The sequence below is a fragment of the Thermus antranikianii DSM 12462 genome, from assembly GCF_000423905.1.
GTDB lineage: Bacteria > Deinococcota > Deinococci > Deinococcales > Thermaceae > Thermus > Thermus antranikianii.
Genome location: NZ_AUIW01000014.1, coordinates 1 through 47,355, shown reverse-complemented (window position 1 = coordinate 47,355; position 47,355 = coordinate 1). Strand labels below are relative to the sequence as shown.

At 65.6% G+C, this 47,355-nt stretch carries 49 protein-coding genes and 1 pseudogene; 19 read left to right on the top strand and 31 right to left on the bottom strand.

Going from position 1 to position 47,355, the window contains the following annotated elements; translation table 11 throughout:
• Positions 1-234 precede the first annotated feature (234 nt).
• Positions 235-654: a YkvA family protein gene (locus G584_RS0109405; protein WP_211218408.1), complete on the bottom strand. Its 420-nt coding sequence runs from the start codon at positions 652-654 to the stop codon at positions 235-237.
• A 246-nt stretch (positions 655-900) separates the two neighbouring features.
• Here G584_RS0109405 and G584_RS12135 point away from each other — a divergent pair, with 246 nt between their 5' ends.
• The 11 genes from G584_RS12135 to gcvPB all read left to right on the top strand — a co-directional run bounded on the left by G584_RS12135 (position 901) and on the right by gcvPB (position 10,997).
• Positions 901-1,140 (top strand): sigma factor, encoded by a 240-nt coding sequence (locus tag G584_RS12135; protein WP_083964877.1) that lies wholly within the window; start codon positions 901-903, stop codon positions 1,138-1,140.
• The gene (locus G584_RS12525; RefSeq protein ID WP_245563385.1) at positions 1,128-1,274 is read left to right on the top strand and encodes a cupin domain-containing protein; all 147 of its coding nucleotides are present in this window, start codon (positions 1,128-1,130) and stop codon (positions 1,272-1,274) included. Before G584_RS12135 ends, G584_RS12525 begins: the two co-directional genes overlap by 13 nt.
• A 113-nt stretch (positions 1,275-1,387) precedes the next feature.
• Positions 1,388-1,621: a cupredoxin domain-containing protein gene (locus G584_RS0109390; protein ID WP_245563387.1), complete on the top strand. Its 234-nt coding sequence runs from the start codon at positions 1,388-1,390 to the stop codon at positions 1,619-1,621.
• 60 nt (positions 1,622-1,681) lie between these two features.
• On the top strand, positions 1,682-2,131 hold the full coding sequence (locus G584_RS0109385; RefSeq protein WP_038051008.1) for an NUDIX hydrolase: 450 nt from the start codon (positions 1,682-1,684) through the stop codon (positions 2,129-2,131).
• 145 nt (positions 2,132-2,276) lie between these two features.
• Positions 2,277-4,007, top strand: a complete 1,731-nt coding sequence (locus G584_RS0109380) for an NAD-dependent malic enzyme (protein WP_028494398.1) — start codon at positions 2,277-2,279, stop codon at positions 4,005-4,007.
• A 4-nt stretch (positions 4,008-4,011) separates the two neighbouring features.
• Positions 4,012-4,941: a DNA double-strand break repair nuclease NurA gene (locus G584_RS0109375; protein ID WP_028494397.1), complete on the top strand. Its 930-nt coding sequence runs from the start codon at positions 4,012-4,014 to the stop codon at positions 4,939-4,941.
• Positions 4,941-6,674, top strand: a complete 1,734-nt coding sequence (locus tag G584_RS0109370) for an ATP-binding protein (protein ID WP_028494396.1) — start codon at positions 4,941-4,943, stop codon at positions 6,672-6,674. Before G584_RS0109375 ends, G584_RS0109370 begins: the two co-directional genes overlap by 1 nt.
• Before the next feature lie 16 nt (positions 6,675-6,690).
• Positions 6,691-7,740 (top strand): glycine cleavage system aminomethyltransferase GcvT, encoded by a 1,050-nt coding sequence (gcvT, locus tag G584_RS0109365; RefSeq protein WP_028494395.1) that lies wholly within the window; start codon positions 6,691-6,693, stop codon positions 7,738-7,740.
• Between the two features lie 18 nt (positions 7,741-7,758).
• Positions 7,759-8,145: a glycine cleavage system protein GcvH gene (gene gcvH, locus G584_RS0109360; RefSeq protein WP_015716597.1), complete on the top strand. Its 387-nt coding sequence runs from the start codon at positions 7,759-7,761 to the stop codon at positions 8,143-8,145.
• Between the two features lie 117 nt (positions 8,146-8,262).
• Positions 8,263-9,579, top strand: a complete 1,317-nt coding sequence (gcvPA, locus tag G584_RS0109355) for an aminomethyl-transferring glycine dehydrogenase subunit GcvPA (RefSeq protein ID WP_028494394.1) — start codon at positions 8,263-8,265, stop codon at positions 9,577-9,579.
• Complete coding sequence (gene gcvPB / locus G584_RS0109350; RefSeq protein ID WP_028494393.1) at positions 9,576-10,997, top strand: aminomethyl-transferring glycine dehydrogenase subunit GcvPB; 1,422 nt, start codon at positions 9,576-9,578, stop codon at positions 10,995-10,997. The genes gcvPA and gcvPB overlap by 4 nt, the downstream gene beginning before the upstream one ends.
• 41 nt (positions 10,998-11,038) lie before the next feature.
• On the opposite strand, the gene G584_RS0109345 is transcribed toward gcvPB, so the two are convergent.
• The 10 genes from G584_RS0109345 to G584_RS0109300 form a co-directional block, all read right to left on the bottom strand.
• Entirely contained in the window at positions 11,039-11,479 is a 441-nt protein-coding gene (locus G584_RS0109345) for a rhodanese-like domain-containing protein (RefSeq protein WP_011172607.1), read from the bottom strand.
• 37 nt (positions 11,480-11,516) lie between these two features.
• Positions 11,517-12,278 (bottom strand): polysulfide reductase NrfD family protein, encoded by a 762-nt coding sequence (locus G584_RS0109340; RefSeq protein ID WP_011172608.1) that lies wholly within the window; start codon positions 12,276-12,278, stop codon positions 11,517-11,519.
• Complete coding sequence (locus G584_RS0109335) at positions 12,271-12,858, bottom strand: 4Fe-4S dicluster domain-containing protein (RefSeq protein ID WP_011172609.1); 588 nt, start codon at positions 12,856-12,858, stop codon at positions 12,271-12,273. The genes G584_RS0109340 and G584_RS0109335 overlap by 8 nt, the downstream gene beginning before the upstream one ends.
• Positions 12,858-15,155, bottom strand: coding sequence for a molybdopterin-dependent oxidoreductase (locus G584_RS0109330; RefSeq protein ID WP_011172610.1), 2,298 nt, complete (start codon positions 15,153-15,155; stop codon positions 12,858-12,860). Before G584_RS0109330 ends, G584_RS0109335 begins: the two co-directional genes overlap by 1 nt.
• Complete coding sequence (locus G584_RS0109325; RefSeq protein WP_011172611.1) at positions 15,127-15,654, bottom strand: TorD/DmsD family molecular chaperone; 528 nt, start codon at positions 15,652-15,654, stop codon at positions 15,127-15,129. Before G584_RS0109325 ends, G584_RS0109330 begins: the two co-directional genes overlap by 29 nt.
• Positions 15,655-15,778: 124 nt before the next feature.
• Complete coding sequence (locus tag G584_RS0109320; RefSeq protein WP_011172612.1) at positions 15,779-16,375, bottom strand: response regulator; 597 nt, start codon at positions 16,373-16,375, stop codon at positions 15,779-15,781.
• Complete coding sequence (locus G584_RS0109315; protein ID WP_028494392.1) at positions 16,372-17,337, bottom strand: sensor histidine kinase; 966 nt, start codon at positions 17,335-17,337, stop codon at positions 16,372-16,374. Before G584_RS0109315 ends, G584_RS0109320 begins: the two co-directional genes overlap by 4 nt.
• Positions 17,338-17,375: 38 nt before the next feature.
• On the bottom strand, positions 17,376-18,260 hold the full coding sequence (gene ribF / locus G584_RS0109310) for a riboflavin biosynthesis protein RibF (protein ID WP_018111732.1): 885 nt from the start codon (positions 18,258-18,260) through the stop codon (positions 17,376-17,378).
• Entirely contained in the window at positions 18,238-18,735 is a 498-nt protein-coding gene (locus tag G584_RS0109305) for an NUDIX domain-containing protein (protein WP_156822406.1), read from the bottom strand. The genes ribF and G584_RS0109305 overlap by 23 nt, the downstream gene beginning before the upstream one ends.
• A gap of 51 nt (positions 18,736-18,786) precedes the next feature.
• On the bottom strand, positions 18,787-19,899 hold the full coding sequence (locus G584_RS0109300) for a cytochrome c3 family protein (RefSeq protein WP_028494391.1): 1,113 nt from the start codon (positions 19,897-19,899) through the stop codon (positions 18,787-18,789).
• A gap of 143 nt (positions 19,900-20,042) precedes the next feature.
• Here G584_RS0109300 and G584_RS0109295 point away from each other — a divergent pair, with 143 nt between their 5' ends.
• The gene (locus tag G584_RS0109295; protein ID WP_028494390.1) at positions 20,043-20,555 is read left to right on the top strand and encodes a 2'-5' RNA ligase family protein; all 513 of its coding nucleotides are present in this window, start codon (positions 20,043-20,045) and stop codon (positions 20,553-20,555) included.
• Here the strand turns inward: G584_RS0109295 and rpoD are convergent.
• The gene (rpoD, locus tag G584_RS0109290) at positions 20,552-22,054 is read right to left on the bottom strand and encodes an RNA polymerase sigma factor RpoD (protein ID WP_028494389.1); all 1,503 of its coding nucleotides are present in this window, start codon (positions 22,052-22,054) and stop codon (positions 20,552-20,554) included. The two genes, G584_RS0109295 and rpoD, sit on opposite strands and share 4 nt — an antisense overlap.
• Positions 22,055-22,078: 24 nt before the next feature.
• On the bottom strand, positions 22,079-23,260 hold the full coding sequence (locus G584_RS0109285; RefSeq protein ID WP_157626413.1) for a class I SAM-dependent methyltransferase: 1,182 nt from the start codon (positions 23,258-23,260) through the stop codon (positions 22,079-22,081).
• A 92-nt stretch (positions 23,261-23,352) separates the two neighbouring features.
• Between G584_RS0109285 and G584_RS0109280 the strand changes: the two genes are divergently transcribed.
• The gene (locus tag G584_RS0109280; RefSeq protein ID WP_028494387.1) at positions 23,353-24,570 is read left to right on the top strand and encodes an aspartate kinase; all 1,218 of its coding nucleotides are present in this window, start codon (positions 23,353-23,355) and stop codon (positions 24,568-24,570) included.
• A complete protein-coding gene (locus G584_RS0109275; RefSeq protein ID WP_028494386.1) occupies positions 24,570-25,034 on the top strand; it encodes a phosphoribosyltransferase in 465 nt (154 codons plus the stop codon). Before G584_RS0109280 ends, G584_RS0109275 begins: the two co-directional genes overlap by 1 nt.
• 42 nt (positions 25,035-25,076) lie before the next feature.
• Here G584_RS0109275 and G584_RS0109270 read toward each other — a convergent pair whose 3' ends face one another.
• The 6 genes from G584_RS0109270 to G584_RS0109245 are packed head-to-tail and all read right to left on the bottom strand — an operon-like array spanning position 25,077 to position 33,768.
• On the bottom strand, positions 25,077-26,060 hold the full coding sequence (locus tag G584_RS0109270) for a malate dehydrogenase (protein ID WP_028494385.1): 984 nt from the start codon (positions 26,058-26,060) through the stop codon (positions 25,077-25,079).
• Positions 26,061-26,102: 42 nt separating this feature from the next.
• Positions 26,103-27,833, bottom strand: coding sequence for a DNA primase (gene dnaG / locus G584_RS0109265; RefSeq protein ID WP_028494384.1), 1,731 nt, complete (start codon positions 27,831-27,833; stop codon positions 26,103-26,105).
• On the bottom strand, positions 27,812-30,463 hold the full coding sequence (locus G584_RS0109260; RefSeq protein WP_028494383.1) for an adenylate cyclase: 2,652 nt from the start codon (positions 30,461-30,463) through the stop codon (positions 27,812-27,814). Before G584_RS0109260 ends, dnaG begins: the two co-directional genes overlap by 22 nt.
• A 1-nt stretch (position 30,464) precedes the next feature.
• Complete coding sequence (locus G584_RS0109255; RefSeq protein WP_038050994.1) at positions 30,465-30,917, bottom strand: hypothetical protein; 453 nt, start codon at positions 30,915-30,917, stop codon at positions 30,465-30,467.
• Positions 30,918-30,926: 9 nt separating this feature from the next.
• Positions 30,927-33,128, bottom strand: a complete 2,202-nt coding sequence (locus G584_RS0109250) for a DEAD/DEAH box helicase (protein ID WP_028494381.1) — start codon at positions 33,126-33,128, stop codon at positions 30,927-30,929.
• Positions 33,129-33,147: 19 nt separating this feature from the next.
• Entirely contained in the window at positions 33,148-33,768 is a 621-nt protein-coding gene (locus tag G584_RS0109245) for a GNAT family N-acetyltransferase (protein WP_028494380.1), read from the bottom strand.
• A gap of 30 nt (positions 33,769-33,798) precedes the next feature.
• On the opposite strand from G584_RS0109245, the gene G584_RS0109240 reads away from it, so the two are divergent.
• The gene (locus G584_RS0109240) at positions 33,799-34,878 is read left to right on the top strand and encodes a PIG-L deacetylase family protein (RefSeq protein ID WP_028494379.1); all 1,080 of its coding nucleotides are present in this window, start codon (positions 33,799-33,801) and stop codon (positions 34,876-34,878) included.
• Here G584_RS0109240 and scpB read toward each other — a convergent pair.
• Positions 34,825-35,346: an SMC-Scp complex subunit ScpB gene (gene scpB / locus G584_RS0109235; RefSeq protein ID WP_028494378.1), complete on the bottom strand. Its 522-nt coding sequence runs from the start codon at positions 35,344-35,346 to the stop codon at positions 34,825-34,827. The genes G584_RS0109240 and scpB overlap by 54 nt on opposite strands.
• Complete coding sequence (locus G584_RS0109230) at positions 35,339-35,932, bottom strand: L-threonylcarbamoyladenylate synthase (protein ID WP_028494377.1); 594 nt, start codon at positions 35,930-35,932, stop codon at positions 35,339-35,341. The genes scpB and G584_RS0109230 overlap by 8 nt, the downstream gene beginning before the upstream one ends.
• Here G584_RS0109230 and pilC point away from each other — a divergent pair.
• Positions 35,931-37,151, top strand: coding sequence for a type IV pilus assembly protein PilC (pilC, locus tag G584_RS0109225; RefSeq protein ID WP_028494376.1), 1,221 nt, complete (start codon positions 35,931-35,933; stop codon positions 37,149-37,151). The two genes, G584_RS0109230 and pilC, sit on opposite strands and share 2 nt — an antisense overlap.
• Here pilC and G584_RS0109220 read toward each other — a convergent pair.
• Entirely contained in the window at positions 37,126-37,578 is a 453-nt protein-coding gene (locus G584_RS0109220) for an EVE domain-containing protein (RefSeq protein WP_028494375.1), read from the bottom strand. The two genes, pilC and G584_RS0109220, sit on opposite strands and share 26 nt — an antisense overlap.
• Positions 37,579-37,648: 70 nt before the next feature.
• Here G584_RS0109220 and G584_RS0109215 point away from each other — a divergent pair, with 70 nt between their 5' ends.
• From G584_RS0109215 to G584_RS0109205, 3 genes are read left to right on the top strand one after another with little or no spacing between them, the layout of a single operon-like run.
• Entirely contained in the window at positions 37,649-38,131 is a 483-nt protein-coding gene (locus G584_RS0109215) for a hypothetical protein (protein ID WP_028494374.1), read from the top strand.
• A 9-nt stretch (positions 38,132-38,140) separates the two neighbouring features.
• Positions 38,141-39,508: an FAD-binding oxidoreductase gene (locus tag G584_RS0109210; RefSeq protein WP_028494373.1), complete on the top strand. Its 1,368-nt coding sequence runs from the start codon at positions 38,141-38,143 to the stop codon at positions 39,506-39,508.
• A 50-nt stretch (positions 39,509-39,558) separates the two neighbouring features.
• The gene (locus G584_RS0109205) at positions 39,559-40,494 is read left to right on the top strand and encodes a GGDEF domain-containing protein (RefSeq protein ID WP_028494372.1); all 936 of its coding nucleotides are present in this window, start codon (positions 39,559-39,561) and stop codon (positions 40,492-40,494) included.
• Here the strand turns inward: G584_RS0109205 and G584_RS0109200 are convergent.
• The 9 genes and pseudogenes from G584_RS0109200 to G584_RS12120 form a co-directional block, all read right to left on the bottom strand.
• Positions 40,491-41,570, bottom strand: a complete 1,080-nt coding sequence (locus G584_RS0109200; protein WP_028494371.1) for a prephenate dehydrogenase/arogenate dehydrogenase family protein — start codon at positions 41,568-41,570, stop codon at positions 40,491-40,493. The two genes, G584_RS0109205 and G584_RS0109200, sit on opposite strands and share 4 nt — an antisense overlap.
• Positions 41,567-42,601 (bottom strand): 3-deoxy-7-phosphoheptulonate synthase, encoded by a 1,035-nt coding sequence (gene aroF / locus G584_RS0109195; protein ID WP_028494370.1) that lies wholly within the window; start codon positions 42,599-42,601, stop codon positions 41,567-41,569. The genes G584_RS0109200 and aroF overlap by 4 nt, the downstream gene beginning before the upstream one ends.
• 161 nt (positions 42,602-42,762) lie before the next feature.
• The gene (locus tag G584_RS0109190) at positions 42,763-43,542 is read right to left on the bottom strand and encodes a VOC family protein (RefSeq protein WP_028494369.1); all 780 of its coding nucleotides are present in this window, start codon (positions 43,540-43,542) and stop codon (positions 42,763-42,765) included.
• Entirely contained in the window at positions 43,542-44,078 is a 537-nt protein-coding gene (locus tag G584_RS0109185) for a YceI family protein (protein ID WP_028494368.1), read from the bottom strand. Before G584_RS0109185 ends, G584_RS0109190 begins: the two co-directional genes overlap by 1 nt.
• A 65-nt stretch (positions 44,079-44,143) precedes the next feature.
• A complete protein-coding gene (locus tag G584_RS0109180; RefSeq protein WP_028494367.1) occupies positions 44,144-44,956 on the bottom strand; it encodes a menaquinone biosynthetic enzyme MqnA/MqnD family protein in 813 nt (270 codons plus the stop codon).
• Positions 44,956-46,134: an aminofutalosine synthase MqnE gene (gene mqnE, locus G584_RS12130; protein WP_051209228.1), complete on the bottom strand. Its 1,179-nt coding sequence runs from the start codon at positions 46,132-46,134 to the stop codon at positions 44,956-44,958. The genes G584_RS0109180 and mqnE overlap by 1 nt, the downstream gene beginning before the upstream one ends.
• Complete coding sequence (locus G584_RS0109170; RefSeq protein WP_028494366.1) at positions 46,131-46,811, bottom strand: hypothetical protein; 681 nt, start codon at positions 46,809-46,811, stop codon at positions 46,131-46,133. Before G584_RS0109170 ends, mqnE begins: the two co-directional genes overlap by 4 nt.
• 5 nt (positions 46,812-46,816) lie before the next feature.
• Positions 46,817-47,017, bottom strand: a pseudogene (locus G584_RS12125) (YqhA family protein); the annotation flags it as partial.
• Between the two features lie 29 nt (positions 47,018-47,046).
• Positions 47,047-47,355, bottom strand: a 309-nt coding sequence (locus tag G584_RS12120) for an integrase core domain-containing protein (RefSeq protein WP_038050991.1), incomplete at its 5' end; no start/stop codon positions are given.

The window sequence follows — 47,355 nt, the reverse complement described above, 5'->3', positions numbered from 1 at the left end:
GAAGGAGGTGCTGGAGAAGATGCTTCAGGAGCGGTATGCCCCCCGTACACAGACTCTTACACATAACTCTTGACACGACCCCCGAGGGTGGGAAGGGTGTGTCGCAATAGGGTACTAAGGGGATACCCCTGGGTCCTTGTGGTCAGGCGAAGAACCTTGATTGGCCTAGGCTAGGCCTTCGGGCCTCGCAGTTCTTTGCCCCTCAGGGGGTGGGAAGCCTGCGCCAATAGGGATTCAGAAGAGGTAACGGAGTCCCACCCAGACTAGATAACCTGCCAGGGCAAGCCAGAGGGCTAGAATCACGGCGGCTGCTAGTCGGTTTTTTGGAAGAGAACTTAACTTTTCGGCCTTTTCCTTGGCTTCTCTCAGGATTTCCTCGGGGATAAGGCGGAGTACCAGGGCAATTCCAAGAGGGATCAGCACGAGGTCGTCGAGGTGACCCAGGATGGGCACAAAGTCGGGGATCAGGTCGACAGGGCTTAGGGCGTACGCCACCACCAAAGAGGCCAGGAGGCGGACATGCCAGGGCAGCCGGGGATGGCGAAGGGCCAAGTAGAGAACGCTGACTTCCCGTTTAAATGCTTTGGCCCTGGCTTTCCATTCCTTGAGGAGGCGGTCTATAACCCCTGTCCCTTCGCCGAGGAACCCAGGCACAAGGGGAGTATAAGGCTAGCCCGGGCTGTTTATCTCGTTCATCCTGCTCCTGGGGTGCTGGGGTTGGTGGCTCGAGGATTCCGCAGGGGAAATGCCAGCCGTGGAGTCGGGGGTTCCAAAGGGGGCGACCCTAGCGGTACCCGAACCCCTGGGGGCTGGAAGGAGTGTGGCATTCGGGGGAAGGTGCCATCGGGAAAAGGGTGGAAACGACATCCAAGGTATGGGGACAAGGGATATACCTGGGTGATGGGGAATACCGAGGACGCGGAGCTCCTCCGGCAGGTAATCCTGGGGAACGAGGAGGCCCTGCTGGCCCTGTGCCGCCGTCATGCCTCTTACGTGCACGCGTTGGCCAGGCGGATCCTTAGGGATAAAGACGAGGCTAAAAACGTCGTCCAGGAAACGTTCTTGCGCATCTGGAACAAGGCCGAGTACTTTGACCCCGAGTTGGAAACGCCTCGTACGGGGAGGGAGTGGCCCAGGTAGAGTTAACTCGTAAGAGGGTGGGACCGGGGAGCCTGGTCCTGATACCCGCCGGGGCCATCCACCAGTTCCAGGGAAGCCTTCAGTTCGTCTCCGTGTTCGGGCCTGCCCTCACGGGTGATGTGGTCTTTTTATGAGGTTGGCGGTCCTAGGCCTCGCCCTTGTTCTTGCAGCCTGCTTTCCCTGGGAAGGAGTGCCCTCAGCGGACTTGGAGCCTTATGCCGCTCCCTCTCGGGAGGTGGTGGTGTCGATGGAGGACTTCGCCTTTCGGCCGGACACTCTGCGGATTTCTCCGGGAACCGTCGTGGTCTTTGCCAATCAGGGCCAGCATCCCCATACCGCCACAAAGAGTGGGGGCCTTTTCGATAGCGGGATCCTGGCCCCGGGGGAGCGTTTCCGTTACACCTTTGCCCTCTCTCGGGAATATTCGGTTTACTGCAAACTCCATCCCTACATGGTCCTCCGCACCGTGGTCGGCCCGTGAAAGGAAGAGGGGCAGCGCTGTAGCGGCTTGGGCTAGAATGCTATGGAAGGGGCAGGTCGCATGGCGAGCGAATCCGTCCGGAATAGCATAGAGTGCTGGATCATTCGCCGGGGGATGGGTGAGGAGGATGCCGTGCTTCTCCTGCACGTGGGGGAGGAGCCCGATACCCCGGGTGGCTTCTGGCAACCTATTACGGGAGGAATCAAGGAGGGTGAAGCTCCGCACGAAGCCTGCGTTCGGGAGATCTATGAGGAGACGTCCCTGAGCGTACGGGCTGAGGATCTCCACCAGGTTGCCGGGCACTGGGAGTTTCAGCTACCCCATCAGGTCATCCGGAAAGATCTGTATTGGGTGGAGGTTTCTGAGGCCGCCATCCGCATTGCCCCCGAGGAGCACGACGACTGGAAGTGGGTGCCCGTCTCTGCTGTGGAGCCGGAGCTCCACTGGGAATCCAACCGGCGCACCTGGGCGGCCGTACTCAGCTGCCTCCGGTCGCAAGCTGGGAGGTAGGGTGCCTGCGGCGGAAGGCGGGCTGGAGGAAGGGGAAGCGGTGGATGAAGACGAGGCAATTCCGGGTCATCCCCGCATGTAGGGGTGGCCCGCCTGGGGTGTTCCTACCCTAGCCTTGGAGCCTTAGCGGTGGAAAAATAGTGTTATGCCGGTCAGCCGTTATTACGATGTCAAGCGGGACGAACGAGGTGAGCGTTATCTGGAGCCCTATGTTTCCGGTTTTCTCCTGCTTAGGCTTCCTCTCCTCAACAAGGGCACGGCCTTCACCGAGGAGGAGCGGAAGGCCTTGGGCCTCGAGGGCCTCCTTCCCCCCCATGTGAACACCCTCGAGGAGCAGAAGGAGCGGGTCTACCGCCGCTACCGCCTTATCCAGAGCCCTTTGGAGAAACACATCTACCTCCGCCACCTCCAGGACCGCAACGAGGTGCTCTTTTATGCCCTTTTGGTGGACCACCTGGAGGAGATGCTGCCCATCCTCTACACCCCCACGGTGGGGGAGGCGGTGCGGGAGTTTTCCCACATCTACCGGTACCCCCGGGGCTTCACCGCCAGCACCCGGAACATCGACCGCATCGAGGAAGCCCTGGCCAATGTTCCCCTGGAGGAGGTCCGCCTCATCGTGGCCACGGATTCCTCCGCCATCCTGGGGATCGGGGACCAGGGGTATGGGGGCATGGCCATCTCCATCGGAAAGCTCACCCTTTACACCGCCGTGGGGGGTGTAGGACCTGACAAGACCCTTCCCGTGGAGCTGGACGTGGGCACCGACCGGGAGGATCTCCTCACGGATCCCCTGTACCTGGGCGTGCGGCACAAGCGCCTGAGGGGCGAGGAGTACTACCGCTTCCTGGACCGCTTTGTGGAAGCGGTGCGCAAGCGCTACCCCAAGGCCCTGATCCAGTGGGAGGACTTTGCCAAGGAGGCGGCTTTTAACGTGCTGGAGCGCTACCGCAAGGTGATACCCTCCTTCAACGACGACATCCAGGGAACAGGGGCGGTGGCCCTGGCGGGGGTGCTCTCCGCCTGCCGTTTGAAGGGGGAGAAGCTTTCCGACCAGGTGATCGTGATCTATGGGGCAGGCGCTGGGGGCATCGGGGTGGCCTGGGCCTTGCGGGAGGGCATGAAGCGGGAAGGCCTTTCCGAGGAGGAGGCCCGGGCCCGGGTTCTGGTGCTGGATTCCAAGGGCCTCCTGGTGGAAGGCCGGAGCATGGAGGCCTACAAGCAGCCCTATGCGCAAAGGCGGGAGCGCATCGCTGGGTGGGAGTTTGCGGGTTCCTGCCCCAACCTCTTGGAAACCATCCGCAATGCCCGGGCCACCGTGCTTCTGGGCCTTTCCGGCCAGGGGGGAAGCTTTACCGAGCCCGTGGTGCGGGCCATGATGGAAAATACCCCCCGCCCGGTGATCTTTCCCCTTTCCAACCCCACCTCGGCCTGCGAAGCCCTTCCCGACGACCTCATCTACTGGACGGAGGGAAGAGCCTTGGTGGCGGCGGGTAGCCCCTTTCCCCCGGTGGGCTACATGGGGCGGACCATTCCCATCGGCCAAGGGAACAACGCCTTCATCTTCCCAGGCCTCGGCCTGGGGGCGGTGCTGGCCCGGGCCCGGGAGGTGACGGACGGGATGGTGTTGGAGGCGGCCTACGCCCTTTACGACTACACGGAAAGCCATTTCCCCGAGCTCCTTTACCCCCCGGTTTCCCGGTTGAGGGAGGTTTCCCCTTACGTGGCGGCCCGGGTGATGCAGAAGGCCCTCGAGGAGGGCGTGGCGGAGGAGGAACGGGTGATGGGCCTTTCCTTCAAGGGGCTTATGGAGTTCGTGCGTAGCCGTTTCTGGGAGCCCAAGTACCTCCCCTACCGCCCGGCCCCGGTAATCTAAGGGCATGGCCTGGCGGCTTTACGCCCTGGATGTTTCCCGCCTCGAGGGCATGGCAGGGGAAGCTTTCTCTGGGGCCACGGTTTGGGAGGAGGGCTACCCTGCCAGCTTCCAGCCCCTGGAGGAGCCATGGGAGGCCAGAAGGGCTGATCCCGTGCCCTGGCCTGAACCCCTTTACTTCGTGGACGGCCGGGAGCGGGTGGAGGCGGTGCTTTCCGACGGGAGGAAGCTCGCCCTTTTGGGGTGCGTGGCCGCGGGCGCGGTGGTTTATCAGCAAGGGAATATGCGCCTGCTGGAAACCAGGGTGCGCCGGGTGGGGGTGGGGTTGGAGGAGGCCTTGCGCTTGGGAGAGCTGGTGTACGAACCCCTGCCCCTCGAGGGCCATCCAGCCCCCGGGGACATCTTCACGGCCCTTCAGGAGGGTTTGCGGAAGGCCAGGACCCTCTTGGAGGAAAAGCTGGCCAGGGCCCTCGCGGGAGGCCTTCTCGTGGTGGATGGCCCCGTGCGCTTAAGGCGGCAGGGCCCGGTTTTGGGATACATCAAGGTCCATTGGGCCCGTTACCTCCCCGAGGACAGGGAAGCCCTCCTCTCCACCCTGAAACCCGGGGAGCGCACCCCCATGTTTAGGGTGCGCCGGAAGGGGCAGGAACTGGCCAGCTGGTACCTGCGCCTGCCCCTAACCCCGGAGGGGGTGCGCCCACCGGAAAGCGGGCTTCTGCGGGTGGAAACCCCGCTGCAGGGGGATTTCGGTGCCCTGGCGGACCTGTCCTTAAGCCTCTTTCCCGCCTTGGCCTCCCACCCGGTGAAGGATCCCAGGGCCCCGCAAAACCTTCTGCCCGTTGGGGGGCTTGAGCGGGAGCTGGCCCGCAGGATGGGGAGCCGCGAGGTGGTGGCCCGCATCCTTGCCCGGCACCAGGATGATCTGGGAGGTGGTTGATGGAGCGCATCGGGGTGGTGTTGGGCAGGCGGGAGGCCACTCCCTTGGAGTTCTGGGTGGGGGTGGAGGGGGAGGGCCTTCTGCGCCTGGACGACCTGGTGGTGGTGGAGGGGTTCCACCCCAAGGTGGGCAAGGTCCGTTATTTCGGCATGGTGGACCACGTGGCCAAGGCCCACGAGGGAGAAAGCTATGACACGGACACCTTTTTGGCGGTGGAGGGGAAGATCCCCGTAAGCTTGGCCTATGTGGCCCATGTGAGCGTGACCCGTATCGTGCCCGAGGAGTTTTTCCCCCCCGATCCCGGCTCCGCTGTGTACCTGGCCCGGGAGGAGGACCTGGAGCTTGCCCTTTACTACGACGCCATGAAAAACCAAAGGGGAAGCACCAAGCTCCCTGTGGGGTTTTTAAAAAGCGGGGAGGTGGCTTACCTCAACCTGGAGTTCCTGAACGGGGTAAAGGGGGGGCACGTGAACATCTCGGGCATCAGCGGGGTGGCGGCCAAGACCAGCTACGCCACCTTCCTCCTGAAGAGCCTTTTGGAAAGCGGGGTCCTCGAGGAGGCCCATCAGGCCCGGGTGCTCCTCTTCAACGTGAAGGGGGAGGACCTCCTCTTCCTGGACAAGCCGAACCTAAGGCTTTCCGAGGAGGCCAAGGAGGAGTACCGCCGCCTGGGCCTTTCCCCCACCCCTTTTGGGAGCGTGCGCTTCCTGGCCCCGCCCAAGAAGGAAGGGGAGGGGGTTCTCCCCGATGTGGAAACCCGCCTGGAGGGAGTGAAGGCGTACCACTGGGACCTGGTGCAGTTTGCCCAGAAAGGGCTTCTCCCCTTCCTCTTCACCGATAAGGGGGCCCTCACCAACCTGGGCTTCCTGGTGGCCCACGTGACGGAGAAGCTGAGGCGGCTTGCGGAGGGGCAGAAGGGGCCCCATCTCCTGGTGGCGGACTGGCCCGAAGGGGAGCTTCCCGAGGACATTGCCTTTGACGACCTGGGCAGGGTGCGGTTGAAAAGTTTCGCCGACCTGGTGCGCTACCTGGAGTACAAGCTTTTGGGACCCGAAACCGGGGAAGGGGAGGGGGACAGGGCCTGGACCGCCCGCCAGGCCCGGGGGACCCTGGAGGCCTTCGTGCGGCGCCTTCGCGCAAGCGTGGAGAACGTGGGCCACCTGGTTCGGGGAGACCGCAAGGGCAATCCCCCGGACCCCCTGGAAGGAGGGGAACAGGTCCACGTGGTGGACCTGGCCAAACTCTCCCCCCAGGGCCAGATGTTCGTGGTGGGGAGCCTTCTTTCCGACCTCTTCGCCAAAAAGGAGCGGGGCCAGTACCGGGGCCGGGTTTTCGTGGTGTTGGACGAGCTCAACAAGTACGCTCCCCGGGACGAGGAAAGCCCCATCAAGGACGTGCTCCTGGACATCGCCGAACGGGGCCGCTCCTTAGGGGTGATCCTCATCGGGGCCCAGCAGACCGCCAGCGAGGTGGAGCGAAGGGTGGTGGGCAACGCCGCCATCCGGGTGGTGGGAAGGCTGGATGCCGCCGAGGCCGAGCGGCCCGAGTACCGCTACCTCCCCACCTCCTTCCGCCAGCGGGCCCTGATCCTGCCCCAGGGGATGGTGATCCTCCATCAGCCGGAGATCCCCGTGCCTCTTCTCGTGCGCTTTCCCTTCCCTGCTTGGGCCACCAAGCGGGAAGAGGTCCTCGAGGACAACTCCGCCGAGGCCTTGAGAAGGGAGTTCTTTTAGTAGGATGGGGCTTGGCATGAAGAAGACCCCGCTTTACCAAGCCCACCTGCGCCACGGGGGGCGCATGGTGGAGTTTGCCGGCTACGCCCTCCCCCTGCAGTACGCCTCCATTGTGGAGGAGCACCTGGCGGTGCGCCGGGGGGCTGGACTTTTCGACGTGAGCCACATGGGGGAGTTCCTCATCCGGGGCAGGGAGGCCCTGGCCTTCCTCCAGTGGGCCACGGCCAACGACGCCGCCAAGCTCAAGGTGGGCCGGGCCCAGTACTCCATGCTCCCCAACGCCCGAGGAGGGGTGGTGGACGACATCTACCTATACCGGCTCGCCGAGGAGGAGTACCTCATGGTGGTGAACGCCGCCAACATCGCCAAGGACTTCGCCCACCTGAAGGAGCTCTCCCGGGGCTTTGCCGTGGAGCTCACCGACCTCTCCGAGGAAACCGCCCTCCTGGCCCTGCAGGGTCCCAAGGCGGCTTCCCTCCTCCAGGGTTTGACCGACGCCGACCTTTCCCAAAGGAAAAAGAACGACGTGTTCAGCGCCCGGGTGGCGGGCCGGCCCGCCCGTCTGGCCCGCACCGGGTACACGGGGGAGGATGGTTTTGAGCTCTTTCTGGCTCCCAAGGATGCCGAGGCTGTCTTTGAAGCTCTTTTGGAGGCGGGGGCGACCCCGGCGGGCCTGGGAGCCCGGGACACCCTGAGGCTGGAGGCCGGGTTTCCCCTTTACGGCCACGAGCTTACCGACGACACCAACCCTCTCTGCACCCCCTGGGCCTGGGTGGTGAAGAAGGAGAAGGATTTCCACGGCAAGGAGGCGATGCTGGCCACGCCATGCGCCGAGAAGCTCATCGGCCTGGTGCTGGAGGCGGGAATTCCCCGGGAGGGGTATAGGGTGTATTCCGGCGACCGCCCGGTGGGCCGGGTGACCAGCGGGGGTTATTCTCCCCTTTTGGAAAAGGGCATCGCCCTGGCCTACGTGGAGAAGGGGGCGCAGGAGCCCTTCTTTGTGGAGGTTCGGGGGCGTAAAGCGGGGGCTTCCCTTAGCCCATTGCCCTTTGTGCCGCTAAAATAGCGGGGGTTAGGAGGCGCTATGGACATACCCAAGGACCGCTTTTACACCAAGACCCACGAGTGGGCCCTGCCCGAAGGGGACACGGTGTTGGTGGGCATCACCGACTATGCCCAGGATGCGCTCGGGGACGTGGTGTACGTGGAGTTACCCGAGGTGGGGCGCAAGGTGGAGAAGGGCGAGGCGGTGGCCGTGGTGGAGAGCGTGAAGACCGCCTCCGACATCTACGCCCCGGTATCGGGTGAGGTGGTGGAGGTGAACACCGCTTTGGAGAAGACCCCGGAGCTTATCAACCAGGACCCCTATGGGGAGGGTTGGATCTTCCGCATCCGTCCCTTGGACATGGGGCACCTGGATGACCTGCTGGATGCTGCCGGCTACCAGGAGGTCTTGGAGAGCGAAGGGTAAGGCGGCCGGTATGGCGATCTCGGGGCTTTGGGGTGCCCGGATGCCCTTAGCCGGGCAGCGGAGCCCTTCTATGGCCCCGGGTCAAATGGCCCGGGGGTTGTGTTTAAGGATGGACCTATGGACTACACGCCCCATACCGAGGAAGAGATCCAGGCCATGCTGGAACGGGTGGGAGCCGGAAGCCTCGAGGACCTCTACCGGCACCTGCCAAAGGAGGTTTTAAACCCCGAGATTTCCCTGCCCGAGCCCTTGCCGGAGTGGGCGGTGCTGGAGGAGCTCAAGCGGCTTGCGGGGAAAAACAAACCGGCCTTTAAGGCCTTTTTGGGGGGTGGGGTTCGTAGCCACCACACCCCGCCCGTGGTCCAAGCCCTGGCGAGCCGGGGAGAGTTTTTGACCGCCTACACCCCCTACCAGCCGGAGGTGAGCCAGGGAGTTTTGCAGGCCACCTTTGAGTACCAGACCATGGTGGCGGAACTCACGGGCCTCGAGGTGGCCAACGCCTCCATGTACGATGGGGCCACTGCCCTGGCAGAGGGGGTCCTTCTGGCCTTGAGGGAAACGGGAAGGATGCGGGTCCTGGTTTCCCAAGGAGTGCACCCGGAGTACCGGGAGGTGCTCAGGAGCTATTTGGAGGCGGTGGGGGCGGAGCTCATCACCCTGCCCCTGGAAGAGGGCCGCACCCCCTTGGGGGAGGTGCCCGAGGGTACGGGGGCCGTGGTGGCCCAGCACCCCAACTACCTGGGGGCCTTGGAGGATCTCGCCCCCTTGGCGGAGAGGGCCCATGGGGTGGGAGCGCTTTTCGTGGTGGTGGCCGATCCCCTTTCCCTGGGGGTTCTGGAGCCCCCGGGGGCCTACGGGGCGGATATCGCCGTGGGGGATGGCCAGACCCTGGGCCTGCCCATGGGGTTTGGCGGGCCCCACTTTGGGTACCTGGCCACCCGGAAGGCCTTCGTGCGCCAGATGCCCGGACGGTTGGTCTCGGAAACCGTGGACGCCGAGGGAAAGCGGGGCTACATCCTCACCCTCCAGGCCCGGGAGCAGTACATCCGCCGGGCCAAGGCCAAGAGCAACATCACCACCAACGCCCAGCTCACCGCCCTCATGGGGGCCATGTACCTGGCGGCCTTGGGGCCTTTGGGGCTTAAGGAGGTGGCCCTGCAAAGCGTGGCCATGGCCCACCGCCTCTGGGAGCTTCTTTTGGAGATCCCAGGGGTGGAGCCCTTCACCCCAAAGCCCTTCTTCAACGAGTTTGTTCTCAGGCTTCCCAAGGAACCTGAGGCGGTGCGGGAAGCCTTGGCGGCAAGGGGCTTCCATGCCGCCACCCCGGTGCCGAAGGAGTACGGGGAGAACCTCGCCCTCTTTGCTGCCACGGAACTCCACCGGGAGGAGGACCTTTTGGCCCTACAAGCGGCCATGCGGGAGGTGTTGGCATGAGCTATCCCTTGATCTTTGAGCGAAGCCGCCCGGGAAGGCGGGGCCTGAGGCTGGTAGAGGAGACGCCTGAGGCCTCCCGCTACATCCCGGAGAAGTTTTTGCGCAAGGCCCCACCCCGGCTCCCCGAGGTGGACGAGCTCACCCTGGTGCGCCATTACACGGGGCTTTCCCGCCGCCAGGTGGGGGTGGACACCACCTTCTACCCTTTGGGTAGCTGCACCATGAAGTACAACCCCAAGCTCCACGAGGAGGCGGTGCGGCTTTTCGCTGACCTCCACCCCTACCAGGATCCCAAGACCGTCCAGGGGGCCCTGGAGCTCATGTGGCAGCTTTCGGAGTACTTGAAGGCCCTCACGGGCATGGACGCCATCACCCTGGAGCCCGCCGCCGGAGCCCATGGGGAGCTTACCGGGATCCTCATCATCCGCGCCTACCACGAGGACCGGGGGGAGGGGAAAGAGAGGCGAGTGGTTCTGGTGCCGGATTCTGCCCACGGCTCCAACCCCGCCACCGCCAGCATGGCGGGGTACCAGGTGAAGGAGGTACCCTCGGGGCCGGATGGGGAGGTGGACCTCGAGGCCCTGAAACGGGAGCTTGGTCCCCACGTGGCCGCCATCATGCTCACCAACCCCAATACCCTGGGCCTTTTTGAGCGGCGCATCCTGGAGATCTCCCGCGTCAGCAAGGAGGCCGGGGTGCAGCTTTACTACGACGGGGCCAACCTGAACGCCATCATGGGCTGGGCCCGGCCGGGGGACATGGGCTTTGACGTGGTCCACCTGAACCTGCACAAGACTTTCACCGTGCCCCATGGGGGGGGTGGGCCGGGCTCGGGGCCCGTGGGGGTGAAAGCCCACCTGGCTCCCTACCTCCCCGTGCCCACGGTGGAGAGGGGCGAGGAGGGCTTCTACCTGAACTTTGACCTTCCCAAGAGCATCGGCCGGGTGCGGAGCTTTTACGGGAATTTCCTGGCCTTGGTGCGGGCCTGGGCCTACATCCGCACCCTAGGGCTAAAGGGCCTCAAGAAGGCGGCCGCCCTTTCCGTGCTCAACGCCCGTTACCTCAAGGAACTTCTCAAGGAGAAGGGGTACAAGGTGCCCTACGACGGCCCTTGCATGCACGAGTTCGTGGCCCAGCCCCCCCAGGGCTTCCGCACCCTGGACCTGGCCAAGGGGCTTTTGGAGATGGGCTTCCACCCCCCCACCGTGTACTTCCCCTTGATCGTCAAGGAGGCTTTGATGATCGAGCCCACGGAAACGGAGAGCAAGGAGACCCTCGAGGCCTTCGCCGAGGCCATGGGGGAGCTTTTGCAAAAGCCCAAGGAGTGGCTGGAGGGTGCCCCTTACTCCACCCCGGTCCGCCGCCTGGACGAGCTTAGGGCCAACCGAAGCCCCAAGCTCACCTACTTTGACGAATAAAAAGGGGGCGGGGCTTTGGCCCCGCCCCCAGCCTTCCTAGCCTACTTCACCACGGGCAGACCCGCGTTCTTCCAGCCGTCCAGGCCACCGCTGATGCTCTGCACGTTGTAGCCCTGGCCCCGGAGGAACATCATGGCCATGGAGCCCCGGTGCCCCACCTTGCAGTAGACGATGATGGGCTTGCCCTTGGGCAGCTCGCCCACCCGCTTGGGCAGATCGCGGATGGGGATGTTCACCGCTCCCTGGATGCGTTCACCCGCAAACTCATTGGGCTCGCGCACATCCAGGATGAAGACGTCCACGGTGTCCATCATGTTCTTGGCCGCGGCCGGGGCGATGGCGTAGAACCCAGTGGGCAGGTTCATGAGGAAGTTGCCCAGCTCCCGCACCGTGAGGGCGGAGTAGGTGACCGTGGTAGCCTGCGCCAGAACCGGAAGCACCAGCAGAAGACCCAACCAAGCCAGCTTCTTCGTGCCTTTCATCGTGTACCTCCTTCGCATTCCCTAGGGGCCATAACCCCTAAAGGCCAAGACCTTGCCACTGGCCTGCCAGGACCAGGAGGGCCCTGAGGCCTGCCGCCGCCAAAAGCCCCGCCCAGGGGGCCAGGCGTTCTTGCCAGAAAGTCCCGAGGCCCAGGAGGAGGAAAAGCCCGTACCAGAACCCTGCCTCCTCCAGAAGGTGCCCCCGGGCCTCCGGCGGAAGGGTGAGGGGGTAGAGGAGGGCGAGGAGCAGGGAAGCCCCCGCCAGCACCCGCAAGGGGAAAAGGGCCCAGGGGCTTTTGAGGAGGGCCGCCAGGCCCAGGGCCAAGACCAAGGCGGTGAGGGGGAAAAGCCCTGCCATGAGCCCATTCCAAAGGGGGCGGTTGAGGTTTACCGCCAGGGCCAGGCCCGGGTAGGAGAGGGCCACCAGGCTGAAAACCAGGAGGGCCCAGGCCAGGGCCCGCTGGGACCCCTTGCCCAGGTAGAGGAGCCCCCCGGTGAGGAAGCCAAGCCCCAGGCCCCAGGCCCCCCACCAGATGGGGCTTGTGGGGTGGAAGGAAAGGAAAAGCCAGATGTGGGTGAAGCGGAAGCGGGCGGGGGACTCGGCCCAGAGGATGAAGAGGTCCAGGGCGATGAGCATGAGAGCGTAGAGGGTGTAGCGCCGGGCCTCCGCATCCCCTTTAAGGTGGAGGAGGGCGGCCAGAAGGGCCACACCTCCTGCCAGCCCTACCAGGACGAAGTGGAGGGCGTTGGTCCAGTGCCAGAACTCCTGGGCGTTGGGGAGGCCGTAGAACTCAGCCATGGTGCACCTCGCTTTCCCGGGTGAGCCCCTTCTTGGAAGGGGCGTTCAGGTAGAAGAGCTTGGGCCTTGTACCCTGCTCGGGCCTTAGCACGTCCACCCGCTCTGCCGCCTTAAGGGCCTTGGCCACGGGGCTTTCCGGGTCCTCCAGGTCGCCAAAGGTGCGGCAGTAGGTGGGGCAGGTCTCCACGCAGGCCGGCACCTTGCCCTTTTCCAGCCGGTGGGCGCAGAAGGTGCACTTGCTCACGTAACCTGCCGGGTGCAGGTAGCGGGCATCGTAGGGGCAGGCGGCAATGCAGGCCCCGCAGGCGATGCACTTTTTGGGGTCTACCAGCACCAGGCCGTCTTTGGTTTGGTAGCTGGCCCCCGTGGGGCAGACGGGCACGCAAGGGGGGTTTTCGCAGTGCAGGCACTGCTCGGGGCGGAACTCCACCACCAGGTTGGGGTATTCCCCCACCTCCCGCTCCCGGATCCAGAGGTTGAAGACCCCGGGAGGGACCTCGTTTTCCATCTTGCAGGCCACGGCGCAGGCGGCGCAGCCCACGCAGAGGCTTAGGTCAATGGCCATGGCGTAGCGGGGCATCACATCCTCCTTTCGTCAAAGGGGCGCTTGGCCAGCCCAGTGAGGGAGGGTAGCCTGGGCCTTTCCGCCTTCTCCAGCCTCACGAAGTTCACCCGCAGGCCGGCCCCGCCGGAGATGGGGTCCAGCTTGTACCGGGTCTGCAGGTAGTTGTCGGAGGCGCCGCGCCCGTGGGCCAGGCGCATGAGGGGGGCCTTGTGGCCGAAGCCGTGGACGATGTACACGCAGTCCTTGCGAATCCTGGCCGTGGGTTTGACCCGCACGGGGCCTTCCTTCACCCCGTCCTGGTTCACCAGCATCACGTAGTCCCCCTCCTTCAGGCCCAGCCGCTTGGCCTCCTCCTTGTGGATCCAGACCTCGTTCTCGGGGTCCATCTCCATCAGGACCCAGTTGTTCTGGGTGCGGGCGAAGGTGTGCACCGGGCTCCGGCCGTAGAGGAGCCGGTAGAAGCCTTCCGGGGGTTCCTCCGGGGGGGTGAAGACGGGCAGGGGCTGGTGGCCGGCTTCCTTGAACCGCTGGCAATAGAGCTCTATCTTCCCCGAGGCCGTGCCGAAGGGGAGGCGGCCTTCCTTCTCCCAGTCCTCCAGCCAGGGCTTGCCCCGTTGCACCAGGGTACCCATGCCCTTCATGGTCTCCAGGTCCAGGCCCAGGCTCTGGAGCCGGGTCTCCAGGTACTCCTCAATGGTCTTCCAGGGGAAGTACTGCTCCAGCCCCAGCCTGAGGCCCAGCTCCCGGGCAATCCACCAGCCGGGCTTGGTGTCAAAGAGGGGCTCGTGGGCGGGGGTCCTTAGCTGGATGAAGGGGGTTTTGTGGGCCACCAGGACAAAATCGTCGTAGCGCTCCAGGTAGGTGGCCTCGGGCAAGATGACATCCGCCCACATCACGTGCTCCTGGGGCAGGACGTCAATGGCCACGTAGAGGTCCAGGTTTTTCAGGGCCTCCTTGGTGCGGGGCACATTGGGGATGGAGTGGAAGAGGTTGATGCCGTAGGCGAAGAGCCCCTTGATGGGGTAGGGCTCCCCGGTGATCATGGGCTCAATGAGCTCCTGGATGGCGGTGGAGCGGGCGAAGAACTTGCCCTTGTCCGCCCGGGGTTTGAAGCCCTCGGGCTCGTGGTCGCCCCCCGAGGGCCCCGAGCACCCGCCTGCCGCCGGCTCCAGGGGCAGGGGGGGCAGGGGGTACTTCTCCAGGTAGGGGCTTTGGGCAATGTAGAACCCCCCGGGGCGGCCGTAGTTGCCCAGGAGGACGTTCACGTAGAGGAGGGCCATGACCCGGTAGGTGTCGTCCCCGTACCAGACGTTGTGCCGGGTGGGGGGAAGGACCGCCCTGGGCTTGTGGGCGGCCATCTCCCGGGCCACCTCCCGGATCACCTGGGCGGGGATTTCCGTGTGCTTCTCGGCCCACTCGGGGGTGAAGTCCTTTACGTGGGCCTTGAGCTCCTCAAAGCCCACCGTGTACTTGGCCACGTATTCCTTGTCGTAGAGGTCCTCGTAGATGAGCACGTGGATCCAGGCCAGGAGCAGGGCGGTGTCGGTGCCCGGCTTGATGGGGAGCCATCGGTGGGCCTTGGCGGCGGCGGTGGAGAAGCGGGGGTCCACCACCACCACCTTGGCCCCGTTTTTCAGGGCCAGGGCGAAGTCCTGGAGCTGGGTGTTGTGGGTGTCCTCGCCGATGTGGTGGCCGATGAGGACGATGTAGCGGGCGTTTTCCCAGTCAATGGGCTCGTGGCCGCCGATGGGACGGCCGAAGACCCACTGGGAGGCCACCTCCCGGGGAGCGGTGCAGAGGGAAACGGAGGGCTTGGCGGCGTTGGGGCTGCCCCAGGCGGCGGGCAGGAAGTCCACGAACCAGTAGTCCCCGGTGCCGTGGCCGAAGAAGGCGATGGCCTCGGGGCCGTACTTTTCGCGGATCTCCAGCATCTTCTTGGCGATGTGGTCTAAGGCCTCCTCCCAGGTGGCTACCCGGTACTTGCCCTCCCCGCGCTGGCTCCCCTCCACCCGGATGAGGGGGCGCTTCAGGCGGTCGGGGTCGTAGGTGGTCTGGGGAGCCCCCTGGCCCCGGGGGCAGAGCCGGCCCCGGCTTTTGGGGTTGGCCTCGTACCCCTCCACCTTGTAGACCCGGTTGCCCACGGCGTGGGCCACGATGCCGCATCGCCAGAAGCATCCCTCGCAGATCTGGTAGACGCTCTTTACTTCCTGGGCGTACCAGGGGGCCTTGAGGGCTTTGGCGGGGCCGCTTCCCCGCAAGGCCATGGCCCCCACACCCAGGGCGCTAAGCTTCAGAAACTCCCGTCTTTGCATGGATGGCCTCCTCTAAAAGTTCCACCAGCTCGCGATAGAAGCCGGTGGGGTCGTGGGCTTTTACCGCCGGGCCAAAGCGTTTCAGCCAGGGGTGAAGGAACTCCTGGACCAGGCGGCGGGAGAGGTCGGGCCGTCTGGGGTTCAGGAGGGCGATGGCCTCCCCCAGGGCCGAGAGGTGGTCGGGGAGGTCGCGCCAGGTTTCCTGGACCTCGAGGCCCCCCTCCCGGTAGAGCTCCAGAAGCCGGTGGTAGGAGGGGCCGAAGAGCTCCCCGTCCAGGGCATAGCCCGCGTAGGGGGGGGCGGGGAGCCCGCTCGGGTTGCTGACGAAGAGGGCGGTGTAGGCGGCCTGGAGCTCGGAGGGAGCCACCTGGGGCAGGGCCACGGGGTGGCCCGTGAGCTCCTCCAGCGCCTCCTCCAGGGTGCCCGCGGAGAGCTCCCGGAAGAAGGCCTCCCCCGGTGGGGCGAAGAGGCTTGCTGTGACCCAGCCCAGGAGTTCCATGCCTCACCTCCTGGCCTCAGGCTAGGGCTTGCCCCTTCTTTCACGAGACAGAGGGTTTTCCCTCTCCCTGTCGGAAGTTCTCCTAAGGCAAATGTCCTTGGGAAGAATGTCCCAATCAGGGCCCTCAGGCCAGGCCGTGCTCCCTGGCCCAGCGCACCAGCTCGGGGGTGTCCATGAGGCCCAGCTTGTTCAGGGCCCGTTGCTTGTAGGTGGAAGCGGTCTTCACGGAAAGCCCCAGGCGCTCGGCCACCTGGGAGAGGGTGTAGCCCTGGGCCAGGAGGGCCACCACGGCCCTCTCCCTTTCGGAAAGGACCTCGGGGCCGGGCTCTGCCTGCCCCTCCAGGAGGGCTTCGGTCAGGCTCGGGTGGAGGTAGCGGAGGCCTTGGGAAAGGCGCGCTAGGGCCTCCAGGAGGTCTTGGTCCAGGGCGTCTTTGGGCAGGTAACCCCGGGCCCCCAGGGCAAAGGCCCGGGCCACGTAGGCGGGTTCGTTGTGCATGGAGACCACCAGCACCTTGGCCCTTTGGGCCAGGTGGGGGAGGGCCTCTAGGCCCCCCATCCCCGGCAGGTTCAGGTCCAGGAGGACCACTTCGGCCTCCCAGGGGGTGGCCAGGGCCTCCTCGGCGCTGGCGAACTCCGCCACCACCTGGTGCCCTCCCTCCTCCAGGAGGAGGCTAAGCCCCTTGCGCACCAGGTGGTGGTCCTCCACCAACACCACCCTCATAGGGGCACCCCGAACTCCACCTCCGTGCCCTGGCCGGGTTTGCTACGCAGGGCAAAGCTTCCCCCCAGGCTTTGGATGCGTTCCTGCATGCCCAAAAGCCCCACGGAGGGGGGGGTTATTTCGGGGTCAAACCCCCGGCCGTCATCCTTCACCACGCCGAAGAGGCGATCCCCCTCTTGCCAGAGGCGCACGGATACCCGCCGGGCTTGGGCATGGCGCAGGACATTGGTCAGGGCCTCCTGCACCACGCGGAAGAGGGCCACTTCCTTCTCCTTGGGCAGGCGGGGTAGGTCCAGCTCAGCCTCCACCTGAAGGCCGTGTTGGCGGTATTCCTCCAGGTAGCGGGACAGGGCTTCCTTAAGCCCCAGATCGTCCAGAAGGGGCATGCGGAGTTCCCGGGAAAGCCGCCGGACCTCCTCGAGGGCCTCCGCCACCCGCTTGCGGGCCTCGGGGAGCTTCTCGGGGTGCTTTTCCGCCACCTTCAAGGTAAGGAGGGCAGCGGTGAGGAGGCTTCCTACCCCGTCGTGAAGCTCCCGGCCCACCCGGCGCCTTTCCTCCTCCTGGGTGGCCAGGAGCCTCCCCGCCAGCTCCAGCCCCGGGCGCTTCAGGGCCAGGAGGAGGAGGGCGGGAAGGGCTTCGGGGAGTTCCTGCCCTTCTGCCAGGCTCAGCACCAGCACCGCCAGGGTCTTCTCCCCCTGGCGGATGGGCAGGGCCACGAAAGGCCCATCCACCACCTTTTCCCCCCGTTGCAGGGCCTCCTCCGCTAGGGCCCGGGAGTGGGCCACCAGGGGGCAGGTGGTGCGACACCCCTGCATCTGGTAGAGTTTGAGCCCTTCCCCCACCCCGTAGGCCTCCCCGCAACGGATGATGCCCTCGGCCTCGAGGGCGGCAAGGGCCCGGCGGAACACCTCCTGCTTCCCCCGGGCCCCGCTCAAGGCCTCGGCCAGGCGGGCGCAGTCCACAGTTCCAGCTTAGGGGAAGGGACGGGGGAGAGGTGTCCCTAAAGCCCAAAGTAGGCCCGGGCCGCGGCCACGTCCTGGGCGATCTGGGCCTTCAGGGCCTCGAGGCTCTCAAAACGCCTTTCCTGGCGCAGGTGCTTGAGGAAAAGGAGGCGCACCTCCTCCCCGTAAAGCTCCCCGGCGAAGCCCAGGAGGTGGACCTCAAGCCGCCTCTCCCCGCCCCCCAGCGTGGGCCTCGTGCCCACGTTGGCCACCCCCTTGTACCGCCCGAAGTCCCCCATGGCCTCCACCGCATAGACCCCGGGGGGAAGGACCTTCAGGGGGTGGACCGCCAGGTTGGCGGTGGGGAAGGAGAGCCTCCTTCCCAGCTTCTCCCCCTCCACCACCACCCCATAGGCCCCGTAGGGGCGGCCCAGGAGGTGGCGGGCCTCCTCCACCCTGCCCTCTTGGAGAAGGGCGCGGATGCGGCTGGACTTCACCGGCTCCCCCCCTAAGGCCAGAAGGGGCACCACCCGGGTGGGGGCCACCCGGGCCAGGGCCTCGGGGTCCCCGCCCCGGCCCCGGCCAAAGCGGAAGTCCTCCCCCACGTAGATGCGGCTGGCCCCCAGGGTCCTTAGGTCCTCCAGGAACTCCTCCGCCGGACGCCGGGCGAAGGTTTCGTTGAAGGGCACCGCCAGGATGAGCTCCACCCCCAGGGCCCTCAGGGCCTCCACCTTCTCCGTGAGGTCCATGAGGAAGCCCTCCCCCCGGGTGAAGACCTTGGTGGGCGGGTCAAAGGTGTAGACCAAAAGGGGCTGGTGGAGGGCCTTGGCCTCGGCCAGGGCCTGGCGCAGGAGGTGCTGGTGGCCCAGGTGAACCCCGTCAAAGGAGCCCACGGCCACCACCTTGGGCCCCTTGGGGACGTCAGCCACCTCGGAGAAAAGCATGGTGGTAGAGGATGCCCACGATGCCGGTGGCGGAGAACTCCACCTCCCCTTTTTGGTGAAGTTCCAGGGCCTTTTCTGGCTCCAGCCAGACCACCTCAATGGCCTCGTCCTCGTCCGGGGTGGCCTCGGCTTCCCGCAGGTCCTCCGCCAGGAAGACGTAGGTCTTCTCGTCGGTGAACCCGGGGGAGACGAAGTAGCTGAAGAGGTAGGTGAGGCGGCCTGTGAGGCCGGTCTCCTCGGCCAGCTCCCGCTTGGCGGCCTCCAGGGGTTCTTCTCCCGGTTCCATGAGCCCTGCGGGGATCTCCAGGGGGGCTAGGCCCACCGCCGGACGGTGCTGGCGCACGAAGAGCATCTTCCCCTCCCTCAGGGCGATGACCGCCACCGCCGGCTTGTGCTCCACGATCTCGTAACGACCCTCCAGGGCCAGGTTCAGGATGCGGCCCCGGTAGAGGTAGGTGCGGTCCACGCCTCCCATGCTACGGCAAAACCCCCGGGGGGAGCCCCCGGGGGGTCCTGGCAGGGTCCCTTACCTCAGGGCCTCCACCGTGGCCAGGAGGAGGGCCCGGGTGTAGGTGGGGTTGTGGATGCCCTTGGAGCCGTCGTACTTCACCAGGATGTAGTTCCAGGCGGCCCGCACCACAGGGTCCTTGGTGGAGAAGACGGGCTGGCCCTTCTCGTCGCGGATGTCCCCCAGCTGGCTCCAGAGGGTGGTGCCGTCCGTGAGGTCCATCTTGAAGCCCAGCTGCCCGCCGAAGGAGACGATGTCCACCCGGTACACGGGGGCCTTCACCTGGACGTTGGGGGTGAACTGGCCGGTGTCGGGGTTGTAGGCCCGCACCGTCTTGATGCGGTCCCGCACCGCCAGCACCTTGGCGTTCACCATGGTGCGCACCAGGGACATGAGGTGCTCGGTGTTGTCCTGGACCATCTCCTTGGTGTACTTGGCCCCGTGGCAGGAGGCGCAGAGGTTCTCCGGGGTCTTGAAGGTGTGGGCGGTGTAGTCCTTACCGGATAGGCTCATGTGGCAGGTGGAGCAGGAGCCCCCGGTGAAGAAGGCATGGGGGTTATTCCACTCCCGGGTGTCGTCCACGAAGTAGCCGTTCTTGCCCAGGATGACATCGGCCTCCGCGGAGTAGTGGGGGGAGGTGTAGCGGCCGGCATCGGCGGCGTTCCAGGTGATGCGCCCGTTGCGGGTGTTGTGGCAGGCCATGCACAGCGCCCCGCTCCCCACGCCCACCGCCCGGAAGCCCGCGGGCAGCATGGGGGTGTCGTGGACCAGGCGGAGATCGCCGTCGTCGTCGTGGCAGGTCTTGCAGGTGATGGGCTTCACCTGGGCCTGGGTGAGGCCTAAGGAGCGCAGGTAGTCCACCGTGGCCGCCTTGCCATCAGGCCCCACCAGGTTGCCGGGGTTCCCCTTCTTCAGCTGGTTCAGCCAGGCCAAGAACCCCTGCTCGCTGTGGCAGCGGGCGCAGTGGGCGGCGCCCTCGGCCCGGGCTTCCACCGTGGCCACGCTCAGGGTTTTGGCCCCCATCACCCCGTTGTTGTGGGCGCTCTGCTCCCACTCCTTTTGGATGGCCTCCTTGTTGGACAGGGCCACCATCAAGCCAAGGGCCAGCAGGGCCAGTAGGGCTTTTTTCATAAACGCCACCTCCTTACTAGGGTAGTACACACCTTTGTTAACACCTAAGTCAAGGGTAATATGTCCCGGGGAGCGGGTTGAGGGAGGGTTTCCTCGAGTCAGCCCGAAGAAGGTTGGGTAGGCCCAGCGGGTATACTGGCGGCGTGTATGGGGTGTTGGTGTGGCCCCCGGAGGACCTGAGGCGTTTCCTGGAGGAGCTTCAGGCCCTTTACGGGATAAGGGGCTTTGGCCCCCCGCACCTTAACCTGCGCCAACCCTTTGACTGGCCCTATGAGGAGGAAGCTTTGAAGATCGCCCTTGCGGGCATTCTCCGGGGGCATGTTCCCTTTCGTCTGCGCCTCGGGGGGTGGGGGTATTTCCCCCAGGGGGTGGTTTACCTGAGGGCCTACGGGGGCACCCCCTTCCGGCGTCTATACCACGCCCTGGAACCCTTGGCCCCGCCCCTGAAGGAGATCGAAGGACCCAGCTACCTGCCCCACATCACCTTGGCCCTGGGGCTATCCGAGGAGGAGGCACGGAGGCTGGCGCAGGAGCTTCCCGCTCCCCAAAGGCGCTCCTTCGTGGTGAGGGAAGTGGCCTTGGTGCGGGATGAAGACGAAGGCCACCTCCAGGAGGTGGCCCGTTTTCCCCTCGGTGTGGGGTGGGGTCCCGGCTAGTCCAGGAAGTCCCTAAGCTTTCGGGTGCGGGACTCGTGGTACTTGAGCTTCCTCAGGGCCTTGTTCTCGATCTGACGGATGCGCTCCCGGGTGACCCCGAAGTAGGCCCCCACCTCCTCGAGGGTGTGCTCCCGTCCATCAATCAGCCCTTTACGGAGTTTCAGCACCATGGCCTCGCGTTCGGAGAGCTTGGAAAGGGCCTTTTCCAGCTCCTCCGCCAGGAGGCTCTGGGCGGCGGCGTCCACGGGGGAGGGGAGGTGCTCGTCGGGGATGAAGTCTCCGTAGAAGCTGTCCTTCTCGTCCCCGATGGGGGTTTCCAGGGAAACCGGTTCCTGGGCGATCTTGAGGGTTTCCTCCACCCGCTTGGCGTCCCAGCCTGGGCCCATGGCCTCGGCGATCTCCTCGTAGGTGGGCTCCCGGCCCAGTTCCTGCTGGAGGGAACGGGCGGTGCGGGAGAGCTTGTTGATGGTCTCCACCATGTGGACGGGGATGCGGATGGTGCGGGCCTGGTCGGCGATGGCCCGGTTGATGGCCTGGCGGATCCACCAGGTGGCGTAGGTGGAGAACTTGAAGCGCCGTTTGTACTCGAACTTCTCCACGGCCCGGATAAGGCCCTGGTTGCCCTCCTGGATCAGATCCAGGAAGGAGAGCCCGCGGCCCGTGTACTTCTTGGCGATGGACACCACCAGCCTCAGGTTGGCCTCTATGAGGTGCTGCCTGGCGGCTTCCCCCTCGCGGGCGATGTGCAGGTAGCGCTTAAGCTCCTTGGGAAGGCTTTTCAGCTGGGCATCCACCTCGTCCACCGTTTTGGGATCCAGCTTTTCCCTGAGGCCAGGGATCTGGCTAATGCGGGCCGTGCCCAAGATCTTGGCCCGCACCACCTCCCGGATCAGGTCCTGGTCCAGCCCTGTGGCCTCGGAGAGCTTTTTGATGGCCTCCATTCCCTCCTCCACCTTCCTGGCCAGCTCGATCTCCTCCTCCAGGGTGAGGAGGGGGACCTGCCCGATCTCGTGCAGGTACTGGCGCACGGGATCGGAGGTGGAGACCTTGGGCAGGGCAAGCTCCTCCTCTTCCTCGAAGAACTCCTCACCCAGGTAGTCCGGGGAGGGGCCTTCCTCGGGAAGGAGGAGGTCATCGGCTTCCAGGTAGCCCTCGTCCGCTATGGGATCCAGGGGCTCGTCCAGGAAGATCTCGGGGGCGAGGTCGGGCTCCTCCACCTCGAGGGGGAGTTCCTCCGAAGCCTCCTCCAGGTAGCTCCCTTGAAGGGGATCCTTGGCCCCAGGCGCCATTTCCTCCTCGGGAGGGATTTCCTCTTTTACCTCCAGGGGGGCCGGTGGCGCCTTCTTCCGGTTTTTCGAGGCGGCTCCTCCAGAGCCGGCTTTGGCCGAGGAGGCCTTAGGGGATTTCTCCATGGCGTTTAGGGGTTCTTGGGTTTGAACGGCCATCCTTTCCTCTTCCCCAGCGGTAACCGGTTTCGCCTTGTTCTTGGTCTTCTTCAACGTGGACCTCCCTCCTTGGGGTTTCTATCCCCGGTTGGCCTTCTCAGCGAAGAGCACCTTGTACTCCCTCACCAGAAGCGTCCTAAAAGCGCCAAAGCGCTCTTCCAGTAGGGGCTCGTACTTGAGAAAGGGGTTTGCCACCAAGAAAAACCCACCACCCGGCTTCAGCCGGGCTGCCGCCGCTTCCACGAAGGCTTGGGCCACATCCAGGATAACCGCTCCCCCCACATGGAAGGGAGGATTCGTAACTATGATGTCAAATACTTCCCGGTCTGTCAAGCCAGGAACTTTGTGCCCGACTGATCTAGAGCTCCATTCCTCACCACCTTCGGCCAGGGCATCGTCCACGTCGGAGTGAAGTACCCGGGCGGCAAGGTGGTTTTCCTTTAGACTCCTTTCCAGGGAGAGGACCGAGACCAGGTCATCCTCGAGGGCGGTCACCTCTCCCCCCAGGCGGGCCAGGGGCAGGGTGAGGGCTCCGTAGCCTGCCCCCAGGTCCAGGATGCGCTTGCCGCGGACACCTTCTCGGCCCACCTCCCCCACCAGGCCTTCCAAGAGGAGCACCGAGGCCTTGTCCACCTTCCCCGCGGAAAAGACTCCCGGCAGGTGAAGGAAGGAGAAGGCCTCCCCCAAAAGCCTTGCCTGGAACCGGTGCCAGAGGGAGGGTAGGGGTGGGGCTTCCCGTTCCTTTTCCAGAAGGGCCACCCGCACCGGCCCTTGCCGCTTGAGGACCACGCCGTAGCCCAGAAGGGCCTGGGCCTCCTTAAAGTAGCGCTCAAAGCCTCTGTTCTTGTCCCCGGCCAGGTAGACCCGGCCCCCCATCCTCAAGGCCCGGGCGGCGGCCGCCAAGGTGGCCTGCACATAGGCGGTGCCCCGGCCTGCGGGCAGGGCCAGGACCACCAGGTCGTAGGCGTTTTCCTCCGCTTCCCAAGGAGGGGCCAGGCGGGCCTTCAGGCCGCTGGCCTGGAGGCAACGGAAGGCGGCCCTCGAGGTTTCCAGCCTTTCCACCTCCATCCTGCCCTCCAGGGGCAGGCTTGCCAGGCCCACCCCGGGGTTCAGGTCCAAGGCCCTTTGGCCGAAGGGGATCACGGCGGCTTGGAGGGCCTCGTAAACCGGGTCCCGGTATCCCCGGGCTCCCGGCTTTACGTAGAGCACCCCCCCGGGCCGGGGTAGGGGAGTAAGGCGGTGGTATTCCGCTAGGGTCATGCCCACACGCCAAGGATACGGGGCTTGGGGCGAAGGGGCAAATGTGATAACATTCCTTTTCAAGCCGCCCCTTGGGCGGGAAGGAGGCAAGCGTGGCCCTGGTCGTGCAAAAGTATGGCGGTACCTCTGTGGGCGACCTGGAGCGCATCCACAAGGTGGCCCAGCGCATCGCCCACTACCGGGAGAAGGGGCATAGGCTGGCGGTGGTGGTTTCGGCCATGGGCCACACCACCGACGAGCTCATCGCTTTGGCCAAGCGGGTGAACCCGAGACCTCCCTTCCGGGAGCTGGACCTCCTCACCACCACCGGGGAGCAGGTTTCCGTGGCCCTTCTTTCCATGCAACTCTGGGCCATGGGCATCCCAGCCAGGGGCTTTGTGCAGCACCAGATCGGCATCGTCACGGATGGCCGCTATGGCGATGCCCGGATCCTTGAGGTGAACCCGAGCCGCATTCAAGAGGCCCTGGACCAGGGGTATGTGGCGGTGATCGCCGGTTTCATGGGCACCACCCGGGAGGGGGAGATCACCACCTTGGGCCGGGGGGGGTCGGACACCACCGCCGTGGCCATCGCCGCTGCCTTGGGGGCCAAGGAGTGCGAGATCTACACGGACACGGAAGGGGTTTACACCACGGATCCCCACCTGATTCCCGAGGCCCGAAAGCTTGAGGTAATCGGCTACGACCAGATGCTGGAGATGGCCGCCCTAGGGGCCAAGGTCCTCCACCCCCGGGCGGTGTACTATGCCAAGCGTTACGGGGTGGTGCTCCATGTGCGCTCCAGCTTTTCCTATAACCCTGGTACCCTGGTGAAGGAGGTCGACATGGAAATGGGTAAGGTGGTAACGGGTGCGGCCTTGGATCTGGACCACGCCCAGATCGGGCTCATCGGTATCCCCGACCAACCGGGGATCGCCGCCAAGGTCTTCCAGGCCCTGGCCGAGCGGGGCATCGCTGTGGACATGATCATCCAGGGGGTACCCGGTCACGATCCTTCCCGGCAGCAGATGGCCTTCACCGTGAAGAAGGACTTCGCCCAGGAGGCCCTCGAGGCGCTGGAGCCCGTTTTGGCCGAGATTGGGGGAGAGGCCCTTCTCCGCCCCGACATCGCCAAGGTATCCATCGTGGGGGTGGGCCTGGCCTCGGCCCCGGAGGTCCCCGCCAAGATGTTCCAGGCGGTGGCCTCCACCGGGGCCAACATCGAGATGATCGCCACCAGCGAGGTGCGCATCTCCGTCATCATCCCCGCCCAGTACGCGGAGGCCGCCTTAAGGGCGGTGCACCAGGCCTTTGAGCTGGATAAACCCTGATGGAAAGGCTCTTCCTGTCGTGGGAGGAGCTCCTTCGCCTGGTGCGCCGTTTGGCCGGGAGGCTCCGGGAGGAGGAGTTCGACCTCATCCTGGGCATCGCCCGGGGTGGGCTCATCCCCACCGCCCTTTTGGCCCAGGCCCTGGGCGCGCGGGACATCCTCACGGCGGCGGTGATGTTCTACGAGGGGGAGGAAACCCTTCCCGAGCCCGTCTTCTTGCAGTTCCCCCCGGACCCCCTGCTTTTCGGCAAGCGGGTTTTGGTGGTGGATGACGTGTGGGATTCAGGGCGGACGGCCTGGGCGGTGAAGGCCCGGGTGCGTCAGGCGGGAGGGTTTCCCCTGGTGGCCACCTTGCACTTCAAGCCCGGCCGAAACCAGGTGCCGGACGAACCCGACGTGTACGCCGAGGCCACGGAGGCCTGGGTGGTCTACCCCTGGGCTCCGGAGGTTTGGCTAAAAACCTAACTCCGCCCTGGCCTTTGGCCAGGGCGGAGGCCCCGCCAAGCCCTAGATAAGCCCTAGGGCCTTTACCTGTTCCATCTCGTCCAGAAGCTCCTTTGCGGTGATCTCCATCCGCTTCCTGGCGAACTCGTTGATCTCCAGGCCCTGGACGATCTCGTATTTCCCGTCCTTGGCGGTGACGGGAAAGGAGTAGACGATGCCCTCGGGAACCCCGTAGGAACCATCCGAAGGAATCGCCATGGAAACCCAGTCCCCCTCGGGCGTGCCCAGGGCCCAGTCGCGGATGTGCTCGATGGCGGCGTTGGCGGCGCTGGCGGCGCTGGAGGCTCCCCGGGCCTGGATGATGGCTGCTCCCCTTTGGGCCACGGTGGGGATGAACTCCTTCTCGTACCACTCCATGTCCACCAGCTCTAAAGCGGGTTTCCCGTCCACCTCCGCATGGAAGAGATCGGGGAACATGGTGGAGGAGTGGTTGCCCCACACGGCTATGCGGCGGATCCGGTCCACGGGGACCCCCGTCTTCTTGGAGAGCTGGGCCTTGGCTCGGTTGTGGTCCAGCCGGGTCATGGCGGTGAAGTTTTTGGGGTCAAGGCCCTCCGCGTTTTTGTAGGCGATGAGGGCGTTGGTGTTGGCGGGATTGCCCACCACCAGGACCTTGACGTCCCGCTTGGCCACCTCGGCCAGGGCCCGGCCCTGCTCGGTGAAGATCTTGCCGTTTATTTCCAGGAGGTCGCGGCGCTCCATGCCCGCCTTCCTGGGGGCTGCCCCCACCAGAAGGGCGTAGTCGGCGTCCTTAAAGGCCACCTTGGGGTCATCCGTGGCCACGATCCCCGCCAAAAGGGGGAAGGCGCAGTCCTCGAGCTCCATGATGACGCCTTCCAGGGTTCTCATGGCCTGGGGAATCTCCAGAAGCTGGAGGATCACGGGCTGGTCCTTTCCCAGCATTTCGCCTGCGGCGATGCGGAAAAGAAGACTGTAACCGATCTGGCCTGCGGCGCCGGTGACCGCCACGCGAACGGGGCTTTTCATCCTTCTTTACCTCCTTGGGCCTACGCCCGCAAGGATTTTACCCTAAAGCCTTCGGTAGATGCGCCGTTCTGCCTCTATGGCCTGGTCCAGTTCCTGTATTTCCCGCAATAAATCCAGACTAGGGTTACGGTTTAGCTCCTCCTTCAGTTTGGCCCGGCGCTCCAGGTAGTAGGCCTCCCGCAGGCGGGCCAGGGTTTTCTCCAGGATCTCGGGGAACCTGGGCTCGTCCACGGAGGGAACCAGCATCAGCCTCTCCAGGAGGATGCCCCCCGCCTCCTTGCGGCTTAGCACCTGGCGCAGGTAATCCCGGCGGGGTTCGCGGCTGGCCAGCTCTAAGAACTCGGAGAGCAAGGAGCCTTCCGGGGGCCAGACGTGAAGGGCCGTGTGGTGCACCCACTCGGCGAAGCGTTCCTCCGGCAGGGAGAGGAGGAGGGCCATCACGTCCAGCTCCAGAAGGAGGACCCGGTTTTTGGGCTCGGCCTTGGGGGGTTGGGGGGGTGGACGCCGGCCCCGCTTGAGGCTGGCCAGGTAATCCTCCAGCTGGCGCAGGGAAAGGCCCAACCGCTCCACCACCAGGGCCTTAAGGCGGTCGGCTACCGGGTCGAAGGGCTCAGGGGAGAGCATCCTGGGGGTGAGGGTTTCCAGGACCTTCCGTTTGTGCTCGGGGCGGGTTAGGTCCAGGCCCCGGGTGGCCTCCTGGAAGCGGAACTCCACCTCGGGAAGGGCTTCCTCTAAGGCTTTCTGGAATAGGGCCGGGCCCTCGGGGAGGAGGAGGAGCTCCCCGGGGTCCTTGCTGGGCAGGCGCACCGCATAGAAGAGGAACTTCCGGGCCAAGGAGAGGTCCAGGCTTTGCAGGGTGGCCCTTTGTCCAGCCTCGTCGGCATCAAAGGCCAAGTAGACCTCCCGCACCTCCTGCATCTCGAGAAGGCGGGCTTGCTCCTCGGAAAGCCCGGAGCCCAAGACCGCCACCGCCTCGGCGAAGCCCATCTGGTGCAGGGCGATGGCGTCAAAAAGCCCCTCCACCACGATGGCCCGTCCCTGGCGCAGCTTGGCCTTGGCCTCAGGGTAGGCGAAGAGCACCTCCCGCTTGCGGAAGAGGGGGGTTTCCGGGGAGTTCAGGTACTTGGGGGTTTCCTCCCCCAGGGCTCTTCCCGTGAAGGCCACGATCCGCCCCAGGTGGTCCTTGATGGGAAAGGTGATGCGATTCCTGAAGCGGTCATAGAAGCGCCCGTCCTTTTCCGCCAGAACCCCCGCTTTAAGGCCTTCCTCCGGGCTGATGCCGTGCCGGCTCAAGTGGGTGAGGAGGCCGTCCCCCTTGGCCGGGGCGTAGCCCAGGCCGAAGCGGGCGATGCTCTCCGGGGAAAGCCCCCGCCTTTGCAGGTAATCCTGGGCCTCGGGGGAAGCCTTGAGCCCCTCCAGGAAGTACTCCTGGGAGAGCTTGAGGACATCCAAAAGCTCCCGGCGCCTGGCGGGGGCACTTGCCTTTGGAATCTCCACCCCCGCCTCCTCCGCCAGGCGCTCCAGGGCTCCCATGAAGTCCAGGCCCTCTATCCTTTCCACAAAGGCGAAGAGGTCGCCTCCCGCTTTGCACCCGAAGCAATGGAAAAGCCCCTTCTCCTCGTCCACGTAAAAGGAGGGGGTCTTCTCCTGGTGGAAAGGGCAGAGGCCTTTCCAGCGGCCGCGGCCTGCAGGCTTTAGGGCCACGTACCGGGAAACCACCTCCTTTAGGGAGAGGCGGCGCTTGATGGCCTCTACCGCTTGTGCCGCATCCATCCTACCCCCCGCTTACGCCAAAGCCCGCGGACCCACCTTCCCAGGATACCGTACCCGCGGAGGGGGTCTTTCGGCTCGCTCCCTGCCAGAAAGGCCTGCCAGACCTGGGTTAGGGGCACGGAGGGGGTGAAGCTTAGGAGGTGGTCCACCCTTTCCCCTTTCTCCAGGAGGAGCTGGGCCCTGAGGAGCCTCGCCACCTCCAGGTGCACCGCAAACCCCGTGCGGTGAGTCTGGTAGAGGAGGTGCTGGGAGAGGGCTTGGGCTTTCCTGGGGGCCTTGGGCCACAGGTAGAGGGCCAAGGAGGTGAGGGCGAGATGGTAGACGTAAGGGTTGGAAAGCCGGCGCGCCTCCCGCAGGGCCTCCTTGAGAAGGGGGGTGGGATCCAGGTTCCTCTGCCAGCGGTGGTGGGCCAGGGTCAGGATGCCGAGGCCCTTGCCGTCGGGGTGTTTGAGGGCTTCCTGGAAGAGGTCCTCCCGGAAGCGCCCCTTTAGGGTCCAGGCGGAAAGAAGGGCAGCTGCGAGCCAGGGATGTGGGGCTTCCCGGTAGGCCCGCTCCCCTTCTTCCAAGGCCTGCCCGAGGCGGCCGGTTTCCAGGAGAAGGCGGAGGCGGGTGGCGTGGTAGCGGGTCTTGGCCTCCAGGTCCGCCTCCCGGTAGGCGGGCGGGGGATGGGGTTCTCCCGGGAGGAGGGATTCCGCCTCCGGGTAGCGGCCCAGGTCCATGAGAAGGCCCGCCCTCAGGCTTTGCCCGTGAAGCCTCAAGGAGGCGGGCACCAGGGGATGGAACTCGCTGAGGACCTCGAGGGCCTGCCGGGGCTGGAAGGCCCGCCACAAGGCCCCCGCCACCTGGAGGCGGGCCTGGGCTTCCTCCAGGGGGTAGGGCTTGAGGCCCGGGAGCAGGGGGAGGAGGGCGAGGGGGTTTTGGGCCTGCCGGAAGGCTTGCAGGATGGGGTCTTGGGACCTTGGGCCCCCAGGGGCTTCCTCGGTCAAGCCCAAGGAGGCTTGGGCGTCCTGGAGCTCCTTTTCAAGGGCTTCCCGCCAGGGTGGGGGGGCAACCTCGAGGGCCTTTTGGTAGAGGGGTACGGCCCGTTCCGGCTGGCCTTGCCGCCAGGCTTCCTGGGCGAGAAGCCGGAAGGCCTGGGCGGCTTCCCGCTCCTGCATGGCCTCTCTTAGGTGAAGGGCCATGGGCCAGAAGGCCCCTTTTTCCCGGTAAAACCGGGCAGCCGCCCGGTGCCAGGCCTTGGCCTGCTCCTCAGGCACCAGGGCTCGGGCTGCCTGGACCACCTCGGATAGGGGCCTACCCCCTTGCGTGAGGCCCTCCTCCTCCAGGCGCTTGGCGGAGAAGGTCCCCGCCAGCTCCCCCAGGAGTTCCCTAAGGTGTTCCTCGCGCTGTTCCTCCCCGGGGAGGCTGGCCAGGGCTTTCTCCATGACCCCCAGGATCAGAAGGGCCTGCCGTTCCGCCGGGGGGAGGGCGTCCAAGGCGGGTTGCAGGGCGAGGAGAGGGGGTGCCTTCAAACCCCTGGCCTCCAGGGTGGGGGAGAAGAGGGGCTTTCGGCTTTCCACCAGGAGCATGAGGTGGGGGAAGGAATGCTTCAGGAGTTCCCGCAGGGTGCGGTCGGGGGCGTGGAGGTTTTTGGCCACCAGGAGCAGGGGATAGGGCAGGCGGTGGAGGGTTTCTTTCCAGGCTTCCAGGATGGCCTTCTCCAGGGTATCCCGGTCCCAGGAGGGGCGGGCCTCGAGGCCCAGGCTGTACCGAAGGGCCAGGGATAGGTCCGGGGAAAGCTCCGCCAGGGCCAGAAAAGCCTCTACCTGGCCGAAGGTTCGTTCCACCGCCTGGCGCAAGGTGGTGCGCAAGGGGGTTTCCGGCCCCATGCGCTCCAGGACCACCGCAGGGTAAGGAGGGTTTTCCAGAAACTTCTCCAGGAGAAGGCTCTTCCCGCTTCCCGGTGGCCCCACCAGGTTAAGGCGGGCAGGGGGGTAACGAAAGGTTTCCCGGAGAAGGCGAAGGAGGGCCTCGCCTTCCGGGTCCAGTTCCACCCGGACCGCCTTCACCCGGGAAACCTCCACCGCCCCCAGGCCCTTGGCCTCGCGAAGGCCCAGGCCTTCCGCCTCCACCCCCGGGGCCAGGGCCAGGGTCTGGGGTTCGGTGAGCACCTCCCCCGGGGAGGCCAGCTTGCTGAGCCTTTCGGCCAGGACCACGGCAGGGCCCACCGCGGTGGGCTCTCCCGCCTGGCCGTTTCCCAGGGGAGCCCAGAGCACCTCCCCGCTGGCCACCCCTGCCCGGGCGGGTAAGCGGGAGGTGCGCACCATCTCCAAGGCCGCCTCCAAAGCCCGCCAGGGTTCCTTTCCTCGAGCCCTTGGGGCTCCGAAGAGGACCAGGACCCCATCCCCCAGGAAGCGGTGGACGAACCCCCCTTTGGCCCGGGCTACCCGGGCGGCTTCCTCCAGGGCTTCCTGCAGGTGGTGGTAGGCAGCTTGAAGGCCGGCCTGGAAGTGCTGGCTGGAGTCCACCAGGTCGTAGAAGAGGACGCTCACGTAGCGCTTCTCCTCGGGCAGAAGAGCCCCCAGGGCCCGGCCGCAGGCCATACAAAAACGAGCCTCAGGGGGGTTTCTCTGCCCGCACTCGCAGCGCATCTCACTCCCGGAAGAGCATCAAGGGGGGCCAGAGGAGGACCTCCGCCTCCTCGGGCAAGGGAACTTCCGCATAGACCACCACGGGCACGGGGGCCTGGAGCAGGTAAAACCCTTCCCCCAAAGGGGTGGTTCTGCCTCCTAAGCGGTAGCTGGCCCCTTCCCGCTCCAGAAAGGCCGCTCCCTCCAGGGGCTTAGCCTGGCGCACCACCCCGTGTAACAGCACGGGTACCACCCCTGTGGGCGCCGGGGGGGCTCCGCGGTCAAAGGCGTAAAGGATCTGGCCCTGGACCATGGCCTCCAGCACCGGGCTTCCCCAAGGCTCCGGGAAGAGGTAGGCTTCCACGGCGTAGGCCCGGAAGCGGGCGAAGAAGGTTTCGGGGCTTTCCTCAATAGCGTGGCCTTTCGGTTGGCCCAGGGAATGCGGCACCGGAGTCGGAGGGTCCTTGGGAACCATGGGAAGAGTTTAATGCAGCGTCCTTTGGGGAAGGGAGAGGGTGAGGTTTGCCGCCAGGATAAGGGCCGCCCCTTTATCCAGGTACTGGTTGCCGTTCCCGCATTTAGGGGAGAGGACGCAACGGGGGCAACCTTCCTCGCAGGGGCAACCCTTGAGGAGTTCTAGGGCGGACCGGACCCACTCAGGGAAGCGACGGGCTGCCTGCCGGACGTAGCCCACACCCCCCGGGTAGCCGTCGTAGATGAAGATGGTGGGGCCGCTTCCCGAGGGCAGGGGCCTTGGGTAGAAGGGGTAGGAAAGGCCCCCGATGTCCTGCCTTTCGGCCAGGACGAAGAGGGGCAGGAGGCCAATCATGGCGTGCTCCAGGGCATGGATGCCCCCGGGAATCTGGTGGGGGGGGACCACCAGGGGAGGGTGGAACCAAAGGGCCTCGGTGGGGAAGGAAATCTCGGGAAGGTCCAGGGGGATTTCTTCCAGGACGCTGCCGGTGAAGAAGCGCTTTTTGGCGTAGGCCACCACCCTTTCCCTCAGCACCACCTTGCCCACCCAGACCCCGTGGCCCATGGCCTCCCCCGAGAGAACCTCCAGATCGGTTTCCACCCGGGGCTCGGTGTAATAGTCCTCGAGGGCCGGAAGAAGCCAGATCTCGCGCTTTCCGTGGTCGATGTTCCGCACCAGGTAGCTCTCCCCCCCGTGCAGGTAGACCGCCCCGGGGTGGGCCTCCCAGTAGGCCTGGCGCTCGTCCAAGTAGCCCAGGACCTCCCCCTCCGGCCCCCGCAGGGTGAAGGTGGCCCCCAGGCCCCGGAGGCTTAGGTCCCGGTGGGGGCGGCGCTTCGGGGTGTAGTAGCGGCCGTCCTTTTCCTTGAGCTCGGCCAGGGCCTCCGGGCAGAGCACCTCCTCCCGCGAAAGGGGTTTTTCCCAGGCGGCGGCATGCAGGTGCAAGGGGCAGAGGACAGGGTTTTTGGGGTCGGCCACCGCCGCCTCCGGGGGGGTCTTCAGGAGAAGCTCGGGCCGATGAAGGAAGTACTCGTCCAAGGGATCCTCCCTGGGGATGTAGACCACCAGGGCCCTTCGCCTTCCCCTGCCTGCCCGGCCTGCCCGTTGCCAGAAGGCGGACACGGAGCCCGGGTAGCCCACCAGGGCCACGGCGTCCAGCTCCCCGATGTCTACCCCCAGCTCCAGGGCGCTGGTGGAGATCAGGACCCGCACCTCCCCGGACTTCAGGGCCTCTTCCAGGCGGCGCCTTTCTTTGGCGGTGTAGCCCGCCCGATACGGGCGCACCCCGGGGTGGGTGGCGTAGCGGGCGATGAGCTCGGCGCTTTTCCTGGCGTTGGTGAAGATGAGCCCCCTTATGCCCCCTTCCGCCCAGGTCCGGGCCAGGTAGGCGGCCTCCAGGAGGGGGCTTCGCCGCCTTTCCCCCTTGGCGTCTAAGGGCTTGGGAAGAAGCACCAGAAGCTCCCGCTCCGAGCGGGCCACCTCCTCCCTTAGCTCCACAAAGGGAAGGCCGGTGAGGCCTTCTGCGTGCTCCTTGGCGTTGCCGATGGTGGCGCTGGCGGCAATCACCTGGGGGTTCGCCCCATAGTGGCGGGCCAGGCGCAATAGGCGGAAGAGGACCAGGGCCACGTGGGTCCCGAAGACCCCCCGGTAGGCGTGAAGCTCGTCCAGGACCAGGTAGCGGAGCCGGGATAGGAAGGAGGCGAACTCCCCGTGCCGGGGTAGAAGGCCAAAGTGGAGCATGTCGGGATTGCTGAGGAGGATGAGGCCCTCTTGCTTGGCCTTCCGCCTTACCTCCCCCCGGGTGTCCCCGTCGTAGGGGTAGATGCCCTTTACCCCCAGGGCTTCCGCCATGGCCTTAAGCCGCCTCAGCTGGTCATGGGCCAGGGCCTTGGTGGGGAAAAGGAGAAGGCTTGTTTCCCCTTCCAGGGCAGCCTTGAGCACCGGCGCCTGGAAGACCAGGCTTTTTCCGGCGGCGGTGGAGTAGGCCATGACCACGTTCTTCCCTTCCTCCACCAGAAGCAGGGCCTCCCTTTGGTGGGCGAAGGGCTTTAGCCCTAAAGCCTCGAGGACCCCGGCGAAGACCCCCTGGTAGGGGACGGTCTTGGGGGGGATCTGGGGAAGCAGGCGGGCGAAGACGATCCGCCCCCGGAACTCCGGGTTGGCCTCCAGCCAGTCCCGGTAGCTTTCCCATCCCCTTAGGGCCTCGGGCAGCACCCTTTCATTATGGCCTTTTCTAAAGTTCCCTGACCCAGACCTCGTGGACCACGGGGTGGCCGTGGTAGGGAGCCCAGAAGGGGCTGGCCCGCTTGGCGTAGAGGCGGAAGCCCAGGCTCTGGTAAAGCTTCCTGGCGGCGGCGTTGGCCCGGGTGGTGGATAGCTGCACGCCCCTTACCCCTTTTTCTTTGAGACATTCCAGGAATTCGGCCAGCAGGGCCTTGCCGATTCCCCTGCCCTGGGCTTTGGGGTCCACGGCGATGTGCAGGTGGGCGGGGTAAAGCCTCTTCGGGGCCTTGGGGCCCCGGTACAGGAGGAGCCTGAGGAGGTACCGGAGGTGGGGTAAGGGCGGGCCATAGCGGCCGAGGAGGAGTTTCAGGAGGAGGAAGGGCACTCGAGGAAGGAGGTAGAGGGTAAGGGGAAGGACCGAGCAGGCGCCCAGGATGTAGCCCAGGATCTCTCCTTCCTCCTCGGCCACCCTGTTGCAGCACCCCCGCCGCAGGTAGGGGGCCACGAAGAGTTCCCCCCAAAGCTCCCGGCTGGGAAAGACCAAGGGCCCTGCCCGGCCCAGAAGGAGGGTGCCGTGGGAAAGCCGGGTGATGGCAGAGAGGTCCTTTTCCTCGGCGGGGCGGAGGACCATAGGACCACTCTAGCCCGTAAAATGCCCCTCGTGCGCCGCCTGGCCCCCTGGCAGTGGCTTCTCCTCCTTCTGGCCCTCTATCTGCTTCTGGCGGAGGCCCTTAGGCTTTGGCTCGGCCTCCTCTGGGCGGAGCGGGTGGGGCTTGTCCTTGCGGCCCTGGGGGTGTGGGCCTTCGTCAACGGGCGCTTCATCTTCGCCTACTACCACGCCCTCGCCACTTCCTTGCGGGTGCGAAGGCTACCCTTGGCCCCGGGGCCAGGGCCAGGGGAACACCTTTTGGTCCTGGCCCCCCATCCCGATGACGAGGTGCTGGCGGCGGCGGGCCTGATGCGCCGCACCCTGGAGGCAGGGGGGCGGGTGAGCGTGGTCTACCTTACCTCGGGGGATGCCTTTGACCTGGCTGCGGGAAGCCCCCTGCCCTCCAAGGAGGCCATGCGCCGCCTGGCCTTAAGGCGCATGGTGGAGGCTTGGCGGGGCCTCGAGGCCCTGGGACTTCCCCGGGATAGCGCCTATTTCCTCGGTTTCCCCGACCAGGGGCTTTTCGCCCTCTTCACCACCCACTACTACCTGCCCTACGAAAGCCCCTACACGGGGCTTAAGGCGGTGGCCTACCCTGGGTGTTACCGCCTGGGGCTTTCCTATACGGGCAAGGCTTTGGAGGCCACCCTGGTGGAGCTTCTCTCCTCCCTCAAGCCCACCCGCATCCTCCTGCCAAGCCCCCTGGATGCCCACCGGGACCACCAGGCCACGGGCTATTTCGGCATGCAGGCGGCGGCCTCCTTGGGCATGGAGGACAGGCTGGAGTACTACCTCATCCACGGAGGGTACCAATACCCCTTGCCCAAAGGCCTCCATCCCCGGCTTCCCCTGTACCCGCCCCCCCGGGGTAGGGGGCTTCCTTGGCGGCGCTTTCCCCTCACCGAGGAGGAGGTTAGGCTAAAGGAAAAGGCCATCCGGGCCCACAAAAGCCAGATGCGCCTTCTCGGTCGGTTTCTTTTGGCCTTCGTGCGGCAGAACGAACTCTATAGCCCCCTTCCCATCCCCGCCCGGGAGGCCCTAGCCCCGGAGGAGGAGGGGTGGGCCGTCCTCGAGGGGCGGGAGGTCCTCTAGGCTTTCCAGGCCGAACACCTCCAGGAAGCGCTCCGTGGTGCCGTAGAGCTTGGGCCGGCCCGGGGCATCCTTTTCCCCCACCACCCGGATCAGGCCCCGCTCCAGGAGGCTTTCCAGCACGCCCTCCACGCTCTTCCCCCGCATGGCCTCCAGCTCGGCCCGGGCCACGGGCTGGTGGTAGGCGATGAGGGCCAGGACCTCCAGGGCCGCCTTGGAGAGGCGGGGAGGGCTCGGCTTGAGGACCCGTTCCACCGACTCCAGGGCGCTTTCGTGCACCACCAGCCGCCATCCTCCCGCCACCCGTTCCAGGGCTACCCCCAGCTCCCCGTTCCTTAGGTCCGCCTCGAGGGCCTTGAGGGTGCGGAGGAGGGTTTCCTCGGGGTAGCCCAGGGCCTTGAGCTCCTTCAGGGCCACGGGCCTGCCGGCGGCGAAGAGCACCGCAAGAAGCTCCGCCTTCAGGCTAGGCATCCTGGAGGTAGGGCAGAAGGGCCTCCTTGGGGATGGCCCCTTCCCGCAGCACATGGCCCGTGCGCAGGTCCACCACGCTGGAGGCCAAGCCCATGGCCTCCCCCGGGAAGACGTAGTCCACGGCAAAGGCCCGGGCCTCGGCCTCCGTGCGCACCGGGGGCTCGCCGCTCCTGTTGAGGCTGGTGGCTGCGGCATACCCCCCTACCCGGTGGAGAAGCTCCCGAAGGAGGGCATGATCCGGCATCCTCAGCCCCACGGAACCATCCCGGCTGATCCAGAGGGGGATATTTTGCCCCGGCACCACCACGGTGAGGCCCCCGGGCCAGAAGGCCTCCGCCAGGCGCAGGAACTTATCCCGTAGCTTCCCGAGGTCTGCAAGCTTAAGGGCGCTTTCCAGGTCCGCCACCAGCACCTGGAGGGGCTTTTCCTCCTCCCGTCCCTTAAGCTCGTAGATGCGCCGGCAGGCGGCCTCGTCCTCCATCCGGGCCAGCACCCCCCAGACGGTGTCCGTGGGAAAGGCCACCAGGCCCCCACGCCGAAGGGTTTCCGCCGCTTCCTGTAGCTCCTTCTGGTATACTTCTACCATGCCAGTCTACCAGTATAAGGCCCGCGACCGCCAGGGCCGCCTGGTGGAGGCCACCATCGAGGCGGAGGACCTGCGCACCGCCGCCAGGCTCCTGAGGGACCGGGGGCTTTTCGTGGCCGAGATCAAGGAGCCGGGGAGGGGCCTGCAGGCCGAGGTGCGCCTTCCTGCCCTGGAGAGGGGTCCTGGCCTGAAAGACCTGGCCATTTTCTCCCGGCAGCTGGCCACCATGCTGGGGGCAGGGCTTACGCTTTTGCAGTCCCTTTCCATCCTGGAAAGGCAGACCGAGAACAAGAAGTTCCGGGAGATCATCAAGAAGGTCCGCACCGACATCGAAGGGGGCATGGCCTTTTCCGATGCCCTGGCCAAGCACAAGCTCTTCTCCCGGCTTTACGTGAACCTGGTGCGGGCCGGGGAGACCTCGGGCGGGCTGGACGTGATCCTGGACCGCCTGGCCACCTTCCTGGAGAAGGACCTGGAGCTCAGGGGCAAGATCCGTAGCGCCATGACCTATCCCGTGATCGTCTTCGTCTTCGCCGTGGGCGTGGCCTACTTCCTCCTCACGGGCATCGTGCCCCAGTTTGCCCAGATCCTCACGGACCTCGGCTCGGAGCTCCCCCTCCTCACCCGGTTCCTCATCGCCCTTTCCAACTTCCTGCGGGCGGCCACCTTGCCCCTCGTGCTTTTGGCGGTGGTTCTCTTCTTCGTCTACCGCTGGTACTACCGCACCCCCCAGGGGCGGAAGGTGGTGGACCGGATCAAGCTCCGCGTCCCCGTCTTCGGCAACCTCAACCGCAAGACCGCCGTGGCCCGCTTCTCCCGTACCTTGGCCCTCCTCCTTTCCAGCGGGGTGAACATCGTGGAGTCCCTGGACATTACCAAGGGGACGGCGGGTAACAGCGTGGTGGAGGAGATCGTGGACATGGCCAAGCTCAAGGTCCAGCAAGGGGAGCCTTTAAACCTCACCCTGGCCCAGCATCCCTTCGTCTTCCCCCCCATGGTGAGCTCCATGGTGGCCATCGGGGAGGAGACGGGAGCCCTGGACACCCTCCTTTCCAAGATCGCCGACTTCTACGAGCGGGAGGTGGACGAGGCGGTGGCCAGCCTCACCGCCGCCATCGAGCCCCTCATGATCATCTTCCTGGGCGTGATCGTGGGCATGATCGTGGCGGGGATGTTCCTGCCCCTCTTCAAGATCATCGGCACCCTTTCCGCGCAATAAGCCGTTCGGCCACCTCCGGGGGAACCGGCATCACGGAAAGCCGGTTCCCCTTTCGCACCAGGGGGTGGTCCTTAGGGAAGCAGGCCTTGAGCTCCTCCAGGGGAATGAGGGGCCAGGCCTCGAGGAACTCCACCTCCACCGTGTACCACCGGGGCTTCTCCCGGGTGGCCCTGGGGTCGAAGTAGGGGCTTTCTGGGTCGAACTGGGTGGGGTCGGGGAGGAGGGTGCCCACCACCCGGCAGAGCCCGGCGATGCCCGGCGGGTTGGCGTTGGAGTGATAGAAGAAGCAAAGATCCCCCACCTGCATTTGCATCAGGTAGTTCCGGGCCTGGTAGTTGCGCACCCCGTCCCAGATGGCCCTTCCCTCCCGTTTGAGGTCCAGGATGCTGTACACCTCGGGTTCGGATTTCAAGAGCCAGTAGGCCATGCCTCCAAGTCTAAAGGGGCCTTTAGCGGGGACAAAGCCCCTTTCTAGTGGGTCAGGGGAGCATAAGGGTATGCGGGGCCTTGTGCTGGTGTCCCTTTTCCTTTCCGCCTGCACCCTGACCCTGGAGGTGGTCTACCCGGGCCACCGGATCACGGACTTGAGGACGCAAGGCACCTACTGCACCGCCGGCAACACCCGGGTGGACTTCGCCTTTGACCTGGAGGGAAGGCTGGACAGACTGGAGTTTGTCTGGCTTCCCGAGGGATTAACCCCGGACCAGGCCCGCCCTGAGGAGCGGTATGCCCTCTCTGGCCCCATCCGTGCGGGACGGGTAAAGGGTTGGTTGGAGGTGACTCCTGAGGGAGAGGTGCTGGCGGTATCCCTTACCTCCTCTGGAAGCCTTTCCCTGAGGCCACAGGGGATCATCGTGGAGCCCTTACCCGACCGGAGGCTTTGGCTAAAGGGGTATACCGGGGGTTTGGCGGGGTCCTTCGTGCGGGCGGCCAACCGGGTCCGCCCGGACTCCTCTTCCTCCTGCGACCCTGCCTGGTAGCCTTAGGGCATGGGGGTTCGGAGGATACCCTTCCTGGCCGACGAGGTCCGCTCCGAGCTCAGGACCCTCTTTGGGCCCAGGGTGCTTCTTTCCCGTTCGGAAAAAGGGGTTTACCGCTATGACGCCATTTTGGTGGGGCCAGAGCCCTTGGCGGTGGTCCTGCCCGAATCCCGGGAGGAGGTACAGGCCCTGGTGCGCCTGGCCCGCAAGCATGGTCTTTCCCTGGTGGCCCGGGGTGCGGGAAGCGGTTTGAGCGGCGGGGCGGTGCCCGAGGAGGGAGCCATTGTGGTGGCCTTCACCCGCATGACCCGCCTGGAGCTGGACCTGAGGGGCCGCACCGCCTGGGCCGAGCCCGGGGTGACCACGGCCAGGATCTCGGAGGAGGCCAGGCCCTACGGGCTTTTCTACCCCCCTGATCCCGCCTCGTGGCGCACCAGCACCCTGGGGGGAAACCTGGGGGAGAACGCCGGGGGACCCCTTTGCTTCAAGTACGGGGTCACGGGGGATTATGTGCTGGAGCTGGAGTTCGTGGATGCCTGGGGCGAGGTTCACCGCCTGGGCCGCCAGGCCTACGACCTGCCTGGCCTCCTCATCGGTTCGGAAGGAACCCTGGGCCTCATCACGGGGGTGCGGGTGCGCCTCCTTCCCTTGCCCCGGTACCGGGCCACCCTGATGGCCGTTTTCCCCGAGGTGGGTGCCCTGGCCCAGGCGGTTTCCCAGGCCATCGCCCGGGGGGCGGTGCCCGCCAGGCTGGAGTTTTTGGACCCCATCTGCGTGAACGCCGTGGAGGACTACCTGGGCATGGGCCTTCCCCGGGGGCACGCCCTCCTCCTGGCGGAAACCGATGGGGATGACCTCGAGGTGGTCCAGGAGGAGCTTTCCCTCCTGGAGCAGACGGCCCTGGACCTAGGGGCCAGGGTGCAAAGGGCCCGGGATGAACGGGAGGCGGAGGCCCTTTGGCGGGCCAGGCGGAGCGTGAGCCCGGCCTTAGGCCGCATCCGCCCCAAGCGGGTCAACGAGGACATCGCCGTGCCGAGAAGCCATCTTCCCCAGGTGGTGCAGGAGATTTCCGCCTTGGGGGGGGCCTACGGCCTGGTGGTGGCCCAGTTCGGCCACATCGGGGATGGAAACCTGCACCCTAACATCCTCTTTGACCCGAGAAGGGAAAGCGAGGAGCGGGTGTGGGAGCTGGCCCACGAGATTGCCCGGGTGGCCCTCAGGCATGGCGGCGTCCTTTCCGGGGAGCACGGGATCGGCCTCATGAAGCGGGAGTTCATGAGGGAAGCGGTGGACGAGGCTACCCTCGAGGCCTTCCGCACGGTAAAGGCCACCCTGGGTCCCGAGGGCATCCTGAATCCGGGGAAGCTCCTACCCTAGCCCGGGTTCCTTTCACAGGGTTTTAACAGGAACCGGTCTACTCTGGAAGCGTGGATAGCCGGGGCCGGTTCTTTTACCTCGCCAGCTGGGTGGGGATGGCCCTGGGCCTTTTGCTGCAAATGCGGATGTTTCCACCCCGGGGCCTGGAGGTTCTCCTCTACTGCCTTTTCATCCTCTCCGCCCTTTGGGCCCTAAGCCGGGGTCCTAAGCTGGCCCCCCGCTTCCTCCTCCATCCCCTGGGGGCGTATCTGCTTTTTGAAATGTGGCGGGTGGGGGATAGCTGGCCCTTGGCTGGGTTCTTCACCCCAGCCCTTTACCTACTGGCTGGGTTCGCCTATCCTCCTTGGTCCCTGGGCTACCTCTTGGGGGCCTTCTGGGGCGGGGTTTTTGTCTTGACCCCCTTGGTGTGGGGCCGGAGCCTAGACTTTTGGCCCCATTTCGCCGTGGGCCAGATCGTCCTTCTTTCCCTCACCTTCCTCCTGGCTCGTTTTCGAGAGCTCCATGGCCAGATGCGCTTCTGGCGGGAGCAGGCCCTCACTTGTCCCCTCACCGGCCTGCCCAACCGGAGAGCCCTGGAGATGGCCCTGGAGCGGGAGGCAGCCCGGGTGGAGCGGGGGGAGGCACCCTTTGCCTTGGTCCTGTTGGACCTGGACGATTTCAAGCAGGTGAACGATACCTGTGGCCACCAAGAGGGGGACCGCCTTCTCAAGGAGGTGGCCCAGTACCTGGTGACCCATGTGCGCCAGGGGGACCTGGTGGGGCGTTGGGGCGGGGAGGAGTTCGCCCTTCTCCTTCCCAAGACCCCTGGAGAGGAGGCCATGCAGGTGGCGGAGAGGCTCAGGCAGGGCCTCAAGCGCCTAGGGGTAACGGGGAGCTTCGGGGTGGCGGTGTACGAGGGGGACCTGAAGGACCTATTCCAAAAAGCAGACCGAGCCCTCTACCTGGCCAAGGAGGGGGGCAAGGACCGGGTGGAGCGGGATCCTTAGGGCAGGCGGTACCCTGCCTGAGCCAGCACCTCCCGGGCCCTTTCCCGTTCCTCCCGGCTGGCGAAGCCCAAGCGGATGGCTCCGGCTTCCTCCCGGATGGTGAGGACCTCGATGTCCTTGATGTTGACCCCGGCCTCCCCCAAAGCGGTGGCGATCCGGGCGATCTGGCCCGGGCGGTCCGGCACCTGGACCACCAGGTCGTGCATCTCGGGAAGGAGGCTCCGGCGCACGATGGGGAGGCTATCCCGGGTGCGCTTGGCTTCCTCCGCCACCCGCAGAAGGGCCTCGGGTTCGTCCAAAAGCTCCTCCAGTTCCCAAAGGACCCCCCTTAGCTCCTCTATGGCTTCCTTGAGGGCTTCCTTGTTCTCCACCACCATGTCCCGGCTCATCCTGGGGGACCCCGAGGCCACCCGGGTGAGGTCGCGGAAGCCCCCGGCCGCCAAGAACATCAGGAGGTCCCGATGGGGGCTGTGGGCCACCATTTGGTTCAGGGCCACCGCCAGAAGGTAGGGCAGGTGGGAGATGCGGGCCACCAACTTGTCGTGCAGCTCCGGGGTTGTTTCCAAGGGGTAGGCCCCCAGGGCCTCCACCAGTTTCCGGATCCCCTCCTTTGCCTGGGGGCTGGTTCGTGAGGTAGGGGTTAGGACCCAGATGGCGTTTTGTAGCAGGCCGGCGTGGGCGTTCTCTACCCCAGCCCGCTCGCTTCCCGCCATGGGATGGCCCCCCAGGAAGTGGGGGAGGAGGCCTTCCAGGGTCCCCACCACCTTGGCCTTGACGCTGCCCACATCGGTCCAGAGGCTTTCCGGGCTGGCGAAGGGGGCTAGGGCTTTCCCCAACTCCACCAGGGCCCCCACAGGGGCGGCCAGGATGCCGAGCTGAAGCTCCCCTACCCAGGGTCCCAAGGCAGGATGCACCCGGTCCGCTACCCCCAGGAAAAGGGCCTTTTCCAGGGCCTCGGGATCCTGGTCGTAGGCGTGGATCTCCTCAGCCAGGAAGCGCTCCTTCAGCCCCAGGGCCACGCTCCCGCCCAGAAGCCCCACGCCAAAGATGCCCACCTTGGTAAAAAGCGGCTTCATCCCAGAACCGGTGTGGAAAGGGTCTTGCCCAGGGCCTCTACCAGTCGCCGGGCCTTGGCCATCAGCTCAGCGAACTCGTGCTCGTGGAGCTGCTGGGCCGCATCGGAGAGGGCCTTTTCGGGCTCGGGGTGGGTTTCCACGATGAGGCCGTCTGCCCCGGCGGCCAACCCCGCCAGGGCCAAGGGAATGACCCATTCCCGCCGGCCTGCAGGGTGGGAGGGATCCACCCAGACGGGAAGGTGGGTGGAACTCTTGAGCACGGGAACTGCCGCCACATCCAGGGTATAGCGGGTAGCCTTCTCAAAGGTGCGGATGCCCCGTTCCACCAGGATGACCTTCATGTTGCCTCGGGAGAGGATGTACTCCGCGCTCATCAGAAACTCTTCCAGGGTCATGCTCATGCCCCGCTTGAGGAGGACGGGCTTCCCCACCTCGCCCACCGCCTGAAGGAGGGGGAAGTTCTGGGCGTTGCGGGCCCCGATCTGTAGGACGTCGGCGTACTCCGCCACCAGTTCCACCTGGTCTGGGGATAGCACCTCGGTGACCACGGGAAGCCCGGTTTCCCGCCGGGCCTCCGCCAGGATCTTTAAGCCCTCCACCCCCAGGCCCTGGAAGGCATAGGGGCTGGTCCTGGGCTTAAAGGCCCCGCCCCGGAGCATGGCCGCCCCATGGGCCTTCACGTACCGGGCGGCCCTGAGGGTTTGCTCCCGGGACTCCACCCCGCAGGGACCCGCGGCGATGAGGACGTGGTTACCTCCCGTCTTTCCCGTGGGGAATTCCAGGATGGTGGGGAAGGGCTGGACCTCGAGGCTCGCCAGTTTGTAGGGCTTGGAGATGGGAATGACGTCCGCCACCCCGGGAAGGGCGCGGAAGTGCTCCATCAGCTCCGGCGTGGGCCCCCGGCCAATGGCCCCCACCAGGGTGGTTTCCACCCCCCGGGAAACATGAGGCCGGTACCCCACCTTCTCGATCTCCCGGATGACCTCATCCAGCTCCGCTTCCGTGTGTCCCCGCTTCATCACGATCAGCATCTTGGCCTCCTAAAAGCTTTGGGCGCCCCCTTTTTGGGGGCGCCCTCTTGCGGAAAAACCTTATGCGGACCGCAGGGCGCCCCCGGCGGGATAATAAAAGCCGAAGTAGCGCCCCAAGGTCCGCATATTGCCCCTCAGCTTAGTTAAGGTGGAAGCTCCTGTCAAGAGGATGCAGGGGCCTTGGGCCCTGGATCTGAAAGCCGTACCTCTACCCCTGTGGGATCCCTGAGGGCCATCTCCCGGCCCCAGGGGTCCAGGAGGGTGTAGCCCAGAAGCCCGGTGGCCTCTGGGGGAGCTTTCCGCCTTCCCGCCCAGATGTTGGCCCCCACGTGGTGGTGGTAGCCATCCCAGGCGAAGAAGAGGGCTCCAGGGTAGGTGCGCAAGGTGACCTCCATGCCCAGTTCCCCCGCAAAGAAGGCTTCGGCTTCCTCGAGGCTTTCCACGTGGAGGTGCAGGTGGCCGAGGAGGGTCTCGGGGGGAAGGGGGCCGGGGCTTGGAGTCTCGGAAAGAAGCCTTTCCAAGTTTAATGGGGCGGTGAACATCAAGGGTCCTTTGGGCCACTCCCCTTCGGGCCGGTCCCGGTAGATCTCGAGGCCATTCCCCTCAGGGTCGCGGAAGTACAGGGCCTCGGAAACGCCGTGGTCCGCCGCGCCCTCAAAGTGGACCGGGGCCTTTAGGAGCTTCCAGGCCACCCGCGCCAGGGCCTTCCGGTCGGGGAGGAGGAGGGCGAAGTGGTAGAGGCCCACCGAGGGGTAGGGCCTTGGGAGGGCCTGGGGGTCGTGGAGGATCTCCAGATGAAACCCCTCCCCCTCAGGGAATAGCCGATAGCGGGGTGGGTCCGCTTCCACCTTTAGGCCCAGAAGGTCCCGGTAAAAGGCCAAGGCGGCTTCCAGGTCCCGCACCCTTAGGCTCAGGGAGGAAAGCCGCCTGGGAAAAGCCATTACTGGGCCACCGCCTCCTTGGCCTTCACCGCCTCGGTGTCCACGCTGAACCGCACCTCCTCGCCCACCAGGACCCCGCCCAGCTCCAGGGGCACGTTCCAGGTGAGGCCGAAGTCCTTGCGGTTCAGCTTGCCCTCGAAGTGGGCGGCCACGCGTTCGTTGCCCCAGGGGTCCTTGGCGGGGCCATAGGTTTCCACCTCGAGGGAAAGGGGCTGGGTGACACCCCGGATGGTCACCTCTCCCTCCACCCGGTACTTCCCCTCCCCTAGGGGGGTGATCCGCTCGCTCTTAAACAGGATCTCCGGGAAGTTCTCCGCATCCAGGAAGTCGGGAGAGCGGAGATGGTTGTCCCGGTCCGGCACGCCGGTGTGGATGCTCTTGGCATCCAGGCGCGCCTCCACCCGGAGGGGCCTCCCCGCCTCGTCGGTTTCCACAAAGCCCTCTTTAAGGTTCAGGGTGCCTTTAACCGTGGCGATCATCATGTGGCGCACGGCGAACTCGATGCTGGTGTGGGTTGGATCTAAGTTCCAACGCATTTCTGAACCTCCTTGGGCTCGAGGCCCAAGGGTATAGTATCCATAGCGCTATAATCTGTCAAGCATCATCCCGGGTAGTAGCTGGGGGAGAAGGTGAGGCCCAGGGCTTGGGCAAAGGCCTGTAGGCCCAGGCGGTCGGGCTCCTCCAGGTGGTAGCGGAAGTTCCAGAGGTAGTGCTCCACCAAAGCTGGGTGGAGGCCAAGCCGCCGGGCCTCGGCCGCGGCCACCTCCCCGAGCCGGGCAAGCCCCTGGCGCCGGGCCCTCCTTAGGGCCCGCACCAACTCCAGGGGGGGAGGGTTTGCCTTGCGGTAGGCCCAGACGGCGAAGACGAAGGGAAGATGGGTGCGCTCAAACCAGAGCATGGAGAGGTCCACCACCTCCACCTCCCCGAAGCGGGTGGGAAGGGCGTGGGGGGTTTCGGGGAAGCGGTCTAGAAGGCTAGCGTAGGTCCTTATGGCCTTGTCGCCGATCAGCAGGACCCCGTCGTATTCGTCAAGGAGCTCGAGCCCTCCTTCCCGGTTCTCGTACTGGGGGAAGACCCCCCGTTCCCTTAAGAGGAGCTTTAGGAGCTCCACGCTGGTGGCGCTCTCCGTGGTGAGGGCGATCCGCCTTAGGTCTGCAAGCCTTCCCTTATGGAACAGGTTCACGGAATACACCCTCCCCAGGACGGCCACGGAGAAGTCGGGAAGAAGCCCGAGCTCCTCCTGGTGCGCCAGGTAGAAGTAGCTGGAAACCAGGGAAAGCCCCACCTCCCCCGAGAGGACCATGCGGTTGAGCTCCGAGGGGACCCCGTAGCGGAGGATCCAGCCGTTGGCCTCCAGGAAATGGTAAAGGGGGGCGGTGTTGGCGTAGAGGGGAACCCCTAAAGAGTAGACCATCAGGCTTCTTTGGGGCCCCCCTCCCCCAAGTGAACCGCTTTGGGGCCCTCCTCCCCCAAGGGAACCTCCGGGCCATCCCAGACCCGGATCTCCCGGTAAAGGGCGTCCCGCTCCACAGGGATCCGCCCCGCTTTGCGGATGATCTCCGCAAGCTCCCTCTTGGATAGCCCTTTAGGGGTGGGGCTTCCCGCCATGTGGACGATGCGCTCCTCGATCAGGGTGCCGTCGATGTCCGTTACCCCCCAGTCCAAGGAAACCTGGGCCAGCTCCGGGGTCAGGGTGGCCCAGTACCCCTTGATGTGAGGGATGTTGTCCAGATAAAGCCGGGCCACGGCCAGGTTGCGGAGGTCGTCCAGTCCGGTGGTGAACTCCCGCTTGCCAAGTTTCTTGGCCAGCAGGTTGCCGTCCGGCTGGAAGGCCAGGGGGATGAAGCTCATGAACCCCCCGGTTTCGTCCTGGAGCTTTCGCAGGCGGTCCATGTGGTCCAGGCGCTCCTCGAGGGTCTCTATGTGCCCGTAGAGCATGGTGGCGTTGGTGGGGATGCCGAGTTCGTGGGCGGTCCGATGAATTTCCAGCCACCCCTCTGCGGAAACCTTGGCCCGAGCGATCTCCTTGCGCACCCTTTCGGCAAAGATCTCCGCCCCGCCCCCTGGCATGGCGTCCAGTCCCGCCTCCTTAAGGGCCTGGAGCACCTCCCTGTAGGGGAGGCGGGCGATCTTGGAGAAGTGGTGGATTTCCGCCGCCGTCCAGGCTTTTACCTGGACCCCAGGGAAGCTCGCTTTTAGGGCCCGCACCAGGTCCAGGTAGTAGGAAAAGGGCCTTTTGGGGTGGTGGCCCGCTGTCAGGTGGATTTCCGTGAGGCCTGGTTGGTACCGCTCCCTTACCCAGGCCACCACCTCTTCCACGTCCCAGTCCCAGGCCCCCTCCTCCCCGAACTTTCTTTGGAAGGCGCAGAAGGTGCAACCCACATAGCAAATGTTGGTCTGGGAAACGCGAATGGAGTGGACGAAGTAGGTCTTGTGCCCGTGCTTCTTCTCCCGCACCCGGTTGGCTAGGCGCATGAGGCCTGGGAGATCCCGGGTTTGGTAGAGAATAAGTCCTTCCGCAAAGGTGAGGCGTTCGCCGGCCTCTACCTTTTCGGCGATGGGCCAGAGCTTGGGGTCCCGGATGCCCTTCACGGCAAGGAGTCTACCCCTTCCCGGAACCTTTGGACTAGGGCCTCCACTTCCTTTCGCCTACCCCCCACGCTTTTCCCCGGCAAAAGGCCCCGCAGGTAGCGGTCGGTGAGGAGGAGGTCCACGTAGGGGTAGACGGTGGCGGCCATGACCGCATCCAAAAGGTCGGAAGGGCGGGGCTTGCGGTTTAGGTCCGAGGCCATGCGGGCGAGAAGCTCGGCCAAAAGGCGTACGAAGGGCACCTCCTTGAGCCCGGTGCGCCCTTTGATCTCCTGAAGGGCAGCCTCGAGGGCCTCCCGGTAGGGCAGGCCCCTCAAGGCCTCGGGCAGGCCCTGGAAGGGGGAGAGGTCTGCGGGGGCCTCCCAGCTACCCCCGCGCCAGAGGAAGTCCTCCCGGGAAAGCCCCCTCTTCTGGCGCACGGCCACCTCCTGCCAGGGGCGCACCCAGTACCCCTGGGAAAGCTCGGAGAAGAGGTCCTGCAAGGCGGGTAGCAGGTAGCCTGCCTTTTCCTCGGGACCTCGGATGGGGAAGAGGGTTTCCAGGACGTGGAAGGGGCTTGGAGGGGCCAGGACCCGGCCCTTCAGGGCCAGGTAGAGCTCGCCGAAGGCCTCGTGCCCCCGCTGGCCCAGGCGGTGCTTGGCCATGCGGCTTGCGTGGTTTTGGTCCAGGTAGACCAGCAAGTCCCTTACTCTCTGGCCTTGGCCAACCACAGGGCGGAGGCCAGAAGGGCCACCCCGCCGGCGAAGAGAAGGAAGTCCAAGGAGGTCTGGGGCTTGAAGGCCGAGGCCTTTTCAAAGAACTTCACCACCAGGATCATGACGATCACCTGGCCCAGCTTGCCCTTGAGGTCCGCCAGGCTTTCTACCACAAGGACGTTTTCCAGGGGGTGTACTCGGCCACGACATTTGAGACACCTTAGGGAACCGACCCCTCCCGTATCTTAGCCAAGAACTCCAAGGGAGCAAGGCCACCCAGGGCCACGTGGGGTCTCCTGCGGTTGTAGTAGTCCAGGTAGGCATTAAGCTCCACCTGTAGCTCGCTAACCCTCGTGGGCAAGGGTCGGGTGTAAAACTCTTCCCTAAAAGTCCGTTGCAACCGCTCCACGTGCCCGTTAAGCCTAGGACTCCGGGGAGGCAGCACAAAAAGAGCGATGCCCAGGCCTTGGCACGCTACCTCAAACTCCGCCATGAACTCGCTACCCCCATCCACCTGTACCGCTCGGAT

Coding starts and splice junctions, on each gene's coding strand:
- G584_RS0109215 (WP_028494374.1), top strand. CDS start 37,649: ATGCGGGGCCTTGTGCTGGTGTCCCTTTTCCTTTCCGCCTGCACCCTG.
- aroF (WP_028494370.1), bottom strand. CDS start 42,601: ATGCTGATCGTGATGAAGCGGGGACACACGGAAGCGGAGCTGGATGAG.
- G584_RS0109185 (WP_028494368.1), bottom strand. CDS start 44,078: ATGCGTTGGAACTTAGATCCAACCCACACCAGCATCGAGTTCGCCGTG.
- gcvPB (WP_028494393.1), top strand. CDS start 9,576: ATGAGCTATCCCTTGATCTTTGAGCGAAGCCGCCCGGGAAGGCGGGGC.
- G584_RS0109370 (WP_028494396.1), top strand. CDS start 4,941: ATGGAGCGCATCGGGGTGGTGTTGGGCAGGCGGGAGGCCACTCCCTTG.
- G584_RS0109320 (WP_011172612.1), bottom strand. CDS start 16,375: ATGAGGGTGGTGTTGGTGGAGGACCACCACCTGGTGCGCAAGGGGCTT.
- G584_RS0109275 (WP_028494386.1), top strand. CDS start 24,570: ATGGAAAGGCTCTTCCTGTCGTGGGAGGAGCTCCTTCGCCTGGTGCGC.
- G584_RS0109330 (WP_011172610.1), bottom strand. CDS start 15,155: ATGCAAAGACGGGAGTTTCTGAAGCTTAGCGCCCTGGGTGTGGGGGCC.
- G584_RS0109190 (WP_028494369.1), bottom strand. CDS start 43,542: ATGGCTTTTCCCAGGCGGCTTTCCTCCCTGAGCCTAAGGGTGCGGGAC.
- G584_RS0109325 (WP_011172611.1), bottom strand. CDS start 15,654: ATGGAACTCCTGGGCTGGGTCACAGCAAGCCTCTTCGCCCCACCGGGG.
- G584_RS0109345 (WP_011172607.1), bottom strand. CDS start 11,479: ATGAAAGGCACGAAGAAGCTGGCTTGGTTGGGTCTTCTGCTGGTGCTT.
- G584_RS0109385 (WP_038051008.1), top strand. CDS start 1,682: ATGGCGAGCGAATCCGTCCGGAATAGCATAGAGTGCTGGATCATTCGC.
- G584_RS0109375 (WP_028494397.1), top strand. CDS start 4,012: ATGGCCTGGCGGCTTTACGCCCTGGATGTTTCCCGCCTCGAGGGCATG.
- G584_RS0109180 (WP_028494367.1), bottom strand. CDS start 44,956: ATGGTCTACTCTTTAGGGGTTCCCCTCTACGCCAACACCGCCCCCCTT.
- gcvH (WP_015716597.1), top strand. CDS start 7,759: ATGGACATACCCAAGGACCGCTTTTACACCAAGACCCACGAGTGGGCC.
- pilC (WP_028494376.1), top strand. CDS start 35,931: ATGCCAGTCTACCAGTATAAGGCCCGCGACCGCCAGGGCCGCCTGGTG.
- G584_RS0109200 (WP_028494371.1), bottom strand. CDS start 41,570: ATGAAGCCGCTTTTTACCAAGGTGGGCATCTTTGGCGTGGGGCTTCTG.
- G584_RS0109220 (WP_028494375.1), bottom strand. CDS start 37,578: ATGGCCTACTGGCTCTTGAAATCCGAACCCGAGGTGTACAGCATCCTG.
- G584_RS0109270 (WP_028494385.1), bottom strand. CDS start 26,060: ATGAAAAGCCCCGTTCGCGTGGCGGTCACCGGCGCCGCAGGCCAGATC.
- G584_RS0109245 (WP_028494380.1), bottom strand. CDS start 33,768: ATGGTCCTCCGCCCCGCCGAGGAAAAGGACCTCTCTGCCATCACCCGG.
- ribF (WP_018111732.1), bottom strand. CDS start 18,260: ATGCTTTTCTCCGAGGTGGCTGACGTCCCCAAGGGGCCCAAGGTGGTG.
- dnaG (WP_028494384.1), bottom strand. CDS start 27,833: ATGGATGCGGCACAAGCGGTAGAGGCCATCAAGCGCCGCCTCTCCCTA.
- G584_RS0109305 (WP_156822406.1), bottom strand. CDS start 18,735: ATGGGAGGCGTGGACCGCACCTACCTCTACCGGGGCCGCATCCTGAAC.
- G584_RS0109210 (WP_028494373.1), top strand. CDS start 38,141: ATGGGGGTTCGGAGGATACCCTTCCTGGCCGACGAGGTCCGCTCCGAG.
- gcvPA (WP_028494394.1), top strand. CDS start 8,263: ATGGACTACACGCCCCATACCGAGGAAGAGATCCAGGCCATGCTGGAA.
- G584_RS12135 (WP_083964877.1), top strand. CDS start 901: ATGGGGAATACCGAGGACGCGGAGCTCCTCCGGCAGGTAATCCTGGGG.
- G584_RS0109230 (WP_028494377.1), bottom strand. CDS start 35,932: ATGGTAGAAGTATACCAGAAGGAGCTACAGGAAGCGGCGGAAACCCTT.
- G584_RS0109255 (WP_038050994.1), bottom strand. CDS start 30,917: ATGGTTCCCAAGGACCCTCCGACTCCGGTGCCGCATTCCCTGGGCCAA.
- gcvT (WP_028494395.1), top strand. CDS start 6,691: ATGAAGAAGACCCCGCTTTACCAAGCCCACCTGCGCCACGGGGGGCGC.
- G584_RS0109300 (WP_028494391.1), bottom strand. CDS start 19,899: ATGAAAAAAGCCCTACTGGCCCTGCTGGCCCTTGGCTTGATGGTGGCC.
- G584_RS0109260 (WP_028494383.1), bottom strand. CDS start 30,463: ATGCGCTGCGAGTGCGGGCAGAGAAACCCCCCTGAGGCTCGTTTTTGT.
- G584_RS0109335 (WP_011172609.1), bottom strand. CDS start 12,858: ATGCCCCGCTACGCCATGGCCATTGACCTAAGCCTCTGCGTGGGCTGC.
- G584_RS0109380 (WP_028494398.1), top strand. CDS start 2,277: ATGCCGGTCAGCCGTTATTACGATGTCAAGCGGGACGAACGAGGTGAG.
- G584_RS0109340 (WP_011172608.1), bottom strand. CDS start 12,278: ATGGCTGAGTTCTACGGCCTCCCCAACGCCCAGGAGTTCTGGCACTGG.
- G584_RS0109390 (WP_245563387.1), top strand. CDS start 1,388: ATGGAGGACTTCGCCTTTCGGCCGGACACTCTGCGGATTTCTCCGGGA.
- scpB (WP_028494378.1), bottom strand. CDS start 35,346: ATGCCTAGCCTGAAGGCGGAGCTTCTTGCGGTGCTCTTCGCCGCCGGC.
- G584_RS0109285 (WP_157626413.1), bottom strand. CDS start 23,260: ATGACCCTAGCGGAATACCACCGCCTTACTCCCCTACCCCGGCCCGGG.